Source organism: Campylobacter sp. RM16187 (genome assembly GCF_025319965.1).
GTDB lineage: Bacteria > Campylobacterota > Campylobacteria > Campylobacterales > Campylobacteraceae > Campylobacter_A.
On record NZ_CP012549.1, the window covers coordinates 109753 to 167423 of the forward strand.

Annotated in this window: 55 protein-coding genes and 6 tRNA genes; 38 read left to right on the top strand and 23 right to left on the bottom strand. The window is 38.1% G+C overall.

Annotation, left to right across the window (positions count from 1 at the left end; all coding sequences use genetic code 11):
* The first annotated feature begins 141 nt into the window (after positions 1–141).
* Both CDOMF_RS00720 and CDOMF_RS00725 read left to right on the top strand, forming a co-directional pair.
* Positions 142–888, top strand: coding sequence for a DUF4197 domain-containing protein (locus CDOMF_RS00720; RefSeq protein ID WP_260952005.1), 747 nt, complete (start codon positions 142–144; stop codon positions 886–888).
* Positions 889–914: 26 nt separating this feature from the next.
* Entirely contained in the window at positions 915–1796 is an 882-nt protein-coding gene (locus CDOMF_RS00725; RefSeq protein ID WP_260952006.1) for a DMT family transporter, read from the top strand.
* 2 nt (positions 1797–1798) lie between these two features.
* Here the strand turns inward: CDOMF_RS00725 and CDOMF_RS00730 are convergent, their stop codons facing one another.
* Genes CDOMF_RS00730 through CDOMF_RS00745 form a run of 4 tightly spaced genes read right to left on the bottom strand, consistent with a single transcriptional unit; the run spans position 1799 to position 5698 of the window.
* Positions 1799–2596, bottom strand: a complete 798-nt coding sequence (locus CDOMF_RS00730) for a metal ABC transporter permease (protein ID WP_260953103.1) — start codon at positions 2594–2596, stop codon at positions 1799–1801.
* Entirely contained in the window at positions 2590–3366 is a 777-nt protein-coding gene (locus tag CDOMF_RS00735) for a metal ABC transporter ATP-binding protein (RefSeq protein ID WP_260952007.1), read from the bottom strand. Before CDOMF_RS00735 ends, CDOMF_RS00730 begins: the two co-directional genes overlap by 7 nt.
* A complete protein-coding gene (locus CDOMF_RS00740; protein ID WP_260952008.1) occupies positions 3363–4808 on the bottom strand; it encodes a HoxN/HupN/NixA family nickel/cobalt transporter in 1446 nt (481 codons plus the stop codon). The genes CDOMF_RS00735 and CDOMF_RS00740 overlap by 4 nt, the downstream gene beginning before the upstream one ends.
* A complete protein-coding gene (locus CDOMF_RS00745) occupies positions 4808–5698 on the bottom strand; it encodes a metal ABC transporter solute-binding protein, Zn/Mn family (RefSeq protein ID WP_260952009.1) in 891 nt (296 codons plus the stop codon). Before CDOMF_RS00745 ends, CDOMF_RS00740 begins: the two co-directional genes overlap by 1 nt.
* Before the next feature lie 119 nt (positions 5699–5817).
* Here CDOMF_RS00745 and CDOMF_RS00750 point away from each other — a divergent pair, with 119 nt between their 5' ends.
* Positions 5818–6168 (top strand): Fur family transcriptional regulator, encoded by a 351-nt coding sequence (locus tag CDOMF_RS00750; protein ID WP_260952010.1) that lies wholly within the window; start codon positions 5818–5820, stop codon positions 6166–6168.
* Here the strand turns inward: CDOMF_RS00750 and CDOMF_RS00755 are convergent.
* Positions 6165–6572 (bottom strand): acyl-CoA thioesterase, encoded by a 408-nt coding sequence (locus tag CDOMF_RS00755; RefSeq protein ID WP_260952011.1) that lies wholly within the window; start codon positions 6570–6572, stop codon positions 6165–6167. The two genes, CDOMF_RS00750 and CDOMF_RS00755, sit on opposite strands and share 4 nt — an antisense overlap.
* A gap of 54 nt (positions 6573–6626) precedes the next feature.
* Between CDOMF_RS00755 and CDOMF_RS00760 the strand changes: the two genes are divergently transcribed.
* The 3 genes from CDOMF_RS00760 (at position 6627) to CDOMF_RS00770 (ending at position 10715) form a co-directional block, all read left to right on the top strand.
* Positions 6627–7346: a class I SAM-dependent methyltransferase gene (locus tag CDOMF_RS00760; RefSeq protein WP_260952012.1), complete on the top strand. Its 720-nt coding sequence runs from the start codon at positions 6627–6629 to the stop codon at positions 7344–7346.
* A gap of 118 nt (positions 7347–7464) precedes the next feature.
* Positions 7465–8265 carry a cytochrome-c peroxidase gene (locus tag CDOMF_RS00765; protein WP_260952013.1) on the top strand — a complete coding sequence of 267 codons (801 nt, stop codon included), beginning with the start codon at positions 7465–7467 and terminating at the stop codon, positions 8263–8265.
* Positions 8262–10715, top strand: coding sequence for an EAL domain-containing protein (locus tag CDOMF_RS00770; protein ID WP_260952014.1), 2454 nt, complete (start codon positions 8262–8264; stop codon positions 10713–10715). The genes CDOMF_RS00765 and CDOMF_RS00770 overlap by 4 nt, the downstream gene beginning before the upstream one ends.
* Here the strand turns inward: CDOMF_RS00770 and CDOMF_RS00775 are convergent.
* The gene (locus CDOMF_RS00775) at positions 10705–11256 is read right to left on the bottom strand and encodes a DUF1523 family protein (RefSeq protein ID WP_260952015.1); all 552 of its coding nucleotides are present in this window, start codon (positions 11254–11256) and stop codon (positions 10705–10707) included. The two genes, CDOMF_RS00770 and CDOMF_RS00775, sit on opposite strands and share 11 nt — an antisense overlap.
* A 133-nt stretch (positions 11257–11389) precedes the next feature.
* Between CDOMF_RS00775 and CDOMF_RS00780 the strand changes: the two genes are divergently transcribed.
* From CDOMF_RS00780 to CDOMF_RS00815, 8 genes are all read left to right on the top strand, one after another.
* Positions 11390–12121, top strand: coding sequence for a hypothetical protein (locus CDOMF_RS00780; RefSeq protein WP_260952016.1), 732 nt, complete (start codon positions 11390–11392; stop codon positions 12119–12121).
* Positions 12121–12330, top strand: a complete 210-nt coding sequence (locus CDOMF_RS00785; RefSeq protein ID WP_260952017.1) for a molybdopterin biosynthesis protein MoeB — start codon at positions 12121–12123, stop codon at positions 12328–12330. The genes CDOMF_RS00780 and CDOMF_RS00785 overlap by 1 nt, the downstream gene beginning before the upstream one ends.
* On the top strand, positions 12312–12812 hold the full coding sequence (locus tag CDOMF_RS00790; RefSeq protein ID WP_260952018.1) for a chemotaxis protein: 501 nt from the start codon (positions 12312–12314) through the stop codon (positions 12810–12812). Before CDOMF_RS00785 ends, CDOMF_RS00790 begins: the two co-directional genes overlap by 19 nt.
* A gap of 169 nt (positions 12813–12981) precedes the next feature.
* Complete coding sequence (locus CDOMF_RS00795; protein ID WP_260952019.1) at positions 12982–14961, top strand: TonB-dependent receptor plug domain-containing protein; 1980 nt, start codon at positions 12982–12984, stop codon at positions 14959–14961.
* Positions 14962–15079: 118 nt separating this feature from the next.
* Entirely contained in the window at positions 15080–16126 is a 1047-nt protein-coding gene (locus CDOMF_RS00800; protein ID WP_260952020.1) for an ABC transporter substrate-binding protein, read from the top strand.
* Positions 16127–17128: a FecCD family ABC transporter permease gene (locus CDOMF_RS00805; RefSeq protein WP_260952021.1), complete on the top strand. Its 1002-nt coding sequence runs from the start codon at positions 16127–16129 to the stop codon at positions 17126–17128. It abuts the gene before it with no gap.
* Positions 17128–17865, top strand: coding sequence for an ABC transporter ATP-binding protein (locus CDOMF_RS00810; protein ID WP_260952022.1), 738 nt, complete (start codon positions 17128–17130; stop codon positions 17863–17865). Before CDOMF_RS00805 ends, CDOMF_RS00810 begins: the two co-directional genes overlap by 1 nt.
* Positions 17866–17880: 15 nt before the next feature.
* Complete coding sequence (locus CDOMF_RS00815) at positions 17881–18675, top strand: class I SAM-dependent methyltransferase (protein WP_260952023.1); 795 nt, start codon at positions 17881–17883, stop codon at positions 18673–18675.
* 74 nt (positions 18676–18749) lie between these two features.
* On the opposite strand, the gene CDOMF_RS00820 is transcribed toward CDOMF_RS00815, so the two are convergent.
* The 7 genes from CDOMF_RS00820 to folE form a co-directional block, all read right to left on the bottom strand.
* A complete protein-coding gene (locus CDOMF_RS00820) occupies positions 18750–19319 on the bottom strand; it encodes a YceI family protein (RefSeq protein WP_260952024.1) in 570 nt (189 codons plus the stop codon).
* A gap of 164 nt (positions 19320–19483) precedes the next feature.
* Positions 19484–19906 carry a TOBE domain-containing protein gene (locus CDOMF_RS00825; protein ID WP_260952025.1) on the bottom strand — a complete coding sequence of 141 codons (423 nt, stop codon included), beginning with the start codon at positions 19904–19906 and terminating at the stop codon, positions 19484–19486.
* A gap of 339 nt (positions 19907–20245) precedes the next feature.
* The gene (locus tag CDOMF_RS00830; protein WP_260952026.1) at positions 20246–21238 is read right to left on the bottom strand and encodes an iron-sulfur cluster assembly scaffold protein; all 993 of its coding nucleotides are present in this window, start codon (positions 21236–21238) and stop codon (positions 20246–20248) included.
* Between the two features lie 71 nt (positions 21239–21309).
* Positions 21310–22500: a NifS family cysteine desulfurase gene (locus CDOMF_RS00835; protein WP_260952027.1), complete on the bottom strand. Its 1191-nt coding sequence runs from the start codon at positions 22498–22500 to the stop codon at positions 21310–21312.
* Positions 22501–22781: 281 nt separating this feature from the next.
* Entirely contained in the window at positions 22782–23390 is a 609-nt protein-coding gene (locus CDOMF_RS00840; protein WP_260952028.1) for a hypothetical protein, read from the bottom strand.
* A 103-nt stretch (positions 23391–23493) separates the two neighbouring features.
* Complete coding sequence (gene fliI / locus CDOMF_RS00845) at positions 23494–24798, bottom strand: flagellar protein export ATPase FliI (RefSeq protein ID WP_260952029.1); 1305 nt, start codon at positions 24796–24798, stop codon at positions 23494–23496.
* The gene (gene folE, locus CDOMF_RS00850) at positions 24798–25385 is read right to left on the bottom strand and encodes a GTP cyclohydrolase I FolE (RefSeq protein ID WP_169943015.1); all 588 of its coding nucleotides are present in this window, start codon (positions 25383–25385) and stop codon (positions 24798–24800) included. Before folE ends, fliI begins: the two co-directional genes overlap by 1 nt.
* 133 nt (positions 25386–25518) lie before the next feature.
* Between folE and tig the strand changes: the two genes are divergently transcribed.
* From tig to purN, 7 genes are read left to right on the top strand one after another with little or no spacing between them, the layout of a single operon-like run.
* On the top strand, positions 25519–26898 hold the full coding sequence (tig, locus tag CDOMF_RS00855; protein WP_260952030.1) for a trigger factor: 1380 nt from the start codon (positions 25519–25521) through the stop codon (positions 26896–26898).
* Positions 26895–27485 (top strand): ATP-dependent Clp endopeptidase proteolytic subunit ClpP, encoded by a 591-nt coding sequence (clpP, locus tag CDOMF_RS00860; RefSeq protein ID WP_169943013.1) that lies wholly within the window; start codon positions 26895–26897, stop codon positions 27483–27485. Before tig ends, clpP begins: the two co-directional genes overlap by 4 nt.
* An 11-nt stretch (positions 27486–27496) precedes the next feature.
* Complete coding sequence (locus tag CDOMF_RS00865) at positions 27497–28516, top strand: GGDEF domain-containing protein (protein ID WP_260952031.1); 1020 nt, start codon at positions 27497–27499, stop codon at positions 28514–28516.
* Positions 28517–28523: 7 nt separating this feature from the next.
* Positions 28524–29042, top strand: a complete 519-nt coding sequence (gene def, locus CDOMF_RS00870) for a peptide deformylase (protein ID WP_169976403.1) — start codon at positions 28524–28526, stop codon at positions 29040–29042.
* Positions 29039–30565, top strand: a complete 1527-nt coding sequence (locus CDOMF_RS00875) for a YifB family Mg chelatase-like AAA ATPase (protein WP_260952032.1) — start codon at positions 29039–29041, stop codon at positions 30563–30565. The genes def and CDOMF_RS00875 overlap by 4 nt, the downstream gene beginning before the upstream one ends.
* The gene (locus CDOMF_RS00880) at positions 30562–31971 is read left to right on the top strand and encodes an NAD(P)H-hydrate dehydratase (RefSeq protein WP_260952033.1); all 1410 of its coding nucleotides are present in this window, start codon (positions 30562–30564) and stop codon (positions 31969–31971) included. Before CDOMF_RS00875 ends, CDOMF_RS00880 begins: the two co-directional genes overlap by 4 nt.
* Positions 31953–32528 (top strand): phosphoribosylglycinamide formyltransferase, encoded by a 576-nt coding sequence (gene purN / locus CDOMF_RS00885; RefSeq protein WP_260952034.1) that lies wholly within the window; start codon positions 31953–31955, stop codon positions 32526–32528. Before CDOMF_RS00880 ends, purN begins: the two co-directional genes overlap by 19 nt.
* 43 nt (positions 32529–32571) lie before the next feature.
* On the opposite strand, the gene CDOMF_RS00890 is transcribed toward purN, so the two are convergent.
* The 5 genes from CDOMF_RS00890 to ccoG form a co-directional block, all read right to left on the bottom strand.
* Positions 32572–33957, bottom strand: coding sequence for an efflux transporter outer membrane subunit (locus CDOMF_RS00890; protein WP_260952035.1), 1386 nt, complete (start codon positions 33955–33957; stop codon positions 32572–32574).
* Positions 33950–37084 carry an efflux RND transporter permease subunit gene (locus tag CDOMF_RS00895; RefSeq protein ID WP_260952036.1) on the bottom strand — a complete coding sequence of 1045 codons (3135 nt, stop codon included), beginning with the start codon at positions 37082–37084 and terminating at the stop codon, positions 33950–33952. Before CDOMF_RS00895 ends, CDOMF_RS00890 begins: the two co-directional genes overlap by 8 nt.
* Complete coding sequence (locus CDOMF_RS00900; protein ID WP_260952037.1) at positions 37085–38209, bottom strand: efflux RND transporter periplasmic adaptor subunit; 1125 nt, start codon at positions 38207–38209, stop codon at positions 37085–37087.
* Between the two features lie 102 nt (positions 38210–38311).
* Positions 38312–38941, bottom strand: coding sequence for a TetR/AcrR family transcriptional regulator (locus CDOMF_RS00905; RefSeq protein WP_260952038.1), 630 nt, complete (start codon positions 38939–38941; stop codon positions 38312–38314).
* Between the two features lie 119 nt (positions 38942–39060).
* A complete protein-coding gene (ccoG, locus tag CDOMF_RS00910) occupies positions 39061–40404 on the bottom strand; it encodes a cytochrome c oxidase accessory protein CcoG (RefSeq protein WP_260952039.1) in 1344 nt (447 codons plus the stop codon).
* A 158-nt stretch (positions 40405–40562) separates the two neighbouring features.
* On the opposite strand from ccoG, the gene rpsU reads away from it, so the two are divergent.
* The 7 genes from rpsU (at position 40563) to CDOMF_RS00945 (ending at position 46237) form a co-directional block, all read left to right on the top strand.
* Complete coding sequence (gene rpsU / locus CDOMF_RS00915; protein WP_169976385.1) at positions 40563–40775, top strand: 30S ribosomal protein S21; 213 nt, start codon at positions 40563–40565, stop codon at positions 40773–40775.
* Between the two features lie 95 nt (positions 40776–40870).
* Positions 40871–41599, top strand: a complete 729-nt coding sequence (locus tag CDOMF_RS00920) for a DNA-binding protein (RefSeq protein ID WP_260952040.1) — start codon at positions 40871–40873, stop codon at positions 41597–41599.
* A complete protein-coding gene (locus CDOMF_RS00925; protein ID WP_260952041.1) occupies positions 41596–42198 on the top strand; it encodes a UPF0323 family lipoprotein in 603 nt (200 codons plus the stop codon). The genes CDOMF_RS00920 and CDOMF_RS00925 overlap by 4 nt, the downstream gene beginning before the upstream one ends.
* On the top strand, positions 42198–43379 hold the full coding sequence (locus tag CDOMF_RS00930) for a glutathionylspermidine synthase family protein (RefSeq protein ID WP_260952042.1): 1182 nt from the start codon (positions 42198–42200) through the stop codon (positions 43377–43379). The genes CDOMF_RS00925 and CDOMF_RS00930 overlap by 1 nt, the downstream gene beginning before the upstream one ends.
* A gap of 2 nt (positions 43380–43381) precedes the next feature.
* Positions 43382–44314 carry a D-2-hydroxyacid dehydrogenase gene (locus tag CDOMF_RS00935; protein ID WP_260952043.1) on the top strand — a complete coding sequence of 311 codons (933 nt, stop codon included), beginning with the start codon at positions 43382–43384 and terminating at the stop codon, positions 44312–44314.
* Positions 44315–44812, top strand: coding sequence for a YajQ family cyclic di-GMP-binding protein (locus CDOMF_RS00940; RefSeq protein WP_260952044.1), 498 nt, complete (start codon positions 44315–44317; stop codon positions 44810–44812). It begins immediately after the preceding gene.
* 69 nt (positions 44813–44881) lie between these two features.
* Positions 44882–46237 (top strand): coproporphyrinogen III oxidase family protein, encoded by a 1356-nt coding sequence (locus tag CDOMF_RS00945; RefSeq protein WP_260952045.1) that lies wholly within the window; start codon positions 44882–44884, stop codon positions 46235–46237.
* A gap of 65 nt (positions 46238–46302) precedes the next feature.
* On the opposite strand, the gene CDOMF_RS00950 is transcribed toward CDOMF_RS00945, so the two are convergent.
* From CDOMF_RS00950 to CDOMF_RS00970, 5 genes are read right to left on the bottom strand one after another with little or no spacing between them, the layout of a single operon-like run.
* Complete coding sequence (locus tag CDOMF_RS00950; protein ID WP_260952046.1) at positions 46303–48030, bottom strand: ATP-binding protein; 1728 nt, start codon at positions 48028–48030, stop codon at positions 46303–46305.
* Positions 48014–49576: a fatty acid--CoA ligase gene (locus tag CDOMF_RS00955; RefSeq protein WP_260952047.1), complete on the bottom strand. Its 1563-nt coding sequence runs from the start codon at positions 49574–49576 to the stop codon at positions 48014–48016. The genes CDOMF_RS00950 and CDOMF_RS00955 overlap by 17 nt, the downstream gene beginning before the upstream one ends.
* 8 nt (positions 49577–49584) lie before the next feature.
* A complete protein-coding gene (locus tag CDOMF_RS00960) occupies positions 49585–50835 on the bottom strand; it encodes an OmpP1/FadL family transporter (RefSeq protein ID WP_260952048.1) in 1251 nt (416 codons plus the stop codon).
* 9 nt (positions 50836–50844) lie between these two features.
* On the bottom strand, positions 50845–51681 hold the full coding sequence (gene nfo / locus CDOMF_RS00965; protein WP_260952049.1) for a deoxyribonuclease IV: 837 nt from the start codon (positions 51679–51681) through the stop codon (positions 50845–50847).
* Positions 51678–52091 (bottom strand): hypothetical protein, encoded by a 414-nt coding sequence (locus CDOMF_RS00970; RefSeq protein ID WP_260952050.1) that lies wholly within the window; start codon positions 52089–52091, stop codon positions 51678–51680. Before CDOMF_RS00970 ends, nfo begins: the two co-directional genes overlap by 4 nt.
* A gap of 133 nt (positions 52092–52224) precedes the next feature.
* On the opposite strand from CDOMF_RS00970, the gene CDOMF_RS00975 reads away from it, so the two are divergent.
* From CDOMF_RS00975 to CDOMF_RS01020, 10 genes are all read left to right on the top strand, one after another.
* A tRNA-Glu gene (locus CDOMF_RS00975) sits at positions 52225–52299 on the top strand.
* A gap of 158 nt (positions 52300–52457) precedes the next feature.
* Positions 52458–53492: a threonine aldolase family protein gene (locus tag CDOMF_RS00980; protein ID WP_260952051.1), complete on the top strand. Its 1035-nt coding sequence runs from the start codon at positions 52458–52460 to the stop codon at positions 53490–53492.
* A gap of 66 nt (positions 53493–53558) precedes the next feature.
* Positions 53559–54284 (top strand): TerC family protein, encoded by a 726-nt coding sequence (locus CDOMF_RS00985; RefSeq protein ID WP_260952052.1) that lies wholly within the window; start codon positions 53559–53561, stop codon positions 54282–54284.
* Between the two features lie 144 nt (positions 54285–54428).
* On the top strand, positions 54429–55763 hold the full coding sequence (locus tag CDOMF_RS00990; RefSeq protein ID WP_260952053.1) for an MATE family efflux transporter: 1335 nt from the start codon (positions 54429–54431) through the stop codon (positions 55761–55763).
* The gene (locus CDOMF_RS00995; RefSeq protein WP_260952054.1) at positions 55760–56428 is read left to right on the top strand and encodes a DNA alkylation repair protein; all 669 of its coding nucleotides are present in this window, start codon (positions 55760–55762) and stop codon (positions 56426–56428) included. The genes CDOMF_RS00990 and CDOMF_RS00995 overlap by 4 nt, the downstream gene beginning before the upstream one ends.
* Positions 56429–56582: 154 nt before the next feature.
* Positions 56583–56660 (top strand) — tRNA-Pro (locus CDOMF_RS01000).
* 8 nt (positions 56661–56668) lie between these two features.
* Positions 56669–56745, top strand: a tRNA-His gene (locus tag CDOMF_RS01005).
* A gap of 5 nt (positions 56746–56750) precedes the next feature.
* Positions 56751–56827 (top strand) — tRNA-Arg (locus CDOMF_RS01010).
* Positions 56828–56839: 12 nt separating this feature from the next.
* A tRNA-Arg gene (locus CDOMF_RS01015) sits at positions 56840–56916 on the top strand.
* Positions 56917–56965: 49 nt separating this feature from the next.
* Positions 56966–57050: transfer RNA gene (locus CDOMF_RS01020), tRNA-Leu, on the top strand.
* The last annotated feature ends 621 nt before the right edge of the window (positions 57051–57671 follow it).

The following is a 57671-nucleotide window of genomic DNA, read 5'->3' on the forward strand; positions in this document are numbered from 1 at the left end:
GGGTTAAATTTGGCTTTTTGCGAATGCAAATTTAGCGTATGAAGATAAATTTCAAGTGATAAAAAGCCAAATTTTAATATCATTTTATTTTGTTATGGTGCCGATTTTAGGCTTACGTGGTTAAATTTAAAGGATATCGATATGAAAAAAAGTGTGATTTTGGCACTGTTTTTTGCCTTAAGTGCTTTTGGCGCTGATTGGGGCAAGATGGTAGAAGACGGGCTTAAAGCCGTAAATCAAGCCTCAAGTAAGAGTGACTATAAAAGCATGGTAAGCTCAGCACTTGATTATGCTGTAAAAGAGCTTTCAAATGACGGATTTATCAAAAATGCCGCGGCTAAAATTCCGCTTCCGCCAAGCTTGCAAACAGCTGCAAATTTGGCTAAAAAAGTTGGCGGCGACAAGTGGGCAAACGAACTGGTTGCTTCCATAAACAAAGCCGCAAGTAGCGCAGTTCCCGGAGCTGCTGATGTCTTTTCAAAGACTATAAAAAGCATGAGCGAAACTGACGTGAAAAAGATCATGAGCGGCGGCAACGATAGCTTTACGAAATTTTTGCAACAAAACTCAAGCAAAGAGCTTGAGAAGGTATTTAAGCCGATCATCGAAAAGATGATGAGTCAAAACAGCTTCGCGACAGCCTATAACGGGCTAAATTCTTTTGTCAAAAACTCGCTTGGCAATTCCCAAAGTATGAAGTCGGTTAAGTCGGTAGCTTCAAGCCTTGGCATGGGCGAATATGTGGCAAACGAAGGCGAGGATCTAAACGGCTACATCACGAGAAAGACGCTTGATGGGCTGTTTAAGGTGATGAGCGAAAATGAAAAGTCGCTTAGAAGCGATCCGATAAACTACGGTAAAAAAGCGATTGAAAATATCTTTAAATAATTTTGGCTCAAATTTAAGCGCATAAGATGACAAAAAAGATAAAGGAATTTGGCGCCGATCTCGCACTGGTAGTAGTTGCCGTCGTATGGGGCGTGACCTTTTTGCCGATGGCTGAAGCGCTTAAGACAAATGGCGTTTTTGTCATTTTGTTTTGGAGATTTTTGATCTCAACTGCTCTAATGTCGCTGATTTCGGTTAAATTTGTTAAGAAATTTGACGCAAATTCACTTAAATTCGGCTCTTTGCTTGGAGTGTTTTTATTTGGCGGTTTTGTGCTTCAAACCTTTGCTCTTAAATACACTCTTAGCTCAACCGTCGCCTTTATCACGGGACTAAATGTCGTTTTTGTGCCTTTTATTGTCTTTTTATTTTTTAGGCAAAAAGTCTATATATATTCGTTTGTCGGTGCGTTTTTATCGGCGTTTGGGCTTTATCTGCTAAGCGATAGCGAGCTTGGCTTTGGCTTAGGCGAAATTCTCTCCGTGCTTTGCGCGGCTGCCTACTCGGTTCATATCATATTTACGGGCGTTTTTGTGCGTAGGTGCGAGCTTTATCAGATGGTTTGCGTGCAGTTTTTGGTAGTGACCGCACTATGTTTTTTTGCCTCGCTTATTTTTGATACGCATAGCGTCTTGCCTGTGGCTGATTATGCGTTTTTTAAAGCGGTTATTATAACGTCGGTGTTTGCGACTGTTTTTGCATTTTTTGTTCAGTCTGCGATGCAACGCTACACAACACCTATGAAAACGGCGCTTATATTTACTTTTGAGCCTGTAAGCGCAGGGCTTTTTGGATACTTTGTAGGCGGAGAAATTTTAAGTTCATTGCAAATTTTAGGAGCGCTACTTATACTTCTTGGTATCGTTATAAGCGAAGTTGGAAGCTACTACAAGAGCCAAAAAGCTTAAATTTAGCGCCTGTTTATAGCCGCAAATATAAAAAAGCAGATCGAAGCTATAAGGATGATACTAGCTCCGCTAGTTAAATTTGCTTCAAAGCTAAGCCAAAGCCCAGATATACAAAACGCAGCCGAGATAGCAGTAGCGTTTAGCATCATTGCGCCAAGGCGTTTAGAGAAATTTTGCGCGATATATGGCGGTATAGTAAGAAGCGCGATGACTAGGATAAGCCCCACCGCGCGTATCGTCATAACTACGCTTAGCGCCATCATGCAAACTAAAACATAGTATAAAAGCGTGGTTTTTACTCCGCGAAGCTTGGCAAATTCCGCATCAAAGCTAAGAGCTTCAAACTGCCTGTAAAGCAGCGTCACTATAAGCAAAATGACACAATCAACCGCCGCCATAAAGACTAGATCGCTATCAGGCACAGCCAAAATCGAGCCAAAAAGATAGCTCATGAGATCTACATTATATCCCGGTGTAAGATCGATAAGTATGATACCAAACGCCATACCAAACGCCCAAAGTGCGCCGATAACGGAGTCCATTTTGCTCTTATCGTTTAGCGTGATAGTGGCTATCAAAAGCGCTAGAAATATCGCAAATCCACTTGCGCCCAAAAGCGGCTCAAGCGAGAAATAAAACGCCAGCCCAAGTCCGCCGTAAGCTCCGTGCGCTATGCCTCCCGCGATGAAAACCATGCGATTTATCACCACAAGCGAGCCGATAACTCCGCATGCGATACTGACTAAAAGCCCTGCCATAAGGGCGTTTTGCATGAATTCCAAATTCAGCGCTTCTAGCATTTTTGCCCTTTGTCTAAGCTCTCGCATCCGCACTCTTTAAGCGCGATCTCAACATCGCAAAAATGCTTATGCTCTCTTGCAAGATGAGCGATAAATTCCTGCTTTGAGCGATCAGGCGTGATATCGTGCATGTGAATTTTGTGATTTACGTAGGCAACTTTAGTAGCGAAGCTAAGCGCGATATTTACGTCATGGCTTATCAAAATCACGCCGATTCCTTCTTTGTTTATCTCGCTAAGCAGGCTATAAATCGCAGCTTGCCCCTTGGTGTCAATACTTGCGGTTGGCTCATCAAGCATGAGAATTTTAGCCTTTGCACAAAGCGCTCTGGCGATATAAACTCTTTGCCTTTGACCGCCTGAGAGCTCGCCTATGCGGGAGTTTGCAAACTCGCTCATACCGACTTTTTCAAGCGCTTTCATCGCTTCTAGCTTATCCTCTTTCGTATAAAAACCGAAAATTTTCCTATCGATTCGCCCCATGAGTACCACTTCTAAAACTCTCATCGGAAAATTTGCGTTTATGAAGATGTTTTGAGGCACGTATCCTACGGCCTTGCTAACTTCGCTCGGGTTTTTGCCAAATATTTTTATTTCCCCACTTGTCGGTTTTAAAAGTCCTAGCATAAGCCGAAGCAGAGTGGACTTGCCACCGCCGTTTGGACCGATGATAGCTAGAAAATCTTTGATGTCATAGCTTAAATTTATCTTTTCAAATATCAAATTTTCATCGTATCCAAACGACAAATTCTCTATCTTAACTCCGTTCATAGCACCGAGATCCTATCTGCTATCAAAAGCATGAAAACTCCTAAGCCAAACATCACTAAAAGAGCTAAAAATTCGCAGTAAATTTTTAAATTTTTGTATTTTGAGAGCGCATTTACCTTTGTGCCAAAGACTGCTGCGATAAATATAACCAAACTCATGCCAAGCGCCATAAAAACGCCGCTCATCACGCCTATAAACCAACTATTTAAGCTAAATGCAAGTATAAAGACGATGATAGTGCCGGGACACGGCACAAGCGAGGCTGCAAGCGCTACGAACCACTCGTTTAGGCTCTTTGGCTTAGCTTCCATGGCTTTACATGTCGCACATCCGCAGTCTGCTTTGTGAGGGCTAAATTTGTAGTTGTGAACCTTTGGTTTTAGTGATTTTAACTTTGTAAATATCATATAAGCAGAGATCATTATGATGATGACGGCTGAGACCTTAGTCGTCAAATTTGCGGCCGAATTTGCCACGTGAGCGGCAAAGCTCTCAAGCAGGCTCATCGTGATCCAAACAAGCATGAGCGCGCCAAGCACGTGCAAAACTCCGATCTTAAGCGAAAATGCAAACGCTCTTAAGTAGCTGCCTCCGCTTGCGGCAAAATACGAAGTCGTAAGCAGTTTGCCATGCCCGGGACCCGCAGCGTGTAAAAAGCCGTAGATGAAGCTAAAAAGCATGATAAGAGCAAATTTTGAGGCTTCAAATGTGGTTGAGTTTTCTTTGATGAGCTCTTTTAGCTTGTCTAGAAAACCCACTGTAGTGCGCGCAAGAGAGTTAAATTTGGCTTCGTCTATGGCGTCGATCTCTTCTAAATTTTTGTTTTTTACAAGCGAGCTGAGCTCGGGTTTGTCTTTGTTTGGGACCTTTGGTTTTTGCTCGCTCATTTCAAAAAAAGCGGTGTTTAAATTTGAATTTGGCACCATAAAAATAGCTTCTGTTAGCCTGTAAGGCTCGTCGTTTGCGATTTTGAAGTTAAAAAATCCTTCGCGATCGATTATCTCAAATACAACTACGCGGCGAGGCAAAATTTCTAAATTTAGCTCCAAAACATACTCGAAATTTAGCCTGTTTTCTTCGATATAAACGCGCTGGCTCTTTGTTTTTACGAATAAATTTTCGCTCGCACCCTCGCCGTCATAAAAGCTAACCGTAGTAAGATACCCGCGCGGCACGATGTAGTCAAGCAAGGACTTTTGGACGTTCCAAGCCTCTTTTTCGTTTAGCTTTTTATCGGCGTCCTCGTCGTATCCTTGCATGGTTAGCTCGGTGAAATTTTCTGAAAACGTCCATGTTATCGTAGCTGTTTTAAGCGTGTCGCTCCAAGCGTCAAATTTGATCTGTGCGTGAGCGGTCGGCGTGTAAAGCGCGCAAAGTGCGCATGAGTAGGCGATGGACGCAAAAAGCGTTAATGCGGCCAGTATGCGCCCAAATTTCATCATTAAAGACTCTTAGCAAAAATTTCGGCTGTCTTTTTAAGCTCAGCCTCCCAGTCAAGCGGGAGCTGATCTATCTCAACTACCTTTGCACCTGTCTCTTTTGCGATTAAATTTGCCGATTTTTTAGAAAACTGAGGCGCTACGAAGATGACCTTTACGCCGTGCTCTTTTGCTTCTTCGATGATCTCTTTAAGCTGAGCGGGCTTTGGCTCTTTGCCTTCAACTTCGATAGAAATTTGCTCTAAATCATAGCGCTTTGCAAAATATCCCCAAGATGGATGATATACGATAAATTCGCGGTTTTTAAGGCTTGAAAGCTTGTCTTTAATAAATTTATCAAGCTCATCGAGTTTAACTAAAAATTTCTCGTAATTTGCGCTGTAAAGCTCTTTATGCTCGGGAAAAACTCTAACAAGTCCGTTTAGGATGTTTTTAGCCTGAGTCTTTACAAGCACAGGATCAAGCCAGATGTGCGGATCAAGCCCGTCGTGGCTGTGGCAGTGAACCTTGCCGTTGTGCTCGTGGCAATGCTCTTTTTTCTCATGTGCGTGCCCATCGTGATCGTGCTCTTGCATCGCCACTCTCTCTACTCCTTTTTGAGTAAAGATAAATTTAAGCTTTGGAAACGACTGCTGAAATTTCGGCAACCAAGCCTCTTCAAACTCAATGCCTATGGCAAAATAAAGTTTGCTGTTTTCAAGCGCTTTCATCTGCTTTGGCTTTGGTTCGTAAGTGTGCGGATCGGCTCCCGGAGAGACCATGGTGTTAATTTCAACCGTGTCGCCTGCAATTTGTTTTACGAAAAATTCTTGAGGCAGTATACTTACGCTAACGACAGGTTTTGCAAAGCACGCAAGCGCGCCAAGACATAAAAAAGCTAAAATTTTCTTCATTTCAAACCTTTTTCACAAATTTTTAGCGAAGTATAGCGAAAGCAACTTAGTTGCAAATTAACATAATATTATAGAAATTTAAGATATGATAGCGATAAATTTTAAATAAAAGGAGTGAAATGAAAGCAGTAGAGCTATTAAAAAAGCACAATATCAAACTCACTCCGCTTAGACTGCAAATTTTAAAAATTTTAGAAGAGGCGCAGTCTCCTTTGAGTTACGATGAAATTTTAAGCAAAGTAGATGCTAACAAGACGACATTTTATCGCTGTATGGATATTTTTGAAGCAAATGACATAGTGATAAAAAGCGAAAATAACCATAAAAATTTCTATGAACTATCAAACGGAGCTAAGGCGTATTTCGTCTGTGATGTATGCCATAAGATGACAAATATCAAGATGCCAAAAATAAGCCAAAATAACGTTAAAAGCGTAGTTGTAAAAGGAATTTGCGACGAGTGTTTTTAGGCTTCGTCCTCTTCGCCGTAAAGCTCCGCAAGATGATCGGGGATCGCCTTTGGACGCTTTTTGTCAAGGTCAAAATATACGTAAGTGGTTATGGCTTTAGCTATGATCTTGCCGTCTTTTATAAATTCGTAAAATCTGTTTGAACTAACTTTTCTAGCCTGCTTTGTCCATGTTTTTATCTCGATCTCGTCGCCTAAATAAATTTGCTCTAAATAGTCGATTTCGTTGCGTTTTATAACCCAAGTCGAGTTGTTTTTAAGCTGCTCTTCAAATGTATCTCCCACGAAATTTGAGTGCGCAAAAGCCGCTTCTTGCATCCAGATAAGATAGTATGCGTTGTTTGCGTGGTTGTTTATGTCTATGGCCTCTTTGCCTACTTTAAATTTGTAGCTAAAAATTCTCATATTTGTCCTTTTGTTTGATACAATTGTAACTCAAATTTTTAAAAAGGCGGTTTTATGAAGAGCTCTTGGGATAAAAAAGCGGCTAATTACTCAAGATATGAGGGCGAACTTAACGAATTTCAAAGAAGATTTTTTAATAAACTTGATGAGTTTGGTATAGATTTTAATGATAAAACACTTATAGATGTAGGGTGCGGAACAGGTGTTTATACTCTGTATCTATCAAATTTGTGTAAAAACGTAACAGGACTTGATCTCTCGACTAAGATGCTTGAGTGCATGAGAGAGGATGCTGATAAATTTGGTGTGTCAAATTTAAGAGTAGTTGAGAGCAGTTGGGATGACTTTAATGAGGATAATGTTTACGATATCGCTTTTAGCACGATGAGTCCGGCGATAAACAGCATAGAAGGGCTTGATAAATTTATTCGCACCGGCAAAAAGCGAGTTTTTATGTGGTGGAATAAGCAAAGACATTCGAGTGTGCTTGAGAGATTTTATAAAATTTACGGAGAACGTCAGTGGAGCGAGAGATTGCCTTACTTTGAATACCACTTGGATATGTTAAAAATTCCTGTCAAGTCACATGTTTTTAATGAAGTGAGAACAAGGGATATAAGTCTTGAAAAAATGTATGAAGATATGATCTGGCATTTAGAGATCGGAAATCTCAAATTTAATAAACAAAAGGTAAAAGATGAGCTTTTGAGCATTTGCAAAGATGGAAAAGTAACGGAAACAGTAACATCTTCAATGAAGCTTTTGGTATTTTAGGCTATAATTTAGTAGAAATTTATTAAGCAAGGTCTTATAAGTAATGTCAAGGCTTTTTATATTATTTTTTATATTCATAGAATTTTGCCTAGCTTCACAATTTACACCTATCAAACCTTTGTATTATGATAAACAAAAGGCTGAGCTGGGTAAAAGTTTATTTCAAGATACTAGGCTTAGTGCAAGTGGAACTGATTCTTGTGAGAAATGTCATAATCTATATTGGAACTCAAGCGGCACTAGTGTAAAAAATATAAAAATATCATTTAAGCAGACATTAAATTCTCCTACTGTTTTAAATTCTGCTTTGAATTATTTATTTTTTAAAGACGGAAGAATTAAAGATATCAGAGAACAAGTGATTGAAAGCATAGTCGACATAAATCAGCTGGGTAGCAGTGAAAAGCTTGTTGTAGAAAAGGTAAGTTTAAATCCTCATTATAAACATAAATTTAAAACTCTTTATAAAGATGGGGTTACTTTCAATAATATAGTTGATGCTATAGTAAATTTTCAAAAGGCTTTATTAACTCCAAATTCAAAATTTGATAAATTTATAAGCGGAGATAAAGCTGTTTTTTCAGAAGATGAAAAAAAAGGATTTGAGCTTTTTAAAAAAGCAGGCTGTATCAATTGTCATAGCGGAGTAAATTTGGGTTCTAATGTATATTATGATATGCAGCTTGATTGTAATTTAGACCAAAATGTAACTAATATTGGCAAATATAAAGTGCCCGGACTAAGAAACATATCAAAGACCGCTCCGTATTTTTATGATGGAACCTGTTATGATTTAAGAGAGACGATAGGGCATATTGCTAACTTAAGAATGCAAAATAAAATAAATCAAGAACAAATAGAGTTGATATATAAATTTTTACTAACTCTAGATGGCGATAATCCGGAAATTTTAAAATGAGAAATAAAATTGTATTATATAAAGTTCTATTTTTAATTATGTTTTTAAATATATTTATCGGTGGAATGATAGTATATAAGGCAAACGAAAATGTAAATTCTAGCTATAGTCTAAAAGAATCAGTAATAAATTTAATAGATATAAATAGGGATATAGACTTTATGCTCGGTAAAACATTCCTATACTCTGATTATGATAGGCTTATGGAGCTTCTTGCGAATTTTGATAATGGCTTAAAAGATACTTTAAGGATGCAAAACTTACATGCTTTTAGAGAGATTGTTTCCGGTATGAAATTTTTTCAAGACATTAAGCAAACATTTAAAAAGAAAGTCGAACTTATAGATAAATTTAATTCAACCGCTATATTTGCAAATTTGATCTATGATGACATACTTTTTAGTTCGTTTGAAGAGTTAAAACAGAGTAGGTATTTTAATACTATAATGTCAAATATATTGCTATTTAAATATGACATCAATACCGATTTGAGTAAAACAAAAGAACTTGTAGCCAAAAATTTATCAGAGAATAATCTAAATCAAAATGATATTAAATTTTTAAAAAATGCTAGTAGACTTATAGAATATTATGAGAGTGCTCAAGGTATTTTTAAACGTATTCAAGAACTTTATATGGAAAAAGAGCTTAGTATATTGATGAACGGAAATAGGGCCTATATGAGCATAGCTGCTACTAATTTAAAAAATTTGACTATGTTGTTTTTTGCACTTATAGGAATATCAATATTTTTGATCTATTTGGCTTATTCAAAAACTAAGAGCATATTAAAACATCTAAATGACTTGCAACAAGCTACTGACAATAGCTTTGGCTCAATAGTTTTTACAGATCTAAATACTAAGATAAAGTATGTAAATAAGATATTTGAACAGACCACAGGCTATAATCTTGAAGAGGTTGTTGGCAAAGATGCTAATATTTTAAAATCTCACCAACATAGCAGTGAATTTTATAAAAGCATTACAAATTCCTTGAAAAATAATCAGATTTGGGAGTGTGATGAGTTAATAAGTTTAACAAAAGATAAAGATTTGTTGATAGAAAAAGTAATGTTTTTACCGTTGTTTGATGCCGATGGTAATAAGGACGGATATCTGTCGGTAAAACTTGACAAGACAAAAGAGGTTATGATAGAAAAAGAGCTTAAGGAAAAAGAAGAAAAGCTAAGAGACATGGCATTTTTTGATAACTTAACCGGCTTTGGTAGCTATTTTGCCCTCACTCAAAAGCTTAACGAGTATCCAAGCGGAATGCTTATATATGTAAATATTAGTCACTTTGTGGATTTTAGATTTTTTTACAAGACTCAAACGGTGGATCTTATTATAGAGTCCTTTGCCAAAACTATAAAGCTTTGTATAGATACTTATGATATACCAGCATCTATATATAGAGTTCAGTTAGATGAGTTTTGTATTTGGTACGACGGAGAGTCTGTCGAGAGAGATATAAAAAATATACGGGATTATTTTAAAGGAAATAATCTATCTATTGTCGTGGATGACAGAAAAGAATTTATACCAAACATCAAGATGATCATAGGTGTTAGTCTTGATAGGGACACTATTCAAACTAACCGTCTTACTCAAGCTATGCTTGCTCACTATGAGGCTACCAATAGTGGTGAACCCGTAGTGTATTATAATGAAAATAGCTCTGTAGAGCAGCAGTATTATCAAAACCAGATAATGTCAAGAATTATAGAATATGCTATATATAACGATACTGTTATAGTTGAGTGTCAGGGCATATATGATATATCTTCAGACTCAGATAGTGAGCCAAAGGCAAACTATTATGAAGTTTTGGTTCGCCTTGTGGATGAAAATGGCAAAATTCGTTATCCTGGCGAATTTTTAGATATTGCTAAGAAAATTTCTTTATATAATGATATAACTAAAAAAGTTATAGGTCATGTATTTAGACTTGTGGAGAGATTCCCTAAAATTAGATTTTCAATGAACCTATCAAATAGCGATATAGCAAATGTTCAGATTAGAGATATGATAGAGCAAAAGCTTAAAATTTGCTCATACCCAGAAAACGTCTATTTTGAAATTTTAGAATCAGAAGGTGTAGATGACTATGAGGCGGTAAATTTATTTATAAATAAAATTCATAGCTATAACTCCAAAATTTCAATTGATGATTTTGGAAGCGGATATTCTAATTACTATAGGATTTTAGAACTTGATATAGACACTATAAAGATAGACGGCTCTATCATCAAAAAGCTTCCATTTGATAAAAACGCTAGATATCTAGTTCAAACTATTATAGATTTTGCCAATAGACAAAAGTATAATGTGGTTGCCGAGTTTGTAAGCTCTCCTGAAATTTTAGCTGAGGTTAAAAAATTTGGCATAAAGTATGCTCAGGGATATCTGCTGGGTAAGCCTGTTTCGCCTGACAATATCAAGCCTTAATACCTTTGTCGAATATCTTTCTTGTAAAGAAAACGAAAAATAGAAAAGATGCGAAGATTAAAGCATAAAATATATAGCTCATAATAGGATTTGATCCGGTTTCACTGTTTTTAAGCTCTTTTATTGAAACAGCATTTCTAAATTTATCTAATACTGTTATTCTCCATCCATAGTATTTTATCTGCACTTTCTTTTGGCTTATCGCAAAACTTTGCGCCATTGCTTGAAGATCGGCTGAATTAAATTTTAAATAAAATGGAAAACCAAATCCGGTATCCTCGTTTCTATAAGTCATTACTTTTGTGCCATTTATCTCTTGAGTGTATATGAAATATACATCTCTAGTCGGTCCATCCGCAGGATTTTCTCCACTTATTAGACCGTCCTTATCCACTCTTTTTACCTCTCCTCCGGTTATCAGAGCCGTTTCGTAATGCGGAAAAGAGTAATTTACTATGATGGCTAAGATTAGATGAGCTATTAAAGCAATTGTTATTAGAAGTTTTTTGGTTGATTTGCGTAAAATTTCTTGAAAAGACATATTTTTCCTTTTTTGATTTTTTAGTATTTTACAATATAAGTGTGAATTTGATATTTTTTCAAATTAAATTCAGCAAAAATCTACTAAACAAATTTTAAAATATAAATATTATTTTTATGCAGGTTTAAATTTTATGAGAAGAGTCGTTTATATAAGTATAGATGATACCGATGAGATAGGATATCCTAAATCTACCGGAATACTTGCCGAGATGATTGCTGAATTTATAGATAGTAATTTTTCACCATGCTCTTTCGTGAGTCGTCATCAACTCTTTATAGATGAGCGAATAAATTATACCTCACACAATAGCTCCATGTGTTTTACTACAAATTTGGATGAAGAGGAATTCGCTAAAGTAATCAAATTTGCAGAAAAACTACTAATAGAAGAGAGCGCTCCAAGCTCTGAACCGGGATTTGCGATAGCCTTTGAAGATGAAATTTCAAATCTAAATGAGTTTATCAAATTTGGCAAGAGAGCCAAATTTGAATACATAACAAAAGATGAAGCTTACAGTGAGGCGTCCAGACAAAATATATATCTAAAAGAGCTTAAAAACACAGGCCATGGTATCATAGGGGCGCTTGGCGGTATGGCTTTAAGGCTTGATGGTAACGACGGTAGAGTTAAAGGCAAAACCAAGATGTCAAAAGATGAGATGAGCGTAAAAGAGCTTTTGGATTTAGGCTTTTGCGATGAGGTTTTGGATGAAAATTTTAATCTCGTTGATAAAAACGAAAAGATACTGACAAAATCGAAACTAAAGTTGATAGTTAAAAATTTTAAAGCGGTTTTGCTTGTGAAATCTGATAAAAATAGAAAATTTATTCCATACGATATAGAAGAGCTTAGAGAATTTTAATGGATAAATTTCAAAATTTTAGCTTAGACGGAGTTTTTTTATTTGGCAAATTTTCTTATGAAAATGCTAGACAAATAGCAGTAAAGTGTGAGTTTTTTACAACCGATAGCGACGAGGATGAACTTGTAGATAGTGATCCGAAGAGTTGCTATAACTGTCTTTTTAGAAGATGGAGCAAGGAGAGCTTTGAATGTTTAAAATTAAGATAGTTTATAAATTTTTACTTATTGTATTCTTGTTTTTAGGAATCTCTATTTTGACATATTCGGGATTTAAATTTGCAAATGGGGACTACACGGAATTTTTTATGAGTTTGCATAAAATTTGTGGTTTTAGTATCGCTGTAATCGCTGTTTTGCATATAATTATAAAGAGAAGAAAGCTAGTAAAGCTTGCAAATGAATTTTTAGATGTGATTTTGAAACGAAAAAATCCATCCTATTGCAATATGGATAGACTTATTATGGCTCTTGAAGACCACACTATAAGTAGTGTCGCAAGTATTTTAAATTTAGATGCTGACGAGTTGGTAGATATTTTAAGAAAGGGTGAAGTGAAACTTAACGGAAAAGATCAAACTCTAAGACAAATTGCCAAGCTAAACGATGAGAAGATTTTTTATGCTCTTGTTTTGATTATAGAGAGGAAATTTGTCGGAAAGAGCTTGGACTTAAAAAGCTGCAATATATAGCCTTATTCATAAATCTTCTACAGGCTATATTTATAAATTAATTCAGTATTTTTTGTTTTAGCTACTTTTAAATATTTATAAAATAAAATTATTTTTTAATATTTTATATTTTTAACCTCATTGTAAAAGGATTTTTAGAAATATAAAAAAATCTATAATAGGAGTTTTAATGAAAAAAACAGTTTTGATTGCTTGTAGTGTTGCTTTGGCGCTTCATGCCGAAGTTTTTGAGCTTGGTCAGGTAGAAGTCGTATCTAAACTTGTAGGAGGTAGCCAAAAAAGCGATACCAACGTAGTTGTGGTAGATAGTGAGCAGATGCAAAAAAATCAGGTTAAGAGGCTATCTGAAGTAGCTTATATGACACCTGGAGTCTATGTTGATAAAAAGGGTCCAAGGGCTGAGCAAAATTTCTATGTCAGAGGCTTTGACGCTCGTAGAGTTCCGCTTTTTATAGATGGAATACCTGTTTATAATCCATACGATGGAAACTCGGATTTTGGAAGGTTTACTACCTTTGATCTATCTCGTATAGATATCTCTAAGGGTTCAAGTTCTGTGCTTTACGGTGCAAATACTATGGGTGGAGCCATAAATCTTATATCTAAAAAGCCTACTAAAGAGTTTGAGAGCAGTATAGGATATGGCGTTGAGCTTGGCAAGAGCAGCAAAACTATAGGAAATAACATTGATTATAGTATAGGAACTCGCCAAGAACTATTCTATGTGCAAGCTGGCTTAAGCTTTATGGAAGATAATGGTCAACAGCTTTCAAGTGACTTTGTAAAAGATGCTAAAGGTAACGAAGATGGCAATAGACGTGAAAAATCTGTTCAAAGAGACAGAAAAGTGCATATCAAGGCCGGCTTTACTCCAAATCAAACCGATGAGTATGCCATAACCTATGTCAATCAAAAGGGCGAAAAAGAGCAGCCTCCTTATGCAGGAAAATATCCTAAAGATAAGATTGCTGATAGATTTTGGGACTGGCCTATGTGGGATAAAGAGAGCGTTTACTGGCTTTCTCATACAGAATTTGGCAAGCTTTATTTGAATACAAAGGCTTTTTATGACACATATAAAAATGATTTGAATTCATACAAAGATAAGATCTATACTAAAAAAACTTTTGGTAGCCATTATAAAGACTACTCATACGGATTTGGCCTTGAACTAGGCGGCGATATAGCAGATAACAATACTCTTAAATTTGCTACAAGTTATAAATTTGATGAGCATAAAGAGCATGATGATGGCGAGCCGGTGCAAACATATCAAGACAAGACCTATACATTCGGTCTTGAAAATACTTATAGATTTAGCGATATGACAAGACTGATTCTAGGTATCAGCTATGATACAAGAGATGCCATAAAAGCTCAAGAGTATGGCAAGCCACTATCTGGAGGCAAGAATAGATTGTTTGACTTTGAAGTCGGCAAGAGACACTCTTTTAACTATCAAGCCGCCATTAAACATAGCTTTAATGGAATGGATGAGCTAAGTTTAAGCTATGCAAAAAAGACATATTTTCCTAGTATGAAAGAGAGATATAGCGAAAGATTTGGAAGAAATACCCCAAACCCATTCTTAAAACCTGAAATAGCAAATCACTATGAATTAGGTTATGCAAGAAGCTTTGGCGATACTCTAAGACTTGAAGGTTCGATCTTTTACTCAAAAGTTAAAGATGCCATAGGCAATGTTATGTTAAAAAATAAGACAAGACAAGCTCAAAACGTGGATAAAGCAGAGTATAAAGGCTTTGAGCTAGGAGCCACTTATTTTGCTACAGATAGCTTGGAGATTGGAGGAAACTACTCATATATTAGTGCAAAATATAAAAACAAAAATGAGAAAATTTACGATCTTCCAAAACACAAAGCGTTTGCTTATATAGATTTTAAAATTTTACCTAAATTTAGCGTTTATGCATCTGAGGAGTTTGTATCTAGCAGATATTCAGGATCTTATGAGGATACTAAGCTAAATGGGTTTGGTTTGACTCATGTCAAATTTATTTATAAGCCGACAGAAAATTTAAGTATAGATGCGGGTGTATCAAATTTATTTGATAAAAACTACGAGTATAGAGAGGGATTTCCTGAAGAAGGTAGGGTATTTTTCTCTAATATTAAATATAAATTTTAATACTTTAAGGGCTTAAAGATAGCATTTTAAGCCCTTTTTATAGTTATTTAGTTTTATATTTTAGTAATATAAAAGGGTAAATTAACTACAATTTTCCAAATTCAATAAAGGCTTTATCATGCTAAAAAAGATTCTGATTTCACTATTGATATGTTTAAAATTCGTCTTCGCCATGAGTAGTTCGGAGATAGATCAGTTTATCTCTCAAAATAGCAGAGATTTTGAAATTTTAACTAAGGAACCGACTCGTGTATATGCAAGCAATCCTACGCTTTTATATCTGCTGTATGCCCTTGCTCCTGAAAAAATTAGCGGTGTAAATTTCGAGTGGAATAATTACGAAAGACCTTATTTAAAAGATTACGTCTTAACCCAGCCTGTAGTCGGTGGATTTTTCGGACAGGGTAAAATTCCAAACGTAGAGATGCTTTTGCGTCTTGATCCTGAGCTAATATTGGTAAATGCAAGCTCAAAAAATGTCAAAAAGATGACAGAAATTTTTGGCTCTATCAAAAAACCAATGTTATATTTGAGCGGAACCAGTTTGGAAGACTATCTAAAAAGCTGGCAAATTTTAGGTAAGGTTTTAAATAGAGAGCAAAGAGCCAAAGAGTTGATTGACTATGCACAAAATTCTATAAATTTAAGCGGCAAGATCAATGAATATCTAAAAACAAACAATATTAAAAAGCTTAGAATCTATTACGCTCAGGGCTCAGATGGATTATCTACGGAGTGTGAGGGTTCGCAGCACGCGATCTTAATACCGTTAAGCGGCGCAGAGGTCGTGCATAAGTGCGAAAAAGAAAGCAGTGCTTATGGGCGCGTTAAAGTGAGCTTTGAGCAGGTTTTAAAGTATCAGCCGGATATGGTTTTAGTCTATGAAAGAGATTTTTACGACAAAATTTACAGCGATCCTAAATGGGCCTTGCTTGACGCGGTAAAAAATAAAAAAGTATATTATATCCCTAGAGAGCCATTTAGCTGGTTTGATCGTCCGCCTTCATTTATGAGATTTTTGGGTATCAAATGGCTTATTAATTTAGCCTATCCCGAAGCGTTTAAATTTGATATAGTAAGTGAAGCTCGTGAATTTTATAAGCTATTTTTAGGACTTGAGCTAAATGATGAGCAGATAGGAAAAATTCTAGGCAAGAGCAAATAGATGAGTAAAAAATCCTTTTTATTGTTGCTCTCTTTGCTGATATTATTTATTTTTGGTTCCTTGTTGCTTGGCAAATACGGCTTTAGCGCAAGCGAATACATAGAGTATTTTGCCGCGCTTTTAAGCGGAAGCGATTTAAAAGAATTTGAGATCATGCACACGCTGCTAACTGAAATTCGTTTTCCTAGAATTTTAGCCTGCTTGCTAATCGGTGCTAGCCTTGCGATCTCGGGTGCTGCTTATCAAGCGATGTTTGTAAATCCGCTTGTTTCGCCTTCGATCCTTGGAGTGCTTGCGGGTGCGGGCTTTGGCGCGGCGCTTGGAATGTTTTTTCGCCTTAGCGACGTGCTGGTTCAGCTTAGTACTTTTGCTTTTGGCTTTTTAGCGGTTGTGTTCTCGCTTCTTATCTCGGCACTTTATTCTCGCTCGGGAAGCGTCATAGTGCTAGTTCTTGGCGGTGTTATCAGCGGCTCGCTATTTACCTCTTTGCTTTCAATTCTAAAATACGCCGCAGATCCTAATGACAGCCTGCCTGCGATAACTTATTTTCTCATGGGAAGCCTTAGCTTTGCTTCAAAAAGCTTTATGGAAATTTCGATCATCCCGATGTTTGCGGGTATCATCTTGCTTGCGCTTTGCGGTAAATACTTAAACGCCCTAAGTCTTGGCGAAGAAGAGGCTAAAAGCCTTGGCGTAAATGTCATGCGAGTTAAAATTTTTGTCATTTTAGTTGCCACTTTTGTGAGCGCTCTAAGTGTCACGATCGCAGGTATCATCGGCTGGATAGGACTTATCGTCCCTCACATCGCGCGCTTTGTTTATGGCGCGGATAATAGAGCCGTGCTAACCAGTTCAGCCATGATCGGAGCGATATTTTTGCTATTTTGCGATAGCTTTTCGCGCCTTATATTTACATTTGAAATTCCTATCGGCATAGTGACATCGCTCTTTGGAATTCCGATGTTTATCATCATCTTGCGCCGCGCTAAAAAGAGTTTTTGATGCTGGTTGAGGTTAAAAATTTAAGCTTTGCCTACAAAGATCGCATAATACTTGATGATATCAGCTTTGGCATAAACGAAGGCGACACGCTAAGCATACTTGGAGCAAACGGAAGCGGCAAGAGCACATTGCTTCGTATCATGCTTGGGTTTTTAAAATTTAAGGGCGAAGTCTTAGTGGTCGGCAAAAGCGTAAGAGAGTACTCTAAAAATTCTCTTGCAAGCCTTATAACCTACGTGCCTCAAACTCACGCGCCGTCATACGAATATACCGTGTTTGACGTGGTTTTGATGGGCGCGCTTTGTAGGACGCCGCTGTTTTCAAATTTTTCTAAGCGCGATAAAATTTTAGCCGAACAGTCGCTTGATAAGATGGGAATTTTAAAGCTAAGAGATGAGCCATATACTCGAGTAAGCGGCGGTGAAAGGCAGCTTGCATATATCGCGCGCACGCTGGTTCAGGGTGCAAAGGTGATATTTATGGATGAACCTACGAACGGGCTTGATTTTGGCAATCAGATAAAGCTTTTAGAGATGATAAAGATGCTAAAGGATGACGGCTACACTTTCGTGCAGACTACGCACTATCCGAGACATGCGAAATTTGTCTCAAATTTGGTGCTATTTTTAAAAGATGGCAAAATTTTAAGCTTTGGAAGCAGCGAAGAGCTCATAAATGCCGAAAATATCGATAAAATTTATGAGGTAAATTACGAAAAATACAAAGATAGGCTATAAATTTAAGGAGAGAAAATGATACTGAAATCAAACTATGACGAGATAGATTTTAACGAACTTTATAAGGCTCAGCGTGCAAAAAGCTCCTTTGGCTCAAAGAGCGTGGAAGACTGGGACAACAAGGCTGCGGGCATAAATGAAAGCGTGCACGAGAGCATTTATATAGATGAGTTTTTAAGTAGGGTTGATTTTAACGCAGTTAAGAGCGTGCTTGACTTTGGTTGCGGGCCTGGAACTCTTAGCTTAAAGGTTGCGCCTAAAGTTGAGAGCGTATATGCCTATGACTACTCAAAAAATATGCTTGAATTTACCAAATCAAACGCTGATAAGTTAAATTTGAGCAATATCAAAACCGCTCAAAAAGCGTTTGAGGATGACTGGAGCGATGTGCCGATTTGTGATGTTGTCTTTGCGTCAAGATGCCTTGAAGTGGATGACTTGCGCGGCGCACTTGCCAAGCTCATATCAAAGGCAAAAAAGGCTGTTTATATAACTTTTAAAGTCGGAGCAAGCTTCGTGGATGAGGAAATTTTGCGTGTGATGAAGAAGGAGGTCGAGCCAAAGCCTGATTATATCTATCTCGTAAATATCTTGGCGCAGATGGGCTATTTGCCAAAGCTTGATTTTATAAAGAGCGAAAACAAACACACCGCCGCAACAAGTGCTGATGAGCTTATCAAAAAGGTAACTTGGGGCGTAGGAAAAGAGCTAAGCGAGGCTGAAAAAGAGCGTTTGGCAAGCTACTTTCACAATGGATACGAGCTTAAAAACGAGCCTATGCTTTGGGCTTTTGTGCGAGTTGATGTTTGAAATTTGAGTTGCAAATTTAACTAGGAGATGAAGCAAATTTGACCTCATCGCAAGGTCAAATTTGGCTTGTTTGATTATTTTGCCGCGGCTTCTACATCTATTTGAAGCTTTACTTTTTCAGATATCATAGCGTCTGCGTATTTTGTGCCGACGTTAAAATCCTTTCTCATTAGATCGCCGCTTATACTAAAGCCGATTTTCTCGTTGCCTTTTGGATCTTTGTTTTCGCCGCCGTATTCAAAGTCAAGCTTGACAGGCTTTGTCACGCCTCTGATAGTTAGATCGCCGTAAATTTTACCTTCGTCGTTGCTCTCTTTTTCAAATTTGGTCATCTTAAACGTGATCTTATCAAATTTGTTCACATCAAAAAAATCCTCTGAAAATAGGTGGTCATCGCGTTTTTGATTATCCGTATCTACGGATTTGGCGTCTATTGTTACTTCAAGAGCTTTTAGCTCGTTTGTCGCTTTGTCGTAATCAACTTTAGCATCGTAAGCTTTAAATTTGCCGTTTACTTTGGCTATCTTAAGGTGCTTAACCTGAAATCCTAGCGTGCTGTGAGCGTGGTCTACTACGTAGTTTTGCGCGTAGCCAAAGCTTACTAAAAGCGCTGCAATGGCGGATAGTTTGATCAAATTTTTCATCTGCAATCCTTTAAAATAATTTCTTAAAATTATATTTTGGATTTTGCAACGAATAATAAATCGGTTATATTTTGTGTTTTATTTTAATAAGTTAGAGGTAAAATTTAAGATAAATTTATGAAAAGAAAGTCCGTGTAACTCTGCACGGACAAATTTTATATCAATTAAGCGCCGATTATGATTTGGCTTGCTTTAATAACCGCAACTACCTCATCACCGGCTTTAAGAGCTAGGTTTTTAGCAGATTCGTTTGTGATGATAGCGCTTAGCTTATCTCCGCCGGCTATCTCGATAGCTATCTCAGCATTTACAGCACCCTCTTTAACGCTAGCAACCTTGCCTTTGATTTGGTTTGTTGCGCTTAGTTTAAGCTCGTTGTTGCCTTTTGCAACGATGATGCTTGAGGCTTTGAAAAGATAAACTACTTTTTTACCTACTTTAAGATCAAGAGCTTTTTCCGAATCAACAGTTACTGTAGCTTTTACTGTCTCGCCGCCTTTTAGCTTGCTTACGATTAGTGAATTAACCACACCTGTTTTTACTTCAACAATCTCTGCTTGAAGTTGATTTCTTGCGCTGAATGACATTTTAAATCCTTTGTTCTTAGTTCGATTTTTAAATCTTGGTAAAATCTTAACAGCCTAAACTTTACCAAAACTTAAAATAAAATTGTATAGAAAAATAATTTAATTTGATTTTTGATAATATTTTAAAAGCTCGGTAAATTCGCTATTTCATCGCTAAAATGTTCAAAATAAATATTTCAAATCTAAAATTTAATATAAATTTATATATCTAAATTTAGGCTAGCTATATCCAAGGCTTTGAAATTTGGGGCGCTTGATGAGAAATTTGAGGGGTTAAGAAGATAAACTAACGGCTTTTGGAGGTCAAATTTAACTCCAAAGCCGTTAGTGTGTATTAAATCAGATAGGTAAAACCCTAATGTTTTGACTTAAATTTTGTTGTAAGACGGACTCTATCGCATATAGCGTTCCGCCTGCTCCGCTTGCGCATCCCGAGCATGCTCCAAGGTAGCGGATATAGATATCGATGATGCCTTTGTCGTTTTTCTTGATGTCAAGGATCTCCATATTGCCCCCATCCATCATAAGCATAGGGCGAATTTCAGCGTCTATTACGGCTTCAACCGCTTTAAGTTGCCCAACTACCGTAAGCTCTTCAAACGCTAGATCAGAATCATTGCCAGAAATTTTAGCATCTGCAATAGCTTTTAGCTTTTCAGCTTCCATCTGTGCTCTAGTTTCAGCTAGGATATCCACCAGATAATACTCTCTTTTTTCATGTCCGCCGGGCTTGATGCATGATTTACAAAATGCACCGGCTTTTGTGTACTGAGTTATCTCTTCAACCGTTTTTAAGTCGTTCATCCTAATAACGTCGCGAATCGTGCCAAGGCTTATGCGGGCGCACTCACATACGATGATCTCATCTTCAAAATGATCAGGATCCACGCCTTTATAACTTGCTGCAGCCGCCTTGATAACATCATAAGCCATAACCGAACAGTGCATCTTTTGAGGTGGAACCGCAGGAGTGTCAGGATCATCACGCATCGCTTTTTCTACGTCTATGTTTGTGATCTTAACCGCTTCATCAACCGTTTTTCCTATACAAAGCTCAGCCATAGTGTCCGAGCTTGCTATCGCCGTGCCACAGCCAAAGCTTTTAAATTTCGCGTCCATGATAATGTCGGTCTTTTCATCTACCAGCCAGTATAATCTCACCGCATCGCCGCAACTCTCAGCTCCAAAATCAGCTACTATCAGCTTGCCGCCGCGCTCTTTTGCCTCTTCTTCTGTGATTTGTCCCATATTGCGAGGGCTGTTCATCAGGTCTTGAACTTTTTGTGAGTACTCATCCCAAATAGAGCCGCCGATTAAATCGTGTTTTGCCATTTTATTCCTTTTGAGACCTGTTAGCTATTTAGCTAAATCAGCTCTCTTTCTTTTTAAATTTCTAAATTTTATTAAAGCCCGCTTATATGACCTTGCGGCGTATAAGCAAATGTGCTTGAAATAGCTCTTAGTCTCTCAACCGCTTTTTTGATATGCACTATCGCGTAGTCGATCTCTTCTTCTGTGGTAAACCTAGAAAGCGATAGACGCAAAGCGGTGTGAGCTAGCTCCTTATCGGCTCCGATAGCTTCCATGATAGGGTTACTCTCAAGCGTTTCACTTGCGCATGCCGAGCCTGTTGAAGCAGCAATACCTGCTTGGTTTAGATCCCAAAGCATAGCTTCGCCTTCTACACCTTTAACTGCCGCTAATATCGTGTTTGGAAGGCGGTGAGCCCTATCTCCGACAACTGAAATTTCAGGTATCTCAAGTAGTGCGTCTTCAAGTTTGTCTCTTAGTCTTCTAACGTGCAGGTTTTCAAATTCTATTAATTTATTGCTATTTTCCAGGGCTTGAGCCATACCGACGATGCCTGCTACATCAAGCGTTCCGCTTCGTCTGCCGCCCATGTGCTCGCCTCCGTGAAGCAGGCTTGTAAGCGGTTGAGAATTTTTGATGTAAAGCCCTCCGATACCCTTTGGACCGTGAAATTTATGCGCCGAAAAGCTCATGAAATCAACATTCACATCTTGAACGTCTATCTTTATCTTCCCTACCGTTTGAGTGGCATCGGTGTGAAATAGCGCTCCGTTTTCGTGCGCGATAGCCGCAAGCTCTTTTATAGGAAATATCGTTCCTGTTTCGTTATTTGCCCACATTACGCTAACAAGAGCGGTCTTATCATCTATCAATTTTCTTAAATCGTCCGGATTTAAAAGCCCGTTTTCATCTACCGGGATATGGCTTACTCTTATGCCAAACTGCTTTAAAAACTCGCACGCAGCGCTTGTTGCAGGGTGTTCGACAGAGCTAATGATGATATGATCTTTTTCTTTATTTAACATATGATCGAAAAACACGCCCTTTATCACCCAGTTGTTGCTCTCAGTCGCGCAACTTGTCACTATGATATCGTCTTTATCGCGAGCATTTAGCGCAGTGTAGAGCTGATTCATGGCACGGCGAAGAGCTGGATGCGTCTCGCTTCCAAATCTATGAAGGGAGTTTGGATTGCCGTATTTTTCGCAATAAAACGGCTTCATCAGCTCGAAAGCTTCAGGATCAACCATCGTAGTTGCGTTATTATCTAAATAAACTCTCAAATTTTTACCTTTTAATTAGGATAGATTTTATCCTTTTTTATTTTTTCAGGATATTATAACAAATTGCATAAAATTTAGTTTAAAATTTGGGCTTAATTTTTTCAAATTTGGTGTGATTTTGATATTAAATTTATATTGAAATTCTTTATCAATTTACTATTTATTCGAAGTTTAAGCTGTCTCGGCTTCTCTTTAAGATGTAATGCTTTTAAAATTAATTGATTTTCTTAAGTTTTACAAAGCAAAATTCTTGAAATTTGCCGGTTTTATAAAATTTATCTTTAGTAAAACAGCTTATCGTAAAACCTTGCGCTATCGCCACACGCTTCGCTGGTTTGAAATAAAAACTCGCCGCTTCTTTTATTTAAAAATGCATCAGAATACATATTTTTAATCGACGTATTTGAAGCAACCGTCTCTTGGGTTTTGTTATTTATCACCACAACTCTTTTGCCGTCTATAAATTTTTGCATTAACGGCAAGAAGCCTATTTTTTCGGTAGTGATGTTGTAGTCAAACAGTGTGTGTCCGCTTAGAGATATTATGTTTTTGCTCTCCGGATCGCAGGTAATGACGTTTATATTATCGCCTCTTATGAAGCCGACTCTTGCATTTTTGCCCGCTTTCAAGCAAGAAAAATCAGCCTCGTTAAATAACTTTGAGTCCGTAAATAAAAAGCTTGAGTTTTCAGGCAGCTCTGTCATGAAATTTTTAGCCGTTTCGCAGTAAGACACGGTAAGAAATTTTGCGACAAGATACCAGCTCCAAGGCACCACAAGAGCTACGATAAGCACGAGAGAGCTTGTGAGTTTGTTAAAATTCGCCCCCTTTACCATAACAATAAATACAAAAACGCAAAGTATAAAGTAAAATGGATATATCAGTAACATTTCATCGCTTTAAATTTATCTATATTTTATCTATCTAACTCAAATTTTCATATTATATTACAAATTTTTATGATTTACACAAATTCTGTCCAAATCCAACCGCTTAATTTATCTCCCTTAGCATCGCCTCGCTTCTTTCAAAGCTAAAGCCCTCATCCTCATCTTGCTTTAAAAATTCATTTATAAATTCGCGTTTTGAGATAGCGGTATCAAGCTCCTTGTCGTTGCCTTTTTGATAAGCTCCGATGCGAAGCAAAATTTCATTTTCTTTTATTAGCGAATAAAACCTCTTAAATTTAGCTACGTTTGCCTTATGTTCGGGCGTGATTAGATCGTTCATCACACGCGAAGCCGAGTTTAGGATATTTATCGGCGGATAGATTCCAAAGTCCGTTAGCTCCCTGCTTAGCACGATGTGACCGTCCAGTATCGAGCGGCTTTGATCGGCTATCGGATCGCTCATATCATCACCATCAACCAAAACCGTAAAAAACGCCGTGATAGAGCCTTTGCCTTCCTCTTTGCCCGCCCGCTCCATAAGCTGAGGAAGCAGTGTAAGCACTGAAGGTGGATAGCCTTTAGATGTAGGTGGTTCGCCAAGCGCAAGACCTATCTCGCGCTGCGCCATGGCAAATCTCGTCACGCTATCCATGATAAATAGCACATCCTTGCCTTGGTTTTTGAAGTATTCCGCCACGCTCATAGCGCAAAACGCACCATATTTTCGCATAAGCGGGCTATCATCGCTTGTTGCTACGATTAGAACCGTACTACTTAGATCGCCGTGCAAGTTCTTTTCGATAAATTCAGGCACTTCACGACCTCTCTCGCCAATGAGTGCTACTACTTTAACAGGCGCTTCGGAATTTTTTACTATCATTCCCATTAGAGTGCTTTTACCAACTCCGCTTCCTGCAAAAATTCCAAGCTTTTGCCCTTTACCGCAGGTTAAAAGCGCGTCTATACTCTTAACTCCGACGCTAAAAATTTCATTTATAAGACCTCTTTTCATCGCGTCAATCGGAGCTTTCATGATGGGCACAAACTCATCCGTGTATATAGCACCTTTGCCGTCTTTTGGGCTCATAAATGGATCCACAACACGTCCAAGTAGGGCGTCACCGACCGGAATTTTCATGCCTTGGTCGCTAAGATAGACAAGATCGCCTATCTTGTAGCCCTCGACAAAGCCAAATGGCGAGATGACAGCGCTATCTTGATTGATCTCAGTTACCATACCAAGACCTCTTTTGCTTTTATCGCGAGCAACGATTTGCACGATGTCGCCTATGCTTGATTTAAGTCCTGAAATTTCGATCGTGGTTGATGAAATTTTATTTATAACGCCAAAGACGTTTGAAAGGGATAAATTTGAGCTTAGTTTGGATTTTAGACGTTCTAAAGCCACTAGAATCTCACCTCTTTTGGAGAATTTATGAGAGCGAAGAACTCTCTTCTGGTATCTGCATTTTTGATAAAAATTCCTCTTAATGCCGAAGTGGTTGTGGTTGAGTTTATCTTTTCAACCCCTCTCATCTCCACGCACATATGCCTTGCTTCTATCACCACGCCAACACCTTTTGGCTTGATGACTTCTTGAATGGCGCTTGCGATCTGCTCGGTCATCTGCTCTTGAATTTGAAGCCTTCTGGCAAAGATATTTACCATGCGAGGAAGCTTGCTAAGTCCCACAACCTTGCCGTCTGGTATATACGCCACATGAACGCGCCCGATTATAGGAAGCAGATGGTGCTCGCAAAGGCTGTAAAACTCAATATCTCTCATCAAAACCATTTCGTTGTTTGAGCTTTCAAAAAGTGCGTCGTTAAGCACCTCTTTTGGATCTTGCTCATATCCTTGAGTTAGAAATTTAAACGCTTTAAAAACTCTCTCGGGAGTCTTGATAAGTCCTTCGCGATTTACATCTTCGCCGATTATCTCAAGCATGTTTTTAACCGAGTTTTCAAAGCTAATTTTTTGCCGGTTTTCTTGCATTTTCGATTTCCTTAAAATTTAGTGATATTTTACATTAAAGCGCCTTTTGCATTGATAAATTTGAAATTTATACAAGTAATAAGGAAAAATTTGATATATTCATTAGAAAATTTTTATTTTTAAAAGGAAATAAATGGAACTCAAAACCAAAGTTATAGACACTGCCAATGCTTCGGTAACGGCTAAAATCTCAAGCGAAGAGATAAAATCAAAGCTTGAAAATCTTGCTAAAAAAGCAGCTAAAAATATGAAAATGGAAGGCTTTAGAGTTGGTAAAGTGCCTGTAAATTTAGTCTTAAAAAGATACGAAAAAGAGCTAACCAGCGATGCGGAACAAGACGCTTTAAAAGATCTTATAGACGCCGCTTTAAAAGAGCTTAATAGAAAAACAGATGAGGTTATCGGCGAGCCGATGTTTATAAAATTCGAAAGAGAAGAGGGCGCTATCGATACCGAGATAGAAATTTCATTTAAACCTGTCGTAAATTTGGACGGATACGAAGAGCTTATACCTGAATTTTCAACTCCTCGCGTTATGAAAAAAGAGATTGACGAGAAAAAAGACGAGCTTTTAAAGATGGTAGCTCCGCTTGAGAAAGTTGATAAGAAAAAGCTAGAAAAAGGCGACTTTGCTAAATTTGACTTTGAGGGCTTTGTAGACGGCGTTGCGTTTGACGGCGGCAAGGCTGAAGGATATGTGCTTGAGATCGGTTCAGGTCAGTTTATACCCGGATTTGAAGACGGTATGGTTGGTCTAAAAGTCGGTGAAGAAAAAGATGTGGAAGTAACATTCCCGGCTGAGTACGGTGCACCAAATTTAGCGGGCAAACCGGCTGTGTTTAAAGTGAAATTACACGAAATTCAAGGCAAAAACATAGCTAAAGAGATAGATGAAGAGCTACTAAAACAACTTATGCCAAATGAAGAAAACGCTAGCGTTGAGCTACTTGAAGAGAGAATCAAAGATCAAATCAGGGCCGATAAGCAATACAAGCTGGTTAACGAAGAGCTTAAGCCGAAATTTGCAGAAGCTATCGTGAAAAAGTATAAATTTGATATACCAAAAAACATCGTAGAGCAAGAGATAGATATGCAATTCCGCGGCGCGTGGAACAGCTTTAGCGAAGATGAGATGAAGAGCTTTAGAGACGATAAAGACACTCTAACTAAAAAGCGCGAGACATTTCGTGAAGACGCCCAAAAGAGCGTAAAACTAACATTTATCATAGATGAGCTTGCTAGAAAAAGAAATGTAGCGGTAAGCGATCAAGAGCTTATCCAGGCTGTTTATTTTGAGGCTTACAGATCAGGACTTGATCCAAAGCAACACCTTGAAAACTACAAAAATCAAGGAGTTCTGCCTGCTATCAAGATGTCAATGATAGAGGAGAAGCTGTTTAACGAGATGTTTGATAAAAAAGAAGAAAAAGCTGAAAAGGAGCCTAAGAAAGCAGCTAAAGAAAAAGACGAGCCAAAGGCTGAGAAAAAGACAACAAAAAAGGCGGATAAATGAGCTATTACGTCCCATACGTAATCGAGCGAACAAGCAAAGGCGAGCGAAGCTATGATATATACTCTCGCCTCTTAAAAGATCGCATTGTAATGCTAAGCGGAGAGATAGAAGACGGTATAGCCTCTTCTATCGTGGCTCAAATGCTGTTTTTAGAAGCTGAAGATCCGGATAAAGATATCTACCTATACATAAATAGTCCGGGCGGAGTTATCACAAGTGGCTTTAGTATATATGATACAATGAACTACATAAAACCCGATGTGTGCACGATCTGCATAGGTCAAGCCGCGTCAATGGGGGCGTTTTTGCTAAGTTGCGGAACGCCCGGCAAGAGATATGCGCTTCCAAATTCTCGCATCATGATACACCAACCACTTGGCGGCGCTAGAGGACAAGCGACTGATATAGAGATACAAGCGAAAGAAATTTTGCGTATGAAAGAGATTTTAAACTCTATTTTGGCTAAGAATACAGGTCAAAAACTAAGCAAGATTGCCAAAGATACCGATCGCGACTTTTTCATGAGTTCGTTTGAAGCCAAAGAGTATGGGCTTATCGATAAAGTTTTGGAGAAAAGCTTTAAATAACGAGGTTAAATTTGATTAAAGTTAATAAAAAGAAGGCTGAAAATACCGTAACTATAAAAGACAAGGAACCTGCAGAGTTTAATATATATGGGTTTTCCGAGGATGTTATAAAAGAGCTTATAGAGGAAAATATCCCATCTATTCCTAAAAATTACTCTATTTTCTTTGAAAAGATGCTTGATAAAAAGTCTGATGATTTTAAGAAAAAAATTACCGAGATTATAGAGATTGAAGATGAGATAGGTAGAATAGAAGACTATAGGCAAATTTACATCGAGCGAGAGATTAAGCAGAGTTTTGCTCAGATAAAAAGCATGTTGCAAGCGGTCGCACTTATATATAAAAACCTTGGAATTATGAAAACTATTATAAAAAAACGCTCAGATAGCCTTGAAGCAAATTCGAATTTACTTACAGTTCAAAGCGTATTTAATGCATTTAATGATGACTTGGATAAGCTTAATGCTTTAATCAATAAGCATATTGACGTTATCAAATTAAACTATGAAGAGATCAGTAGAGTTTTTAAAGTCGTAGAGGAACAATCTATATACGATCCTAAATTTGATCTCTATAATAAAAAGTTTTTCTTAAAAACTTTGGAATCAGAGCTTCAATATGTAAAAAAATATGGATATAAATCATCTTTTATGCTTGTAAGGCCAAAAGATGAAATGATGAATCTTTTAGGTGTTAGAGATAGGCAGGCGATACTTAAAAACATCTCAAGATTTCTTCTTAGGACATCAAGAAGAAGCGATATTTTAGCACATTATGGCGATGGAATTTTTGCTATGCTTATGAAGCACACCGATATAGAAGGTGCAAAAAAAGCTTGCGAAAGAATTGCCGATATGTTCTATACAACGACATTTTTGATAGCTGAAAGCGATATAGAGATAGATATAGAGATAGCGGTTTGCGATCTGAATACCACAAAAACTATTGAAGAGGTTCTTTCGCATACATTGGATATGCTTGCAAAAAGCGGACGACATAAGTCAAAATACGTGATAGTAGAGGATAAGTAGTTTAATCATGGTGTTAGCAGTTTTAACATATCCTGACAAGAGGCTGTATCAAAGATCGGCAGATATAGATACCTTTGATCAAAATTTACATACTTTTTTAGATAATATGTATGATACAATGATAGCAAAAAATGGCATCGGATTAGCTGCTATTCAGGTTGGAAATCCGATTCGGGCATTGATTATAAATTTAGTCAATGAAGAGAGTGAAATCCAAGAAAGAGCCGATCTGCTCGAGATAATCAACCCAAAAATAGTTCGCAAAGAAGGCGAGCAAATTTTTCAAGAAGGCTGCCTTAGCGTGCCAGGATTTTATGAGGATGTTAAGCGTGCCGAAAAGATAACCTTAAACTATCAGGATAGACACGGCAAAGAGTGCGAGCTTGAAGCGGACGGGCTTTTAGCCGTTGCGATACAACACGAGATTGATCACCTTGACGGACATCTTTTTATAGAAAAAATCGGCTACAACAAACGCAAAAAATTTGATAAAGAGTATAGGAAGTTAAAGAATAAAACTTTATGAAATCGCTAAAATGCGCTACTTACACAGATGGTTTAAAGATTGTTGATGTAGAAGCAACATTTAATAGAGGGTTGCCAGCACTTAGCATCGTAGGGCTTGCAAGCGCAAGTATCAAAGAGAGCGAAGCAAGGGTAAAGTCAGCTCTTCTAGCTCAAAATTTCTCCTTTCCCGCTCAAAAAATCATCATAAATCTATCTCCTTCAGACATGCCAAAGACGGGCAGTCATTTTGACCTTCCTATCGCGCTTTTGATCGCTTTGCAAAAAGAGGTTAGGAGCAACTCATTTAGCGAATTTTTCGTATTTGGCGAGCTTGGACTTAACGGAAGCATCAAGAGCACGGCAAGCCTGTTTTCTATACTTTTGTTTTTAAGCACAAGTGTTACAAAGGCTAAGGTTTTAGTGCCAAAGGAGATAGCTAAAAACGCAGCGATGATACCGAATTTAGAAATTTATGCCGTAAGTAAGCTTGATGAGGCGATAAAATTTTTTCTTGATGAAGAGTTTAAGCAGCAGTATTTAGTCAAAGAGACTCATCCGCTCTTTTCAAATTTGACTCAAATTTGTGGCAAAAGTTATGTCGCAAACTCAAAATTTGAGCTTGATTTTAAGGATATCAAAGGTCAGACTAGAGCCAAGAGAGCTTGCCTCATAGCTGCTTGCGGCATGCATAACATCATCTTTGAAGGAAGCCCTGGGTGTGGTAAAAGCATGAGCGCAAAGCGCTTAAGATATATTCTTCCGCCTCAAAATTTAGATGAAATTTTACTAAGCGCGGCATACGCGTCGCTAAATTTGCAAGATCACGAATTTAGCGTGCTTAGAGCTTTTAGAAGCCCGCATCATACATCGACAAAAAGCTCTATCTTCGGGGGTGGAACGGCAAGCGCAAGGATAGGCGAAGTAGCACTTGCAAACGGCGGGATACTGTTTTTTGATGAGCTTCCGCATTTTGGCAAGCAAATTTTAGAAAGCTTGCGCGAACCGCTTGAGGATAACCAAATCCACATCTCAAGGGTAAATTCCAAGATAACTTACAAGACAAAATTTATGTTTGTTGGCGCGATGAATCCATGCCCGTGTGGAAATTTGCTCTCAAAGCAGCTAAATTGCAGATGTTTAGAAACCGATATCAAGCGATACAAGGCAAAAATTTCAGAGCCTCTATTAGATAGGATCGATCTGCACGTGCTTATGGATGAGGTTGCAAGTAGCGATAAAAGCGATATATCAAGTGCCGATATGCAGCGTGAAGTTTTGCATGTTTTTGAAGCGCAAATGAAGCGAGGACAAAGTGAGCTAAACGGCAAGTTAAGTGACGAAGAGATAGCTAAATTTTGCATTTGCGATAGTGAAGCTAAAAGCGTGCTAGATATGTCGGTTGGGAGATTTGCTCTAACTCAGCGTGGTATAAATAAGACTTTAAAGGTGGCTCGCACGATCGCCGATCTTGACGGCTCGCAAATCATCAAAAAACCTCATATCTTAGAGGCTTTAAGCTTTCGAGTAAGGAGCGAAGCATGAAAAAACTCTTTTTAAACACTTCTAAGCTTGATGAGCTAGCTTGCTTAAAATTTGGGCTAAGCAACGAAATTTTGATGGAAAATGCTGCAAATGCACTTGCAAAAGAGGTGCGTAAAAAAGTTAAAAAGGGCGTAAAAATTTTAGGTGTTTGCGGTAGTGGAAATAACGGTGCAGACGTAGCTGTTGCTCTTAGGATGTTAAGCGGCGAGTATGAGTGCGAGCTCTTTTTGGCGTTTGAAAAACAAAACGAGATGCTAAAAATTCAGCTTGATAGAGCATTTAAACTTGGAGTCAAGCAAGTTAAAAAAATCGGCAAATACAGGTGCGTTATAGATGGAATTTTTGGCTCCGGGCTAAATAGAAATTTAGATAAAAAGACGGTAGATCTCATAAGTTCTATAAATGAAATGAAAGCCTACAAGATAGCTTGCGATATACCAAGCGGGCTTAACGAACTTGGAAATAGCTGTGGTGCCGTTTTTAAGGCGGACATAACTATAACTATGGGAGCTAGGAAGATCGGGCTTTATTCTGATTTTGCCAAGGATTTTACGGGCAAGATTAAACTTGCTAATTTAGGTCTTGCCGGTGTTAAATTTGAAGGTGAAACCGATACTTTTAAACTTCAAAAAAGCGATATGAATTTGCCTTTTAGAAATAAAGCTAACACTAACAAGAGTGATTTCGGACATGTTTTTATAGTTAGCGGAGAGCTTAGCGGAGCAGCTCAAATAGCCGGAAAAGCGGCTTTAGCGATGGGTGCAGGGCTTGTTAGTATCGTTAGTGAATCTAAAAATTTGATAACAGATCCGATTTTAATGAACGCAAAAGAGATAAGTGAAAAAATGGCTTATGGGGCTCTTGGAATGGGGCTTGGAAAGCTTGATGAAGTTAAAAAAACAGAGCTTTTTAAAACTCTTAAGAGTAAAAAAGCGTTAGTGCTTGATGCCGATATGTGTTACGAAAAGCTTACGATAGAGCTTTTAAAATCCAAAAAAGATATCGTTATAACGCCTCATCCAAAGGAGTTTAGTTCGCTTTTAGAGCTTGGTGGATTTGGGAAATTTAGCGTGCAAGAAGTTCAAGAAAATCGCTTTGAGCTTGCTAGAGCGTGGAGCAAAAAATTTCCAAATGTGCTGGTGCTAAAAGGAGCCAACACGATCATAGCTTACAGCGGAAACGTTTACGTTATGCCTTATGGAAGCGCCGCACTTTCAAAAGCAGGAAGCGGTGACGCACTTAGCGGCATAATCATCTCTTTACTCGCTCAAGGCTACACTGCGCTTGATGCAGCGATAAGTGGGACTATAGCTCACGCGTTAAGCGTGCGAAAATCAAAGCAAAATAACTACTCAATCACTTCAAAAGATATCATAAAAGGGCTTAAATGGTTACGAAAAAAATAGCGGTTTTATTTAGCGGAAGTGGCTCAAATTTAGAGGCGATTCTTCAAAAAGTTCATAATAAAATTTTTAATAACGTTAAAATCGAAGTAGTACTAACACTAACAAACAAAGCTAACGCTTACGGCATAGAGCGCGCGCGCAGATATGGGCTTGAAAGCGTGATCATAGAGCATGCGAATTTTGCTTCAAGGCAGGAGTTTGATCAAGCGTTAGTTGATGAGATAAAAAAATATAATGTCGATCTAACCGTGCTTGCTGGCTTTATGAGAATTTTAACTCCGGTTTTTACAAATCAGATAAAAGCTATCAACCTTCACCCGTCACTTCTGCCGCTTTTTAAGGGTGCTCATGCTATAAAAGAGAGCTTTGAAAGCGAGATGTTAGTAGGCGGCGTTAGCGTGCACTATGTTAGCGAAGAGCTTGACGGCGGCAGGCTTATCATGCAGCGAGCCTTTGAAAAAAGTGATGATATGAGCCTAGAAGAGTTTGAAGAGAAAATTCACGCTATAGAGCATGAAATTTTGCCTGAAAGTATTGTAAAAATTCTTTGTAAATAAGAAAGTTTATAGAAGCTAGAATTTTCTAGCTTCTGATTTGGTATTATTTTAATTCGCTCTCAAGTTTAAACCCGCCGCCAAACGCCTTATAAATTTCCACGACCGAGTTTATAACGTTTAAATTCGCGCTTATATTTTGAAGCTCTGTAGCAAGCAAATTTCTTTGCGCGTCAAGTAGTTCAAGGTGGCTGCTGTAACCCTCGTCAAATTTGCTTTTAGCTATCTTATAAATTTTTTGTTGCGAATTTAAAAGCTCTTTTATGCTTTGCTCTGAAAGCTTTGCGTTTTGTCTTGAGATAAGTGCGTTTTTAACTTCGCCAAGAGCTGTTTTTATAGTTTTTTCGTAGTTTAGAGCCGCTATTTGCTCGTTGGTTTCGGCGATTTTTACATTGTTTTTGATGCGTCCGTGGTCAAATATCTTTTGAGTTAAAGAGCCTCCTAAGCTCCAATTGGTTGCGTTTGATACGAACAGCCTAGCAAGATCCTCACTAACAAATCCAAAAAGTCCGGTAAGAGATATCGACGGATAGTAAGCCGCCCTAGATACGCCTACTAGAGCGTTTGTGCCTTTTAAAGTTTCATAAGCGCTAGCTACATCACTTCTTCTAAGCAGTATGTCTGCGCTTATACCGGCTTTTACTTCAGGCTCTTTTGGTAGTTTTTTAGAGCTTTTTATGACACCTTTTAAAATTTCATCGTTGCTTTTGCCGCTCATTATGCTAAGCGAATTTAGTGCTAGGCTGATTGAGTTTTTGATGTCTACAAGGCTTGCTTTGGCGCTATCTACTTGAGCTTTGCTTTGTAAAAAGGTTATGTTATCGACACTTCCAAACTCAAGCTGAGTTTTTCTAAATTTCATTATCTCTTCATAGTTTTTTAGTGTATCGCTTAGCACCTTTTCTCTCATGTTTAAAGCAACCAGAGTGAAGTAGCTTTTGGCGATATTTGACGCTATGGTAAGTCTTGCGCTGTCGTAGTCAAATTTGCTCGCTTTTAGACTTGATTTAGAAGCTTCTATACTGTTTTTGACCCTGCCCCAAAGATCGATCTCGTAGTTTAACCCGAAATTTAGAGAGTGGTTTGTGTATTTTACATTGTCTTGTTTTGTATAGGTTTCACCGCTTGTTCTAGCTCTTGTAGCACCTGCATTTAAATTTACGCTGGGAAACAGATCCGCACTTGCTATACCAAGGCTTGCTTCGGCTTTTTGCAAATTTAAAAAGGCTATCTTAAGATCAATGTTGTTGTTAAGCGCTTCTTCAACGATGACATTTAAATTTTCATCGCCAAATTCTTCCCACCATCTGTCTTTGATATCGGTTATGAGCTGATAAGTCGCCTCGAAATTTGTATCGACATTTGGCAGCTCAGGTCTAAACGAGCAGCCTGCAAAAAATATCGCAACAGCGATTATGAGTAGATTACGCATGGGCGCTCTCCTTTACTTTTGGCTTTTTATCCCAAAATTTGTTGTTTAAATTTTCAAGCAGATAGTAAAACATCGGCACAAAAAAGATCGCTATCGTGGTTGCCGCTATCATGCCGCCGATCACTCCCGTGCCAAGCGCATGACGAGACGCAGCTCCCGCACCGGTGCTTATAACCATTGGGAAAACTCCTAGCGTAAATGCGATAGAGGTCATTACTATCGGGCGAAATCTTAGTTTAGCTGCATTAACAGCCGCTTCAAAGGCGCTCTTTCCGCTTTCGCGCTCTTGCATCGCAAATTCCACGATCAAGATCGCATTTTTAGCCGACAGTCCGATAAGAAGCAAAAGCCCTATCTGAAAATATATATCGTTAGTTAGCCCTCTAGCCCAAACCGCCACAAGCGAGCCAAACACCGCAAACGGCACGGCTGTGATAACGGCAAGCGGGATGAGCCATCTTTCGTATTGCGCGGCAAGGATCAAAAACACAAACACCATACCAAATATAAACGCCGTAGTGCCCGTTCCTTGCGAGCTAACCTCTTGATAGGCGCTTCCTGACCAGCTTATAGCGTATTCGTCGTTTGATAGTTGCTCTGCGACCACTTCGCTTATTGCCTTGATCGCGTCTCCTGAAGTGTAGCCGGGCTTTGGATCGCCCATGATTTTGGCAGCCGGAAAGAGGTTAAATCTATCCACGATATCAGGCCCCACTCCTCGCTTTAGCGTTACAAGCGAATTTAACGGTATCATCTCGCCGCTATTTGACTTGACAAAGATATTTCTAAAGTCCTCCGGCGAATTTCTATATGTATCAACAGCTCTTACATAGACGTTATAGGACTTGCCAAGCATGTTAAAGTCATTTACGTAGTATGAGCCGATGGTTGCTGCTATGGTGCTAAAGATATCTGGCTCGCTTACTCCTAAGAGCTTTGCCTTTTGCTTATCTACGGTTAGGTTATACTGCGGATAGGTTGTCTCAAGTGTGGTTCTTACGCTTGTAAGCTCCGGGCGAGCATTTGCCGCAGCGACTACTTTTAAAGCGTCTTTTTCGATCTCGTTGTATGTTTTGCCGGTTTTATTAAGCAGATACATATCAAATCCACCCGTTATACTAAGACCTGTTATCGGCGGGACGTTTACGACGAAGGTCATGGACTCTTTTGAGCCCCAAAATGTCTTGTTAAAATGGCCTACCAAAGCGCTAGCCGAGCTATCTGCGCTCTTTCTTTCGCTCCAATCTTTAAGTCTTATGAAAGCAACTGCCGAGTTTTCCTTAAGTGCGCCCGCAAACATATCATATCCCACAAGACCTGTTACAAATTCGATATTTGGGTTTTTGGTAAATGCGTCGCTTATATCCTTCATCTCTTTTTTGGTTCTATCCATGACAGAAGCGGGTGGAAGCGAGGTTATAGCTATTATTGAGCCTTTATCCTCAGGCGGCACTAAGCTGCCAGGGATTGAATTAAACAGCACAAATATAGCGTATCCCATAATGCCTATGGCGATGAAGCTTGGAATGATATGTCTTAGAACTTTTGCGACGCCTGCTGTAAATACGCTCGTGCTCCAGTCAAAAAATTCGTTAAATTTACGCACGAACCAAAATGGCTGCGACTCTTGCTTTTTAAGCATAACCACACAAAGTGCGGGTGTTAAAGTAAGTGCGACAAATCCTGAGATACAAACAGAAACCACTAAAGTAAGCGCAAACTGACGCTGTATGACGCCAACAAACCCTTCCATAAATGCAACCGGGATAAATACCGCAGAAAGCACAAGCACGATAGAAACTACCGGTGCAGCAACCTCTTGCATCGCTTTTATAGCAGCGTCTCTTACGCTGATATCTTCTTCATGCAAAATTCTCTCTATATTTTCTATAACGATGATAGCATCATCAACGACTATGCCGATAGCAAGCACGAGAGCAAACAGCGTTATCAAATTTATCGTAAAGCCCATCGCATAAAGCCCTGCAAAAGTGCCTATGATAGATACGGGCACTGCAAGCATAGGTATGATGGTTGCGCGAAAACTCTTTAAAAACATATACATAACGACCATTACAAGCACCATCGCCTCTAAAAAGGTCTTCATAACCTCGTTTATAGATACTTGTATAAATTCGGTCGGGTTATAAGCGACCGTGTGCTTAAATCCGGTCGGGAAATTTCTTGATAGCTCGTCAAGCTTTTTATTTACGGCATTTGCGGTCGCAAGAGCGTTTGCGCCGTTTTGCAAGAAAATGAGCATAGGCACCATCTTTTGTCCGTTTAGCATACCTTCAAACACATAACTTCTTGCTCCAAGCTCGACGTTTGCTACGTCTTTTAGCTTTAGCATAGTGCCTTCTTTTGAAGTTCTTAAGACTATATTTTCAAATTCTTGCACGCTTTTTAGGCGTCCTTCGGGTCTAATAGAAAAGACGTAAGGATTGTCCGTAGTGTTTGGCTGCTCTCCTATCTTACCTGTGGCGTATTGTTTGTTTTGCTGATTGATTTGAGCTATGACTTCGCTTGTTGAGATGTTAAATTTAGCAAGCATATCGGGCTTAAGCCAAATTCTCATAGCATAGTCTTTGGTGCCGATAACCGCTGTATCTCCCACTCCATCGACCCTTTTTATCTCATCTTCGATATTTGCCAGCACGTAGTTGTGCATCTTGATGATATCCATATCTTCGGAGGTAAATGAGATAACTTCAAGCATGCTTGAGCTTCTTTCTCTTACCGTTACGCCTCTTTGCTGAACCTCACTAGGAAGCTTTGCAAGAGCCGCTTGAACGCGGTTATTGACATCGATTGCGGCTTGTTTTGAGTCAGAGCCTATCTTAAAATATACGTTTATGCCCATAGTGCCGCTTGAACTTGAAGTGCTTTGTATATAAAGCATATTTTCAACGCCGTTTATCTGATCTTCGATAGTAGTTGCAACCGAATCCGCAATGGTTTGCGCATCCGCTCCCGTATAAACCGCGCTTACTGAAATTTGAGGCGGGGTAAGTTGCGGATACTCTTCTACCGGCAGACCTTTAATCGCCATTGCGCCTGCTATTACGATGATTATAGATATTACCGTTGCAAAGATAGGTCTATCTATAAAAAATTTAGAAAACATCTAGTTTTTCTCCTTATCAACTTGCGCACCGGCTCCAACTCTAATCTTTTTAAAGTTGTTTATGATGATCAAATCACCCTCTTCAAGTCCGCCGCTAACTACCGCATAGTCCTCTTTTTGATATGAAATTTCTATGTTTTTTTGCGTTACTTTTTGATCTTTTAGCACAAGTACGAAGGTGTTCATAGCGTCTTGCTGGATGGCTACTTGAGGAATTTTAAATCCGTCTTTTTGATAAAATCCATCCATAACTACGCTTGCAAAAGCTCCCGGCATCAGCTTTGCGTCTTTGTTTTCAAATTCTGCTTTAGCTAGAACGCTTCCTACATTTACATCCACTACATTATCTATAAAGCTTACTTTGCCTTTAAAAATTTCGCCTCCCGTTTTTAGCGTGGCGTTAGCGCCGTTTTGCGCCCAAGAGCCTGCCTCTACGTTTTTAACTCTATTTAGATTATCAACATCGGCGATATAAAATTTAACGCTTATCGGATCGATTTTGGTTAGTCTTACAAGCTCCGTTGCACTAGCTGAAACAAAAGAGCCCACATCAACCAAATTTTCGCCCAAAACTCCATCAAACGGCGCAACTACGGTCGTATAGCCAAGATCTATCTTTGCGTTTTTAGAATTTGCCTTTACGCTTAGCAAGGTTGCGTTTGCGATATCAAGAGCGCTTTTTGCCGAGTCAAATTCCTTTTGGCTTACGGCTTTTTTCTCGTATAGTTTTTTTACTCTGTTAAATTCGGTTTGAGCGTTTTTAAGAGTTGCGCTTGCGACTCCAACGCTTGCTTCAAGAGCGTCATAGCTTGCTTGATATTTTTCAGGATCGATTAAAAACAGCTTGTCTCCTGCCTTTACCTTGTCTCCTGCTTTAAAATACTGCTTTATCAGAGTGCCTGAAACCTTCGGTCTAAGCGTTACATCTTGGTTGCTTGCTATTTTGCCGGGGTATTCAAAGGTGATCGGGATATCTTCTTTTTTGGCTTTTATGATATCTACTTTTGCAGGCGGAATTTGCTTTGGATCTTGAGCTGATCCTGACTTTAAACTATCTTCTTTAAAACATCCGGTAAATAGAAGCGAAACTATAACTAGAGTAGAAATATTTTTAAAAATATTCATAAAATAACCTTGTTGATGTAGTTTTTAATATTGTAACTTATGTTACAATAAAATCGCTATTTTACTCTTATTTGATTTTTTTGTCAATCTTTAAGACAAAAACTATTTTGTAATACCTTTTAGAAAAATTTTAATGCATGTTTTAACATGATTTTCGCGCTCTTTTGCACTTAATACTATATCACTATTCAATAAGATAGCATGATAATGATAAGGGTTCCTTACTAGTCCGCAAAATAAAGATGCTGCTGTTTTAGGGTCTATAGACTCATCAAGCTGAGATTTTATCTCTTCTCTCTCCATAAAATTTACTAAAATTTGATTTACTCTATTTATAACTTGCTCTAAGAACATATTTCCTAAGGAGGCGTTATTTTTGTAACCTTCAATAAGCATAATTCTTGTTATTAAGGTAGTTTTTCTATCACATACAATATCAAAAAATATAGTTGCAAATTTAGTTAGGAAGTCGTCTATCTTGTGAGAAATTTTTAAATTTATCTTTTCATCTATCTCGGCGCAGAAGTTATCTAAGCTACGCTCAACAATAGCAGTAAATAGGCCCTCTTTGTTATTAAAAAATTTATATACGCTTGCTAAAGATCCACCGCTCTTGTCTATAATATCACTTAAGCTGGTATTCTCATATCCTTTGTTTAAAAAAGACTCTAGAGCCACCTCCATAATCTTCTCATACCGCTCTTGACCACGTTTAGACATTTTGACTGACATACTAAATCCTTGGTTAAATTTATTCAAAAAAGTGAATTGAATGTTATTGTAGCTCTAATAACATTAAATTTTCTTTATGAATATATAAAATATAAAATGTAATTTTAAATTTTTATATTTTATTTGTCAGGATACACGAATATAGTTTCTCTGTTGATATTTACTCTCTTTTTATCATCTTTTGCATAAGCATTTATATTTATAGATACGGGTTTATTTCCACTTTTGTCGAAATTTATAATATTTGATGATAGCACTACCACGACCTTCTTTTTGGCTCCGGCTTTTAATACTATTTCATCTTTTGGACGGTCAATTTTAATATTTGTATTATTGATGTCAAAATAATAGGCATGTTCTTTATTATCTGTATTTTGGAATAAAAATGTATATGCGTTTTCGACTCTGTTACTTTTTGTAATTTTATATAGCTCGCTCGTGCGATTTATGTTTAGCAGCATGTACTCTTTCTTTGTGCTCATAAACGCTAAAATCACCGCGGCGATGCCGATAACCACTATATAAGCGATGGTTCTAAATCTAAAATAATTAACTTTCTTGCCTGATTTTAGCGAGTTATCGCTCGTCCAGTCTATGAGTGTCTTTTTGCCAAGTTTGCCCATTACTTTACTGCACGCATCCACGCACTCAAGGCAGTTTATACAGTCAAGCTGCATGCCTTTTCTTATATCTATATGAGTTGGGCAAATTTTCACACAGGCCTCACATCCGGTGCACTCATTTTCAGGCTCAGGCGGCTTTTTCCAAAGCTTGATGTTTTTATCGTAAATTTTACCGCCGCGCCTCTCGTCATAAATAACTTGAATCGTATCATCATCAAACATAACAGATTGAATTCTCGCATAAGGACAGATATATACGCAAAATTTCTCCGCTAGCCAAACCACGTCAAATATTATAAAAGCGGTTATAAAAAACCAAATTCCCATTAAAAATTTATGCTCGCCACTGTTTTTAACGTAGCTTATAAAATCCTCTGGCGGCACAAAAAACCACAAGAAATTTGCCGCAGCCAAACAGGCTAAGACCGACCAGATAGCTACGCCCAAGAATTTTTTGAAATTTTGCCCATCTATAGGCTTTTGTTTGTTATTTATGTTTTTGTGAAGCTTTAAAATTTTAGTCTGGATGAGATCGCGATAAATTACGCGAAATATCGTCTGCGGACAGCTCCAACCGCACCAAACCCTTCCGCCAAGCGTCGTAAGAAAGAATATAGTAAGAAAAAATATGATAAGCACAAACGGCATCAGATAAAGTTCTTGCGTATCAAAGCTGTTAAAGAGCAGGTGAAGCTGCTTTTTGTCAAAACTAAGCAGGAAAAAGTGGTTACCACCGATTCGGATAAACGGCAGTATCAGCGCGATACAGGTCAAAATCGAATAAAAAATATAGCGCTTTTTGGCATAGTTAGACTGTGGATTATCTGTTAAATTTGACATCAAAATTCCTGTTTTAAAAATGTAATATTTTAAATTTAAATTATAGAACTTTTGTAGTTAAAGCAATCTTATAATAAGCGTAAAACTAAATAAATTTTGAAATTTAAGAAAATTTAAGTATAATCGCACTCTATTTTAATCGAAAGGTGGTGAGGGTCGTGCCGGGAATTAAGGTACATCCTAATGAGTCTTTTGACGAAGCGTATAGGAAATTTAAAAAGCAAGTCGATAGAAACCTTGTTGTAACTGAAGTTAGAGCAAGAAGATTTTTCGAGCCTATGACTGAAATTCGCAAAAAGCAAAAAATTTCAGCTCGTAAAAAAATGCTTAAACGTCTTTATATGCTTAGACGCTACGAGTCAAAACTCTAACCAAATTAAACTAACTAACTTCGTGTTAGTTAGTTTAACTTCTTTATTAGCCTAAATTTGCCATAATATCTGCATTTTTTAAGAAAAGGAAATTTATGCGTAAGTTATCCGTTAGCCAAGCCTCCGAAGTTTTAGGCATAACAAAAGAGGCGATCTATAACAGGATAAGACGAAAAAGCTTAAAATCAATCGATGAAAAAGGCGTTAAATACGTGCTAATCGAAGATGATGAAGCAACTAACGAGCCACAAACAAAAGCCAAAATAACCAAAACAAACACTAAAAAAATCGTTAGTGAAAATTCAAGTGAAACTAGCGAAGAGCGAAGTGAATTTATCAAATTTTTACTAACACAGCTTGAAGAGCTAAAAGAGCAAAATAGAAATTTGCAAGGCGATAAAGAGCGTTTGCATGCACAAAAAGAGCAAATTTTAATCGCTAACAAAGATGAAATCGCTGAAATTTACAAAGAGCGCGACGAGAAATTTAGATATTTTTTGCAGATGCTTGAGCGTCCGCTTTTAGCAAGACAAAATGGCGAATATATCCGTCCGATCGATGTTGAATTTGACGAAGGCCATGAGACGATCCATAGTGAAGAAAAAGCTAAATTTGATAACGAAGTAAAAGATGAGCCAAAGGTCAAAAAATGGCTTAGCTTAAGCGAATTTTTAAAAAGCTTAAATTTAAAAAATAAAAAGATAAAAAAGATACAAAAACTGATCATTAAAAATATCGGCAAGTCGAAATTTATCAAATTTAAAGACGGCGTGATATGGGTAAGAAATGAAAAATCAATAAAACAGATAGTAGGTGAAGTATGAAAAGAATCAAAAAAATTGCAACTTATGCCGCTGTAGGCGGATTTGGCGCGGTAGTTATGGCAGGTCTTGCGGGATGTAGCGGAGGCGGAGAGGATCAAAGCGTAGTGCAAGAAGCGGCGCAAGCTCAAGGAGCTTTCGTTATCATAGAAGAGACCGCACCTGGCTCTTACAAAGTGCTTGAAGAGTATCCAAGCAGTGAAACCAGAGTCGTGCTAAAGCAGCTTGACGGCAAGGAGCGCGTGCTAACAAAAGAGGAGATGGATAAACTAATCGCCGAAGAAAACGCTAAGATCGATAACGGTACTTCAAATTTGACAAAACCTGATGCGCAGCTTAGTAGTGGCGGGCTTGGGCTTGGTGAAGTTTTATTATCTTCGATTGCAGGAGGTATTTTAGGAAGCTGGATAGGTAGCAAGCTGTTTAACAACCAAGCTTTTCAAAACCATCGTCAAACAGCATATAAAAACCCTTCGACTTACTCAAGAAGCGTTGATAGCTTTAATAAAGCTAAGGCTACAAGCTCTGCAGGCAAGCCTGCCGGAGGTAAGAGTGGATTTTTCGGTAGCGGAAGCAAAACTAATCAATCGGCAGGTGGATGATGTTAAATTTAAAAAAAGTTAAGCCTTTAGATAAGGCGTTTTTAGAAAGTATCGGCTTTGCTTGGCACACAGATAGCGACGATAGCTCATATATCGCAGATGAGCTTGTGGAAGTTAGCGAGCAAGAGGCCGAAGCCTACTACGAGGCCGCAAATGAGCTATATGATATGTTTGTAACCGCCGGACAGCATATAATAGATAGTAACCTCTTCCACGAGGTTGGCATACCTTTTAATCTTGTTGATATGGTAAAAGAAAGCTGGGAAAACGAAGTTCACTGGCATCTTTACGGGCGTTTTGATTTAGCTGGCGGACTTAACGGAAAGCCTATAAAGCTCATTGAATTTAACGCCGATACGCCGACTGCGATATTTGAAACGGCGATTATCCAATGGGCGATTTTGAAATTTAACGGCATGGACGAGAGCTCGCAGTTTAACGATCTTTACGAAGCCTTAAAGGAAAATTTCAAGCGTCTTGTAACGCTTAGCGAGGATACAAGCGAATTTAACAAGCTCTATGAGGGCTGGAAAATTCTGTTTAGCTCTATTGCCGGCAGTATCGAGGATGAGCAGAGCGTAAAACTACTTGAGTATATCGCTAAAGAGGCCGGGTTTTATACTGATTTTGCCTATGTTGATGAGGTTGAGTTTAGCGACGAAGAGGGCATCTTCAAATGCGGTGAAAATTATGAATACTGGTTTAAGCTTGTTCCCTGGGAAGATATTGCCGTGCAGGAGGGTGAACTCGCACTTATTCTTAAAAATATAATGGCAAATCAAAGAGCCATCATATTAAATCCTGCCTATACGCTGATGTTTCAAAGCAAGGGTATTTTAAAAATTCTTTGGGATCTTTATCCAAATCATCCGCTTTTGCTCGAGGCTTCAGACAAGCCGTTAGCTAACAAAAAATGCGTTAAAAAGCCCATATTTGGGCGCGAAGGAGCAAACGTTAGCATTATAGAGTCTAACGGAACCGTTAGCGTTAGCAGTGATGGCGAATACGGTGCAAACAGAGCCGTATATCAAGAATTTTACGAATTTAATAAAGACGAAAGAGGTGATAGCTATCAGGCTGGAGTCTTTTTTGCCTATGAGGCTTGCGCGCTTGGATACAGAAAAGGCGGAGAAATTTTAAATAACGCTTCAAAATTCGTAGGACACTACATAAAGGGGTAAACATGAAAATAGTCTGCCTTGATGCTTCAACTTTAGGAAGTGATGTTAGCCTTGATGTTTTTGCTAAATTTGGAGAATTTGTAAGCTATGATAAGACTGATAAAAGCGAAACTATAGAGCGTTTAAAGGGCGCTGATGTCGTGATAACTAACAAGGTTATTATTGGCCGTGACGTTATGGACGCGACAAATTTAAAGCTGGTTTGCATAAGCGCAACAGGTATGAACAATGTCGATCTAGACTATGCAAAAGCTAAAAATATAGCCGTTAAAAACGTCGCAGGCTACTCGACTAACAGCGTTGCACAGCATACTTTTGCTTGTTTGTTAGCGTTAGTAAATCGCATTAAATTTTACGATGATTATGTGCAAAGCGGCGAGTGGGTAAAGAGCGAAATTTTTACGAATTTAGATAGATCTATCGGCGAGATAAGCGGTAAGAATTTCGGCATCATCGGACTTGGTGAGATAGGACGAAGCGTGGCTAGGATAGCTGTGGCTTTTGGTGCAAACGTAAGTTACTACTCAACAAGCGGAGCAAACGATAACGCCGAGTTTAAAAGGCAAAATTTAGACGAGCTTTTAAAGAGCTGTGATATCGTAAGTATACACGCTCCTCTTAATGAAAAAACACGAAATTTGATCTCTTCTAAAGAGCTAAATTTGATGAAAGAGGGCGCAGTGCTTATGAACTTTGGACGCGGCGGCATAGTTGATGAAAGCGCACTTGCTAAGGCGATCGATGAACGAAATTTGATGGCTTGCGTAGATGTGCTTGAAAGCGAGCCGATGAGAGAAAATCACCCGCTTTTAAATATCAAAAACAAAGAAAACTTAATAATCACACCACACGTCGCCTGGGCGAGCAAAGAGGCGCGTGAGAAGCTCATAAATTTGATAGTAAAAAATATAGAAAATTTTATAAAGGAGAGTTAAATGGCTAGCGAACATAGCTTTGATATAAGTGCGCAAGTTGATCTGATGGAGGTTAAAAACGCTCTTGAAGCAGCGAAAAAAGAGGTTGCCGCTAGGTATGACTTCAAAGGTATCGCTGCTGAAATCGAGCTAAACGAAAAGGATAAATTTATCACTCTTCTTAGCACAAGTGATAATAAAATCGACGCTTTAAAAGATATCGTCATCTCAAAGCTTATCAAGCGCAATATCCCGCCTGTAGCAGTTAGCGAAAGCAAGCGAGAAAGCGCAAGCGGAGGAAAAATAAAAGCCACTCTTAATCTAAACGATACGCTTGATAGTGAAAATTCAAAAAAGATCACAAAAGCCATAAAAGACGCAAAACTAAAGGTAAACGCAACGATCAGAGGTGAAGAGGTAAGGGTTGCGGGCAAATCGATCGATGATCTGCAAGAGTGCATAAGGATCGTAAAGTCTTTAAATCTTGAATTACCGCTTAGTTTTAGAAATTTAAAATAATTATAATACTTTTTTTGGTAAATTTACGACTATTATATATAAAGATTGTTTTATAAAAAGGAATTAATTATGGGTTTTAAGAATATTATAGAAAAATTTGCAGTTAATTACGCTCATAATTCTATGCAAAAGTCCCTTTATGATGGGCTAAATATAAATATTTTAGATAATAAATTTAACAAAATTCCAAAGCCTGACACTGAGTATATGCTGTACGCGCACGTGCCGTTTTGCCACACTTTTTGCCCTTACTGCTCATTTCATAAGTATCATTACGAACAAGAGCTTGCGGTTCATTATTTTGCGAATTTGCGCGAAGAGATGAGACAGGTTAAGGAAGCCGGATTTAACTTTACATCGATGTATGTCGGTGGCGGAACCACGCTTATAAACGAGCCTGAGCTTGAAAAGACACTTGTGCTTGCAAAAGAGCTTTTTGATATCAAAGATATATCGTGTGAGAGCGATCCAAACCACATCGATCCTGAAAATTTAAAGAGATTTCAAGGGCTTATCGACCGCTTAAGCGTGGGCGTGCAAAGTTTTAGCGATGATATCTTAAAAAAAGTTGCCAGATATGATCGCTTCGGTTCAAGCAAGCAGCTTCAAGAAAAGCTAAGAAAAGCTATGGGCGTGCTGCCTACGATAAGCCTTGATCTTATTTTTAACCTGCCAAATCAGACCAAAGAGCAGCTTTTACATGATGTAAAAATCGCAAAATCAATCGCTCCTGAGCAGATAACGTTCTACCCGCTTATGAAATCTCCGCTTACTCGTGACGCGATAGCTCGTTCGCTTGGCGTGGATGATAGCGATAACGAGCGCGAGTTTTATGAGCTCATTTGCGCAAATTTCAGCGACTATCACCAAAGTAACGCCTGGGCATTTGGTCGCGATAACGCAAATTTACGGGATGAATACGTAGGAAGCCACCATGAGTATCTTGGAATCGGAAGCGGTGCGTTTAGCTTCTTAAACGGAGAGCTTCTCATAAACGCATTTAACCTGCTTGATTACGGAAGGATGGTGAAAAATCATGAGAGCCCGGTCATCGCAAAATGCAGCTTTACTAAAAAAGATCGCCTGAAATATATCTTCTTAACCGAGCTTTTTGACGGCGGAGTTGATATAGCCAAATACAACGAATTTAACCGTGCAAACATCCATAAAGAGCTGTTTGTCGAGCTAAATTTGCTTAAGCTTGTAAATGCGATCTACGAAGAAAACGGCATGATTAAGCCGACGTTTTTCGGTAAGTATATCTGCCTTGTTTTGATGCGTGATTTTTATGCGGGCATGGATAAGGTTCGCGCAATATTTAAAGATGATGCAAAGATCAAACGAAGCAAAAAACTACGCATAATGGAAGAAAACACCGAGCCAAATTTCGATAACTCAGTCATCTCTCCAAAAGCTGCGGTTTAATAAACTACATAAATTCAAGCGAACTTGCTTGAATTTGTTTTCTTGTCTATATTTGGAAATTTAGTTTAAAAGCCTACTTTTTTCTCTTCGTCAAAGGCGCTTGAAATTTCGCGTTTGATCTCATTTTCAAAGTCTTTAAGAGTAAAAATTCCATCATCTCTAATGGCGACTTTAAGAGCTGTGTTTTTAAGCACGAGCATGATTTGCGCACCGCTTAGATCAAATTTTGCAAGCTCTTTGATGTCAAATCCATCTTCAAAACTCGCATTTTCAGGCATAACCTTACGCCAAATGGCAAGGCGTGCCGCAAAATCCGGCTTTTTAAACTCTATTTTATAGTCAAATCTTCTTGAAAACGCACTATCAAGGCTTTGCAAGAAATTTGTCGTGGCTATCAAAACGCCTTCAAATTTCTCAATTTGCTCTAAAAAGATATTTTGCATTTGATTATGCATCTTATCAGCCCCGCTTGAGCTCTCCGTCCTTGTGCTTAGAAACTGATCGGCCTCATTTAGCAATAATACGGGCTCACTCTTGCTTTTAGCGCAAATTTCTTTATATGTATCAAAAATTTTGCGCACATTTTGTTCGCTCTCTCCAACATATTTGCTTAAAATTTTGGAGCAGTCAAAGCTTAAAACCATCTTTTTAAGGCTCTTTGCAAGCCCTATGGCGCTCATCGTTTTACCGGTTCCAGCAGCTCCGTAAAAGATGATCTTAACGTCTATAGCTCGGCGCGACTTGATACCCCAGCTTGAAAGGCGAGCTAAGACCTTTTTGTCAACTTGCTTTAAAATCGCATCCATTAGCTCTTTTGTCTTGTCGCTTAGCACTACATCATCGATACTTGTCGCAGGCTCGATCAGCTCGAAAATTTCTTGCTCTTTAACTATGCTTGCGAGTTCAAGCTTCTTGCTCTTTTTCTCGTTTTTTGGATGCATTATGCGCTGCAAAACGTCATCGTTTATAAAAAAGCTTCGCGTGATGTTGCCTAGCGTGCTTAAAATCTCGTCGTAATCAATCAGCCCGCTTTCAATAAGCCTTGAGCCGTCATCCAAAAGCGAGCGGTTTTTAGCCCTTTGAAACTCATCACCGCCCAAAATACTAGTAAGCGCATTTAGATCGCGGGAACTATCAAATTCGCCTGCGTACTCCTCTTTTAAAAGAGCTAGAAAGATAATTTGCTCCTTTTCATCAAGCGAATTTTCTTTAAAAATTTGCTCAACGACAAGGATGATTTTAGTTAAATTTAGGCGTTTTTTTATCGTTTCGTTAAGGGTTTGTATCTCTTTTTCGAGCCTGTTTTTAGCCTCGTTTGAGCTGTTTGGATCAAAAAGAGCAAATCTCGCATAAAGTTCGATGCGTAAAAACTGATCTTTAAGATACTCCAAATGATCCTCATACGCTGTAATCTCAGGCATCTTGATACTAACATTACCGTTTTCTAAAATTTTTAAAAACGCCGCAGAGAGTGAAATTTCGGTGTGAAGTAAAGTGAGTAAATTTGATTGATTTGGCTTGGTTTCGGCAGTTTTAAATATGCTAAAACTTTGATTTATCCAGCCGTTATCAATGAGTGATCTGATATCTTCTAAATGATTTAGGAATTTATATCCGCTCTCGTCGCCAAATATAGCTTTAAGCACGTCATAAACGCTGTTTTGAGCGCTACCGTCTATGTAGGCTTTGCTTAGAAATTGAAGAATTTTGGCCTCGTTTTCATTGCAGTTTATGAGCGCGCTTAAATTTGAGTCTTTGGCGTTTGAGCCGATAAATTCAAGAAGATATTTCACTTAGTTCGCCCTTTGCGATTTGATCTTTTAAAACTCGTTTTAAAACCTTGCCCGTAGCGTTTTTAGGCAGTTCTTTTACGAAATGTATATGTTTTGGAATTTTAAAATTAGCCAAATGCTTTTTAAGATGAGCTCTTATGGTTTTTTCATCCGTGCTCATATCGTCTTTAAACTGTATAAACGCCACGACCTCTTCGTCCGCGTGCGCATCGCGTATTCCTACTACTGCCGCAGCTTCGATGGCTTCGAGTTTAAAGAGCACCTCTTCGATCTCTCTAGGATAGATGTTTATGCCTTTTGAGATGATTAGATCTTTTTTGCGATCAACGATAAATAGATATCCTTCCTCATCGACCTTGCCAAGATCGCCCGTCCTTAGCCAGCCGTTCATTATCGTTTCGTCCGTTGCGTCAGGCATATTTAAGTATCCTTGCATGACGCAATCGCCCTTTACGATGATCTCGCCAACTTCACCGGTAGCAACTTCCATCATCTCGTCATTTACGATCTTTATCTCATATCCCGGTAGAGGAAGCCCCACGCTTGCTATCTTTTGCTTGTTGCTTGGATTTATCGCGACTGCAGGCGAACACTCGCTAAGACCGTATCCTTCAAGCAGTTTAGCGCGTGGAAATTTCTTTTTAAAGTCGATTATAGTTTGCTCTGCAAGTGGAGCTGCGCCGCTGATAAAGAGCCTTACGCAGTTAAACCACTTGAAATACCATGGAATTTTTGCCTTGCCGATAGCCGTGTATATCGCAGGAACTCCAAGAAATATCGTAGCTCTTTTGAGCAAGGTTTGCTTAAGCACGTTTGAAAACGGAAAGACTGATTTAACAAGTATCATCGAGCTAGCCGAAAAGATCGGAAGTAGTATCATAACCGTAAGAGTGAAGCTGTGAAACATCGGTAAAAAGACCATAAATCTATCTTTTTTGCCGATATAAAAGAGCTCCATAGCGCCTATGATGTTTGAAAATACGTTGCGGTAGCTTAGCATCGCGCCTTTTGGCTTGCCGGTCGTGCCTGAAGTGTAGATGATGTGAGCCAGATCGTCTAATACGGGTTGCTTTATTAGATCTAACTCTATTTTGCAGCTAAGAACGGTTATAAAATTTATATTCGAATCATTATAGCTACTAAATTCACCTATCCAGATGATTTTTTCTAAATTTGTCCTGCTTTCAAGTCCTTTAATCTCTTTTGATAAATTTGAAGAGGCGAAGAGTGCTTTCGCTCCACAATCGTTTAAGATATACTCAAATTCCTCGTGTTTTAAAAATGTATTTATAGGCACAGCAATAGCCCCTATGGCCGATATTGCAAAGTAGCTTATCAGAAATTCTTCCGAATTTGAAACTATCATTGCTACTTTATCGCCAAATTTTACTCCGATACTTTGTAAATATGCTGCGACTCGATCGATGCTAAATTTAAGTTGGCTATAGGTAGTTTTGTATCCTTCGCCATAAATTATCACACCTTTTGGATTTTTATTGCAAGACTCATTAAGCATCTCGTAAAAGTTTTGATAAATATAACTCATTTTATACCTTAAAATTTATATTTTATACTCAAATTTATAGCTTGAGCATTTCCCCTGTCGAAGGTTCCGTTTGGATAGTTAGGATTGCCGCTGTAGTATTTTACGTCGCGTTTTTTTCTATCTTGGTAAAAATAACTCATACTAAGTTCTAAATCATCACTAAATTTATAGTTAAAGCCTGTTCCGTATACAACGGCCTTTGTATCAGGTAGGTCAAAGCTAGTTGTGCTACTTAAAGAAGCCGCCTCATCAAATATGATAGAGCCCATAACTCTTAGTTTTGAAGTCGCATTGTGGGCTATACCGAAACGATAGGCGTTTGTATTTTTCCAATTTCTGATTTTCGGCTCATCAAAGGCTTTAAAAAACGGATTTGAGTATTGGGATATGCCTGCATTGGGATAGTCGAAATTTAGCTCTTTCCATGCTGACCAGTAAGTTTTCTCATAAGCAAACATAAGGGTTGTGTCTTTTATTTCGTATGATAGCGCTAAATTTAAAGATGCTGGAAGCGGAACATTTAATTTAGCCTTGCCTCCATAAGAGCCGTTTGGAAACGCTCCTAATGGATGAGCCGGTGCTTTTATATCAGTATCTCCTTTTAGTTTCATATCTACCTTTGAGCGATATGTGGCTACTAGGCTTAATTTTTCGATAGGTTTATATGTCAAAGCTACGTTATATCCGAAATTTACTCCATCGCCTTTAATATCTTGGTCAGCTTTAAGCGGAGATTTAATATCTTGAGCAGCCTCTCCCTTTGTATACACAGCTCTTAAACCAAAACCTATAGCCAAGTTGTCCGTGATTCTGTAAGCTACGCTAGGATTTAGCTCCATTACTTTTAGATCAAACTTCTTTGATGTAGCTTTAGGCAATTCATCATCCCATCTCATTGACATTCCAGCAGGCACAACTAACGATATACCAAATTTCCAGTCTGCAATATATTCAGGCGATACAAAATGAAATGTCGGAAGAAGGGCTTTTGATTTTCTTGACTTGTATTTTTTGCCATTATAATGAGTGTATTTGACGTTATCTAGTTGCAAATATGAAAAAGAGCTTTCAAATTGATGTCTAGGATCATCCAAAAACAACATATTTGCAGGGTTAAAATAGGCTGCATCGGGACCAAAACTGGTTGCGATATTTGAGTTTAAAAGAGCTATACTATCGCTACTTTGTTCAGGCAGTTTAAACCCGGCACCGTTTAAAAGGCTACAAGCCACCAAGGAAACCAATAAATATTTTTTCATACAGCTCTCCTATTTTATAAAATTTCTTAAAATTTTTATCTCATCCGCCCAGATACTCTCGTCAATAGTCTCAAGTATAAGCGGAATGTCATCTGTTCGTTTGTCTTTTATAATGTTTTCAAATGTTCTTAGCTCTAAAAAACCTTTTCCAAGACTTTCGTGCCGATCTTTTTTAGACGCCAGGCCAAATTTTGTATCATTTAAATGCATTGCGCTTAGATATTTTATGCCTATTATTTGATCAAATTCGCTCATAACATTTTCGTAATTATCTTTTATATCATATCCTGCAGAAAAAGTGTGGCAGGTATCAATGCAGACACCGATTCTACTCTTATCTACGCATTTTTTAATCAAATATGCGATTTGCTCGAATTTAAAACCTAGATTGCTTCCTTGTCCTGCCGTATTTTCGATGACAAGCTTTACGTTTGAACTATTTTCAAGGATGAAATTTATCGAGTTTGCTATGTGGTCTAAACAGGTCTCGGTTGAAATTTCCTTTAGATGCGAACCTGGGTGAAAATTTATCATTTTTAGACCAAGTTCTTCTACTCTTGAAATTTCGTCTAAAAACGCATCTATTGAAATTTTACGTTTTTCACTATCAAAATGACCTAAATTTATCAAATAACTATTATGAGGCAAGACATGATCTGGTGAAATTTTAGATAACTTTAGATTTTCTTTAAATTTAGAGATATTTTCATCTGTCAAAGGCTTTGCACTCCATTGACGTTGATTTTTGACAAATAACGCGAAGGCGTTTGCGCCTATCTGCATCGCATTTAACGGAGCATTCTCTACTCCGCCACTCGCACTTACATGTGCACCGATATATTTCATTCAAGCTCTTTTATTATTATTTTTATTCTATTTTTTGCATCGTTAAAACTAATATTATTATTGCAAACTTCATATTGTATTGAATATTTACTTAGATTTTGACTAAACCCGCACTCATTTGTTACTAAATTTTGTCTATCATATATAGGTTCTCTCTCTAAAATCTCTTTAAAAAACTCATCATAGTGCTCATTTAGAAAAAATATTTTATTAAACTCTTTTTTTTCGTAACAAACTGCACTGACGCAAATTCGATCAGAAATTTTTATATTTGCCAAATTTACCCCTGAGCTGTAGATTTGCAAATTTAGAGAATTTGAACTTTTATGAAGAAAGCCTACGTCGTTGATTTTTATAATCGGAGATAGAATTGTTATAGCAAACGTGTTTGAAACTCTTTTTGTTTGCAAGCCCGCACAGCTTGTGAGTATAAATATTATAAAAAATATATTCGTAATTTTTAAAAATTTATTCATTGAATACTTTCTATTAAGCTAATTTTAAATATTTATTAGATAAAATTGCACTTCCGCTTAATTTAGTGGCCCATTCGTCTAGCGGTCAGGACATCGCCCTTTCACGGCGGTAACACGAGTTCGAGTCTCGTATGGGTCACCACTTCTAAGATCTATCTTTTAAAAATTAAAATTGTATCTTTAAACTGCTTAATAGATAATTATTTTTATAAGTCAGATTGATAGTAATATTTATTCTGCAAATTCTATGCCGATTTTTATTGTATAATCTGGTTTTTAAAAAAATATTAAAGAGAGTAAATGACATATTTTCAATGTGATTATGCAAGTGGAGCTCATCCTAAAATTATCGAAAATTTAGTTGCGACAAATAACGATCAATGTCTAGGATATGGCAGTGATAAATATTGTGAAAGCGCAATAAAAAAGATCAAAGACGCTTGTAAAAAACCTGATGCAGATGTATATTTTTTGGTTGGAGGCACTCAGACAAACTCTATAGTTATAGCCTCTATTTTACGTCCTCATCAGGGCGTAATTTCTGCAGATAGTGGTCATATAGCCGTCCATGAAGCTGGAGCCATAGAAGCTGGCGGACATAAGGTCTTGATTTTACCTTCAATTGATGGAAAAATAACGGCCGAGCAGGTTAAAGAGTGCTGTGAACTACATCAAAAAGATCCTGTAAGACATCATACGGTTCAGCCTGGAATGGTATATATCTCATTTCCTACCGAGATTGGCACGCTTTATTCAAAGCAAGAGCTTAAAGATCTTAGTAGTGTTTGCAAAAGCTTAAACTTACCACTTTTTATAGATGGCGCCAGGCTTGGATATGGGATAATGAGCGAATTTTGTGATCTAAATTTAGCGGATATTGCTGAGTTTTGCGACATTTTTTATATCGGAGGCACCAAGTGCGGAACTCTTTTTGGAGAAGCTGTGGTAATTACAAACAACACTCTTAAAAAAGATTTTAGGTATATAATGAAGCAGCGTGGTGCGCTTTTGGCCAAAGGTAGGATGCTTGGAATCCAGTTTGATACGCTATTTACGGATAATCTTTACTTTGAAATTTGTAAAAATGCCGTTTCTTACGCGCTTAAAATTAGAAAAGCCTTTGAGGATAAGGGCGTAGAGGTTATGTCAAATTCTCAAACTAATCAGCAGTTTTTCGCGCTTAGTGATGAATGGCTTGAAAAACTAAGCCAAAAGTATGTATTTCAGTTTATTTATAAAATGACTGACGGGCGAAATTTTATCAGGGTTTGCACTAGCTGGTCTAGCCAAGAGAGTGATATTAATAGCTTGATAGAAGATATTTCTGCTTTATGAAGCTAGAAATTTTATAAATTTTTATATAATCTTGTTTTTAAAATTTTATACAAAGGACTTAAAAATATGTTTGAATGGATGAGCTCCCCTGAAGCGTGGCTATCGCTCGTTACGCTTACGGGACTTGAGATAGTCTTGGGAATTGACAACATCATTTTCATAGCGATTTTGGTCGGCAAGCTTCCGCCTCATCAGCGAGACAAAGCCCGCATAATGGGACTTGCGTTTGCGATGATTACGCGTATATTGCTGCTGCTTTCGCTATTTTGGATTATGAAGCTTACAAAGCCGCTATTTACCGTGTTTGATTTTACGATTACGGGGCGGGATTTGGTGCTAATTTTAGGAGGGCTTTTCCTCATTGCAAAATCCACTCTTGAGATCCACTCAAACGTAACCGGCGAGCATCACGAGCAAAAGACACCTAAAGCGGCTGGATTTTGGATCATCATCACCGAAATCGCCATCCTTGACATCGTATTTTCGCTTGATAGCGTTATCACAGCGGTTGGTATGGCCGATCACATCGAGATCATGATACTTGCGGTTATGATCGCAGTTGGCGTGATGATGTTTGCTTCCAAGGCGATATCAAATTTCGTGGACAACAACCCTACGATCAAGATGCTTGCCCTTGCCTTCCTTATCCTTATCGGATTTGCGCTTGTGGGCGAAGGTCTTGGCTTGCACGTGCCTAAGGCTTACATCTACTTTGCGATGGGCTTTTCCCTATCTGTTGAGCTTCTTAATATCTACGCGAGAAAGAAAGCTCGCCAAATAGAAAATCACTGATAATCTTACTCTTTTGGCTGCTTTGCGGTCAAAAGAGTTTCTTAAATTTAAGCTAGTTTAGCACAAATTTTACTTTCTTTTTGCGGTAGCGCCAAATTTATCGCTCGCTCAAATTTAAAGCCAAATTTGTGATAGAATTCAGCCATGAACTTAATCAAAGACCCCATTAGACCGCTTATCATCACTCTAGCTACGCCGGCCGGGCTTGCTATGATGTTTAACACCCTTTATAACGTCACGGGCACTTACTTTGCCTCTACCATCTCAACCACTGCGGTTGCAGGTATGTCGATGAGCTTTTTGCTTTATCTTAGCGTCGTTGGTATCGGGCTTGGCTTTGGCTCTGCGCTTACTGCGCTCATTGGAAATTCACTCGGGCAAAAAAGAGAATTTCTAGCTAAAATTTACGCTCAAAAAGGCGTTGCTTTTGTACTTCTTTTTGCTATCTCGATGGGAATTTTAGGTTATATTATCACTCCGAAATTACTCATTTTTTTAGGCGCAAACGATGAGTTTTTAGGTAAAGCGCTTGAGTATATAAGGGTGATTTTCCTAGCATCTCCTTTTTTCTTAGCGATTAAAGGGTTAAACGGCGTTTTGGTAGCACTTGGCGATACGAAAACGCTTAGAAATTGGCTTTTTGTAGGTCTTTTTATAAACGCTCTTTTTTGCTACGTCTATCTTTACATCTTTGATCTTGGAGTCGGCGGCATAGCGCTTGCAACCGCTAGCGTGCAGCTTTTAGGTACTCTTTATCTATCCAAAAAAGTTCGCGATACGGGCATGATTGATTTTAAAAATTTGACTATGTTTTTGCCTGACTGGCGAATTTACTCCAAAATTTTAAAACAAGCTGTGCCTGCTTGCCTAAACTATCTTTCGATGTCTTTTGGCGGGCTTATCTTGCTTAAATTTATAAGCCACTACGGCACAAATGCAGTCGCAGGATACGGTATCGCGCTTAGGATCGAGCAGATCGTGGCACTTCCTACCGTAGGCATAGCCGCAGCCGTTCTTAGTATCATCTCGCGAAATTTTGGCGCCAAAGAGTATGGGCGTGTGATCGAGTGCTACAAAAGCGCGCTTAAAATTTTGCTTTATTTCTGCCTTTTTGCTTGCTCTTTTTACGTGTTTTGCGGCACTTATATCATCTCGCTTTTTGACGCAAATCCGGAGGTTATAAGTGCTGGACAAAGCTATCTGCTCATAAATTCCTTTGCCTTTTTGGGATATGCGATCATAAACATCTCAGGCAGCGCACTACAAGCGATAAAGCAGCCTATCATGGCGTTTGTGCTAAATGCTATGCGGCTTATCGTGCTTCAAATTTGCATATTTTCGTTCGTGGTTTATGTGCTAAAAGGAGTGCTTGTGGATATTTGGGTCGGCATGTTTTTCAACGTATATTTTACAGCCGGATGCTTTTTGGTGTATATGTATTTTAAGCTCAAAAAGCTGCCAAGAAAGGATAGGTTATGAATCTTAAAGAAAAATTGCTTCAAATTTTACAAGCTCATAGCGAGAAGAAATTTAGGATTTTTTCGCAAAAATTAATAACTCAGCCTGAAATTTTAGGCGTTAGAACGCCTACTCTTAAACGGGTAGCAAAGCAACTCGCGCAAGAAGTGAGCTTAGATGAAATTCGTCTTTTTGAGCCTGTTTTTCATGAAGAATTTGCTATCAAGGCGTTTTTGATTATCGATATAAAAGATGATGAGAGTAAATTCGCGCTTGCAAGCGAATTTGTAAAAACTATGCCAAATTGGGCGATCTGTGATCAGTTTGATGCGATAAAATTCAAAGATGGCAGATTTGTAAATTTGCTTCTTTCGCAGTGTCTTAGTTCAAATTTGGAGTATGAAAAGCGCTTTTTCTATGTTTATTATATGAGAAATTTAGAGGCATTTGAGCTTAGCAATTTTTTTGAAATCTGCTTAAAAGAAAAAGATGATAGATACTATGTGAAAATGGCTATGGCGTGGGCTTTAGCTGAAATTTTTATCAAATTTAAAGAGCCTGTTTTAAATTTACTTGAGAGTAAAAGGCTTGATAAATTTGTGCAAAACAAGACGATCTCAAAGATAAGAGACAGCTTTCGCGTTGAAAAAAGCGTGAAAGATGAGCTCGTAAAGTTTAGAATTTGATTTGGTGAATTTTGTTAGCCTAGTTAAATTTGGTCGTTTTTAAGTGTTAAATAAAGATATCTTGCTAAAAAATAAATTTTAATCTAAAATTTATTGACATTGAACTAGATTTTGGTTAAAATGCGCTTTTTCAATGAAGTAGGTACACATACTTCGGGGTGTAGCGCAGTCTGGTTAGCGCACTTGGTTTGGGACCAAGGGGCCGAAGGTTCGAATCCTTTCACCCCGACCATCTATGTGGTGAGTGTAGCTCAGTCGGTTAGAGCATCAGATTGTGGTCCTGAGGGTCGTGGGTTCAATTCCCATCACTCACCCCACTTTGGCGCTCGTAGCTCAATTGGATAGAGCGACAGACTTCGGATCTGTAGGTTATGGGTTCGACTCCTATCGGGCGCGCCACTTTGTTGTTATGCGCTCATAGCTCAGCTGGATAGAGCAACGGCCTTCTAAGCCGTAGGTCAGAGGTTCGAATCCTCTTGGGCGTACCATTTGGTTTGTTTAAGATTTTTTAGATAAACTTTCATTCTTTATACACGTGCGGATGTGGTGAAATTGGCAGACACGCCAGACTTAGGATCTGGTGCCTCACGGCGTGAAGGTTCAAGTCCTTTCATCCGCACCATTTTTAACATTTTTCCCCTTTAAAATCCCCTAAAATACGAGCTTCCGATAGCCTCTTAAGGTTAGAAAAATATCAAAAGTGTAAGCTATGTGTAACAAAGTGCTTAAAAGTGCCTATTTTAGGGCATTTATAAGATACTATACGGACTAATTCATCTAACCTATTTTATAAAAAAGCCCTAAAATACGGCATTTAATAAGCCAAAAGTGTAAAAAGTAAGTGTAGCAAAAAAGCCCTTTATTTTTAAAGCTTACTTATAGCTATTTGGCATAAAAAATAATAATTAAACATTTTTTAAGCTTAGAAATTGATATAATAAATCGTTGTTATTTAGTTCTACAAAATATTAATTAAAAAGTTTAAGAATACACCAAAAAACAAAAATAGTTATGAAAATTGCACTTTTCAATACAAATTTTTTACAAAATGTCGTTTTTTAGGGTTTTTGCGTTCTTTTCGCTCTTTGTGCTTTTCACTTTTCAAGCATTTTTAGCCGTTTAAGCTTTGTGAAACTTAAAGCACGTTTCACAACTTCAAAAAATGCCAAATTTTTATAATTTTTCTTAAGGTTTCAATCAAAAAAAGTTAAATTTTTAGTTTTCTTAATTTAAGGTTTGAAAT

What these genes read in the sequence shown, in the direction of transcription:
- CDOMF_RS00900 (WP_260952037.1), bottom strand. Translation starts at nt 38,209, where the DNA reads ATGAATATTTTTAAAAATATTTCTACTCTAGTTATAGTTTCGCTTCTA.
- nfo (WP_260952049.1), bottom strand. Translation starts at nt 51,681, where the DNA reads ATGAAATATATCGGTGCACATGTAAGTGCGAGTGGCGGAGTAGAGAAT.
- CDOMF_RS00735 (WP_260952007.1), bottom strand. Translation starts at nt 3,366, where the DNA reads ATGAACGGAGTTAAGATAGAGAATTTGTCGTTTGGATACGATGAAAAT.
- CDOMF_RS00980 (WP_260952051.1), top strand. Translation starts at nt 52,458, where the DNA reads ATGACATATTTTCAATGTGATTATGCAAGTGGAGCTCATCCTAAAATT.
- CDOMF_RS00795 (WP_260952019.1), top strand. Translation starts at nt 12,982, where the DNA reads ATGAAAAAAACAGTTTTGATTGCTTGTAGTGTTGCTTTGGCGCTTCAT.
- CDOMF_RS00840 (WP_260952028.1), bottom strand. Translation starts at nt 23,390, where the DNA reads ATGTTACTGATATATCCATTTTACTTTATACTTTGCGTTTTTGTATTT.
- CDOMF_RS00810 (WP_260952022.1), top strand. Translation starts at nt 17,128, where the DNA reads ATGCTGGTTGAGGTTAAAAATTTAAGCTTTGCCTACAAAGATCGCATA.
- CDOMF_RS00960 (WP_260952048.1), bottom strand. Translation starts at nt 50,835, where the DNA reads ATGAAAAAATATTTATTGGTTTCCTTGGTGGCTTGTAGCCTTTTAAAC.
- CDOMF_RS00945 (WP_260952045.1), top strand. Translation starts at nt 44,882, where the DNA reads ATGGGTTTTAAGAATATTATAGAAAAATTTGCAGTTAATTACGCTCAT.
- CDOMF_RS00775 (WP_260952015.1), bottom strand. Translation starts at nt 11,256, where the DNA reads ATGTCTTTTCAAGAAATTTTACGCAAATCAACCAAAAAACTTCTAATA.
- def (WP_169976403.1), top strand. Translation starts at nt 28,524, where the DNA reads ATGGTGTTAGCAGTTTTAACATATCCTGACAAGAGGCTGTATCAAAGA.
- CDOMF_RS00760 (WP_260952012.1), top strand. Translation starts at nt 6,627, where the DNA reads ATGAAGAGCTCTTGGGATAAAAAAGCGGCTAATTACTCAAGATATGAG.
- CDOMF_RS00750 (WP_260952010.1), top strand. Translation starts at nt 5,818, where the DNA reads ATGAAAGCAGTAGAGCTATTAAAAAAGCACAATATCAAACTCACTCCG.
- CDOMF_RS00805 (WP_260952021.1), top strand. Translation starts at nt 16,127, where the DNA reads ATGAGTAAAAAATCCTTTTTATTGTTGCTCTCTTTGCTGATATTATTT.
- purN (WP_260952034.1), top strand. Translation starts at nt 31,953, where the DNA reads ATGGTTACGAAAAAAATAGCGGTTTTATTTAGCGGAAGTGGCTCAAAT.
- CDOMF_RS00925 (WP_260952041.1), top strand. Translation starts at nt 41,596, where the DNA reads ATGAAAAGAATCAAAAAAATTGCAACTTATGCCGCTGTAGGCGGATTT.
- CDOMF_RS00790 (WP_260952018.1), top strand. Translation starts at nt 12,312, where the DNA reads ATGTTTAAAATTAAGATAGTTTATAAATTTTTACTTATTGTATTCTTG.
- CDOMF_RS00745 (WP_260952009.1), bottom strand. Translation starts at nt 5,698, where the DNA reads ATGAAGAAAATTTTAGCTTTTTTATGTCTTGGCGCGCTTGCGTGCTTT.
- CDOMF_RS00985 (WP_260952052.1), top strand. Translation starts at nt 53,559, where the DNA reads ATGTTTGAATGGATGAGCTCCCCTGAAGCGTGGCTATCGCTCGTTACG.
- tig (WP_260952030.1), top strand. Translation starts at nt 25,519, where the DNA reads ATGGAACTCAAAACCAAAGTTATAGACACTGCCAATGCTTCGGTAACG.
- CDOMF_RS00905 (WP_260952038.1), bottom strand. Translation starts at nt 38,941, where the DNA reads ATGTCAGTCAAAATGTCTAAACGTGGTCAAGAGCGGTATGAGAAGATT.
- CDOMF_RS00920 (WP_260952040.1), top strand. Translation starts at nt 40,871, where the DNA reads ATGCGTAAGTTATCCGTTAGCCAAGCCTCCGAAGTTTTAGGCATAACA.
- ccoG (WP_260952039.1), bottom strand. Translation starts at nt 40,404, where the DNA reads ATGTCAAATTTAACAGATAATCCACAGTCTAACTATGCCAAAAAGCGC.
- CDOMF_RS00780 (WP_260952016.1), top strand. Translation starts at nt 11,390, where the DNA reads ATGAGAAGAGTCGTTTATATAAGTATAGATGATACCGATGAGATAGGA.
- CDOMF_RS00730 (WP_260953103.1), bottom strand. Translation starts at nt 2,596, where the DNA reads ATGCTAGAAGCGCTGAATTTGGAATTCATGCAAAACGCCCTTATGGCA.
- CDOMF_RS00770 (WP_260952014.1), top strand. Translation starts at nt 8,262, where the DNA reads ATGAGAAATAAAATTGTATTATATAAAGTTCTATTTTTAATTATGTTT.
- CDOMF_RS00890 (WP_260952035.1), bottom strand. Translation starts at nt 33,957, where the DNA reads ATGCGTAATCTACTCATAATCGCTGTTGCGATATTTTTTGCAGGCTGC.
- CDOMF_RS00755 (WP_260952011.1), bottom strand. Translation starts at nt 6,572, where the DNA reads ATGAGAATTTTTAGCTACAAATTTAAAGTAGGCAAAGAGGCCATAGAC.
- CDOMF_RS00825 (WP_260952025.1), bottom strand. Translation starts at nt 19,906, where the DNA reads ATGTCATTCAGCGCAAGAAATCAACTTCAAGCAGAGATTGTTGAAGTA.
- CDOMF_RS00815 (WP_260952023.1), top strand. Translation starts at nt 17,881, where the DNA reads ATGATACTGAAATCAAACTATGACGAGATAGATTTTAACGAACTTTAT.
- CDOMF_RS00935 (WP_260952043.1), top strand. Translation starts at nt 43,382, where the DNA reads ATGAAAATAGTCTGCCTTGATGCTTCAACTTTAGGAAGTGATGTTAGC.
- folE (WP_169943015.1), bottom strand. Translation starts at nt 25,385, where the DNA reads ATGCAAGAAAACCGGCAAAAAATTAGCTTTGAAAACTCGGTTAAAAAC.
- clpP (WP_169943013.1), top strand. Translation starts at nt 26,895, where the DNA reads ATGAGCTATTACGTCCCATACGTAATCGAGCGAACAAGCAAAGGCGAG.
- CDOMF_RS00995 (WP_260952054.1), top strand. Translation starts at nt 55,760, where the DNA reads ATGAATCTTAAAGAAAAATTGCTTCAAATTTTACAAGCTCATAGCGAG.
- CDOMF_RS00875 (WP_260952032.1), top strand. Translation starts at nt 29,039, where the DNA reads ATGAAATCGCTAAAATGCGCTACTTACACAGATGGTTTAAAGATTGTT.
- CDOMF_RS00830 (WP_260952026.1), bottom strand. Translation starts at nt 21,238, where the DNA reads ATGGCAAAACACGATTTAATCGGCGGCTCTATTTGGGATGAGTACTCA.
- CDOMF_RS00785 (WP_260952017.1), top strand. Translation starts at nt 12,121, where the DNA reads ATGGATAAATTTCAAAATTTTAGCTTAGACGGAGTTTTTTTATTTGGC.
- CDOMF_RS00725 (WP_260952006.1), top strand. Translation starts at nt 915, where the DNA reads ATGACAAAAAAGATAAAGGAATTTGGCGCCGATCTCGCACTGGTAGTA.
- CDOMF_RS00820 (WP_260952024.1), bottom strand. Translation starts at nt 19,319, where the DNA reads ATGAAAAATTTGATCAAACTATCCGCCATTGCAGCGCTTTTAGTAAGC.
- CDOMF_RS00800 (WP_260952020.1), top strand. Translation starts at nt 15,080, where the DNA reads ATGCTAAAAAAGATTCTGATTTCACTATTGATATGTTTAAAATTCGTC.
- CDOMF_RS00740 (WP_260952008.1), bottom strand. Translation starts at nt 4,808, where the DNA reads ATGATGAAATTTGGGCGCATACTGGCCGCATTAACGCTTTTTGCGTCC.
- CDOMF_RS00990 (WP_260952053.1), top strand. Translation starts at nt 54,429, where the DNA reads ATGAACTTAATCAAAGACCCCATTAGACCGCTTATCATCACTCTAGCT.
- CDOMF_RS00880 (WP_260952033.1), top strand. Translation starts at nt 30,562, where the DNA reads ATGAAAAAACTCTTTTTAAACACTTCTAAGCTTGATGAGCTAGCTTGC.
- CDOMF_RS00955 (WP_260952047.1), bottom strand. Translation starts at nt 49,576, where the DNA reads ATGAGTTATATTTATCAAAACTTTTACGAGATGCTTAATGAGTCTTGC.
- CDOMF_RS00720 (WP_260952005.1), top strand. Translation starts at nt 142, where the DNA reads ATGAAAAAAAGTGTGATTTTGGCACTGTTTTTTGCCTTAAGTGCTTTT.
- CDOMF_RS00930 (WP_260952042.1), top strand. Translation starts at nt 42,198, where the DNA reads ATGTTAAATTTAAAAAAAGTTAAGCCTTTAGATAAGGCGTTTTTAGAA.
- CDOMF_RS00895 (WP_260952036.1), bottom strand. Translation starts at nt 37,084, where the DNA reads ATGTTTTCTAAATTTTTTATAGATAGACCTATCTTTGCAACGGTAATA.
- CDOMF_RS00940 (WP_260952044.1), top strand. Translation starts at nt 44,315, where the DNA reads ATGGCTAGCGAACATAGCTTTGATATAAGTGCGCAAGTTGATCTGATG.